Origin of the sequence: Micromonospora sp. NPDC050980, assembly GCF_040653835.1 — a bacterium.
GTDB lineage: Bacteria > Actinomycetota > Actinomycetes > Mycobacteriales > Micromonosporaceae > Micromonospora.
This window is the reverse complement of record NZ_JBFAGS010000007.1, coordinates 1-57671: the sequence shown is the minus strand read 5'-3', so window position 1 is coordinate 57671 and position 57671 is coordinate 1. Positions and strand designations below refer to the sequence as shown.

At 71.7% G+C, this 57671-nt stretch carries 47 protein-coding genes and 1 tRNA gene (1 of these 48 running past the window's edge); 31 read left to right on the top strand and 17 right to left on the bottom strand.

What is annotated here, in order from left to right; genetic code table 11:
* Window positions 1-2446, bottom strand: partial view of an immune inhibitor A domain-containing protein gene (locus AB0H28_RS13445; RefSeq protein ID WP_358038379.1) — the 5' portion only. The gene continues 338 nt to the left of window position 1, outside the view; 2446 of the gene's 2784 nt are visible here — the first part of the coding sequence; it begins with the start codon at window positions 2444-2446; the stop codon falls past the left edge of the window.
* Window positions 2447-2660: 214 nt separating this feature from the next.
* On the bottom strand, window positions 2661-4649 hold the full coding sequence (acs, locus tag AB0H28_RS13440) for an acetate--CoA ligase (protein ID WP_358038376.1): 1989 nt from the start codon (window positions 4647-4649) through the stop codon (window positions 2661-2663).
* A gap of 196 nt (window positions 4650-4845) precedes the next feature.
* Between acs and AB0H28_RS13435 the strand changes: the two genes are divergently transcribed.
* A complete protein-coding gene (locus tag AB0H28_RS13435; protein WP_358038373.1) occupies window positions 4846-5592 on the top strand; it encodes an oxidoreductase in 747 nt (248 codons plus the stop codon).
* 100 nt (window positions 5593-5692) lie between these two features.
* Here the strand turns inward: AB0H28_RS13435 and AB0H28_RS13430 are convergent, their stop codons facing one another.
* Together AB0H28_RS13430 and AB0H28_RS13425 are read right to left on the bottom strand one after the other, a co-directional pair.
* The gene (locus AB0H28_RS13430) at window positions 5693-6499 is read right to left on the bottom strand and encodes an HAD-IB family hydrolase (protein WP_358038370.1); all 807 of its coding nucleotides are present in this window, start codon (window positions 6497-6499) and stop codon (window positions 5693-5695) included.
* A gap of 330 nt (window positions 6500-6829) precedes the next feature.
* A complete protein-coding gene (locus tag AB0H28_RS13425; protein ID WP_358038367.1) occupies window positions 6830-7522 on the bottom strand; it encodes a hypothetical protein in 693 nt (230 codons plus the stop codon).
* 330 nt (window positions 7523-7852) lie between these two features.
* Between AB0H28_RS13425 and ssd the strand changes: the two genes are divergently transcribed.
* From ssd to AB0H28_RS13390, 7 genes are all read left to right on the top strand, one after another.
* Window positions 7853-8956, top strand: a complete 1104-nt coding sequence (gene ssd / locus AB0H28_RS13420) for a septum site-determining protein Ssd (protein WP_358038364.1) — start codon at window positions 7853-7855, stop codon at window positions 8954-8956.
* Window positions 8953-10164, top strand: coding sequence for a TadA family conjugal transfer-associated ATPase (locus AB0H28_RS13415; protein ID WP_358038361.1), 1212 nt, complete (start codon window positions 8953-8955; stop codon window positions 10162-10164). The genes ssd and AB0H28_RS13415 overlap by 4 nt, the downstream gene beginning before the upstream one ends.
* A complete protein-coding gene (locus tag AB0H28_RS13410; RefSeq protein ID WP_358038358.1) occupies window positions 10161-11177 on the top strand; it encodes a hypothetical protein in 1017 nt (338 codons plus the stop codon). The genes AB0H28_RS13415 and AB0H28_RS13410 overlap by 4 nt, the downstream gene beginning before the upstream one ends.
* A complete protein-coding gene (locus AB0H28_RS13405) occupies window positions 11177-11905 on the top strand; it encodes a type II secretion system F family protein (protein ID WP_358038355.1) in 729 nt (242 codons plus the stop codon). The genes AB0H28_RS13410 and AB0H28_RS13405 overlap by 1 nt, the downstream gene beginning before the upstream one ends.
* A gap of 23 nt (window positions 11906-11928) precedes the next feature.
* Complete coding sequence (locus tag AB0H28_RS13400; RefSeq protein ID WP_088997060.1) at window positions 11929-12096, top strand: DUF4244 domain-containing protein; 168 nt, start codon at window positions 11929-11931, stop codon at window positions 12094-12096.
* Window positions 12097-12158: 62 nt separating this feature from the next.
* Entirely contained in the window at window positions 12159-12554 is a 396-nt protein-coding gene (locus AB0H28_RS13395; RefSeq protein ID WP_358039020.1) for a TadE family type IV pilus minor pilin, read from the top strand.
* Between the two features lie 41 nt (window positions 12555-12595).
* A complete protein-coding gene (locus AB0H28_RS13390; protein ID WP_358039017.1) occupies window positions 12596-13000 on the top strand; it encodes an Rv3654c family TadE-like protein in 405 nt (134 codons plus the stop codon).
* A gap of 150 nt (window positions 13001-13150) precedes the next feature.
* On the opposite strand, the gene AB0H28_RS13385 is transcribed toward AB0H28_RS13390, so the two are convergent.
* From AB0H28_RS13385 to AB0H28_RS13375, 3 genes are all read right to left on the bottom strand, one after another.
* On the bottom strand, window positions 13151-13729 hold the full coding sequence (locus tag AB0H28_RS13385; RefSeq protein ID WP_358038351.1) for a hypothetical protein: 579 nt from the start codon (window positions 13727-13729) through the stop codon (window positions 13151-13153).
* Window positions 13730-13954: 225 nt separating this feature from the next.
* Window positions 13955-14161, bottom strand: coding sequence for a hypothetical protein (locus AB0H28_RS13380; protein ID WP_358038348.1), 207 nt, complete (start codon window positions 14159-14161; stop codon window positions 13955-13957).
* A gap of 270 nt (window positions 14162-14431) precedes the next feature.
* A complete protein-coding gene (locus tag AB0H28_RS13375) occupies window positions 14432-16924 on the bottom strand; it encodes a DEAD/DEAH box helicase (RefSeq protein ID WP_358038345.1) in 2493 nt (830 codons plus the stop codon).
* Between the two features lie 132 nt (window positions 16925-17056).
* On the opposite strand from AB0H28_RS13375, the gene AB0H28_RS13370 reads away from it, so the two are divergent.
* From AB0H28_RS13370 to topA, 6 genes are all read left to right on the top strand, one after another.
* Window positions 17057-17407, top strand: a complete 351-nt coding sequence (locus AB0H28_RS13370) for an STAS domain-containing protein (protein ID WP_358038342.1) — start codon at window positions 17057-17059, stop codon at window positions 17405-17407.
* Window positions 17407-17844: an ATP-binding protein gene (locus AB0H28_RS13365; RefSeq protein ID WP_181571355.1), complete on the top strand. Its 438-nt coding sequence runs from the start codon at window positions 17407-17409 to the stop codon at window positions 17842-17844. Before AB0H28_RS13370 ends, AB0H28_RS13365 begins: the two co-directional genes overlap by 1 nt.
* Before the next feature lie 291 nt (window positions 17845-18135).
* Entirely contained in the window at window positions 18136-20484 is a 2349-nt protein-coding gene (locus AB0H28_RS13360; RefSeq protein ID WP_358038339.1) for a sodium-translocating pyrophosphatase, read from the top strand.
* A 96-nt stretch (window positions 20485-20580) separates the two neighbouring features.
* On the top strand, window positions 20581-21120 hold the full coding sequence (locus AB0H28_RS13355) for a hypothetical protein (RefSeq protein ID WP_358038336.1): 540 nt from the start codon (window positions 20581-20583) through the stop codon (window positions 21118-21120).
* Window positions 21111-21710, top strand: coding sequence for a hypothetical protein (locus AB0H28_RS13350; protein ID WP_358038333.1), 600 nt, complete (start codon window positions 21111-21113; stop codon window positions 21708-21710). The genes AB0H28_RS13355 and AB0H28_RS13350 overlap by 10 nt, the downstream gene beginning before the upstream one ends.
* A 340-nt stretch (window positions 21711-22050) precedes the next feature.
* A complete protein-coding gene (gene topA, locus AB0H28_RS13345; protein ID WP_358038330.1) occupies window positions 22051-24867 on the top strand; it encodes a type I DNA topoisomerase in 2817 nt (938 codons plus the stop codon).
* 55 nt (window positions 24868-24922) lie between these two features.
* Here the strand turns inward: topA and AB0H28_RS13340 are convergent, their stop codons facing one another.
* Complete coding sequence (locus AB0H28_RS13340) at window positions 24923-26230, bottom strand: D-arabinono-1,4-lactone oxidase (RefSeq protein WP_358038327.1); 1308 nt, start codon at window positions 26228-26230, stop codon at window positions 24923-24925.
* A gap of 228 nt (window positions 26231-26458) precedes the next feature.
* On the opposite strand from AB0H28_RS13340, the gene AB0H28_RS13335 reads away from it, so the two are divergent.
* Window positions 26459-27034: a TetR/AcrR family transcriptional regulator gene (locus AB0H28_RS13335; protein ID WP_358039014.1), complete on the top strand. Its 576-nt coding sequence runs from the start codon at window positions 26459-26461 to the stop codon at window positions 27032-27034.
* 54 nt (window positions 27035-27088) lie between these two features.
* Here the strand turns inward: AB0H28_RS13335 and AB0H28_RS13330 are convergent, their stop codons facing one another.
* The gene (locus AB0H28_RS13330; protein ID WP_358038324.1) at window positions 27089-28297 is read right to left on the bottom strand and encodes an amino acid deaminase/aldolase; all 1209 of its coding nucleotides are present in this window, start codon (window positions 28295-28297) and stop codon (window positions 27089-27091) included.
* A 271-nt stretch (window positions 28298-28568) separates the two neighbouring features.
* Here AB0H28_RS13330 and tmk point away from each other — a divergent pair, with 271 nt between their 5' ends.
* The 6 genes from tmk (at window position 28569) to ricT (ending at window position 34545) form a co-directional block, all read left to right on the top strand.
* Window positions 28569-30671: a dTMP kinase gene (gene tmk / locus AB0H28_RS13325; RefSeq protein WP_358039011.1), complete on the top strand. Its 2103-nt coding sequence runs from the start codon at window positions 28569-28571 to the stop codon at window positions 30669-30671.
* Window positions 30668-31981, top strand: coding sequence for a DNA polymerase III subunit delta' (locus tag AB0H28_RS13320; RefSeq protein WP_358038321.1), 1314 nt, complete (start codon window positions 30668-30670; stop codon window positions 31979-31981). Before tmk ends, AB0H28_RS13320 begins: the two co-directional genes overlap by 4 nt.
* 155 nt (window positions 31982-32136) lie before the next feature.
* On the top strand, window positions 32137-32466 hold the full coding sequence (locus tag AB0H28_RS13315) for a YbaB/EbfC family nucleoid-associated protein (RefSeq protein WP_358038318.1): 330 nt from the start codon (window positions 32137-32139) through the stop codon (window positions 32464-32466).
* Between the two features lies 1 nt (window position 32467).
* Window positions 32468-32773 (top strand): hypothetical protein, encoded by a 306-nt coding sequence (locus tag AB0H28_RS13310; RefSeq protein ID WP_358038315.1) that lies wholly within the window; start codon window positions 32468-32470, stop codon window positions 32771-32773.
* Window positions 32773-33441: a hypothetical protein gene (locus AB0H28_RS13305; protein WP_358038312.1), complete on the top strand. Its 669-nt coding sequence runs from the start codon at window positions 32773-32775 to the stop codon at window positions 33439-33441. The genes AB0H28_RS13310 and AB0H28_RS13305 overlap by 1 nt, the downstream gene beginning before the upstream one ends.
* A 261-nt stretch (window positions 33442-33702) precedes the next feature.
* Complete coding sequence (gene ricT, locus AB0H28_RS13300; protein WP_358038309.1) at window positions 33703-34545, top strand: regulatory iron-sulfur-containing complex subunit RicT; 843 nt, start codon at window positions 33703-33705, stop codon at window positions 34543-34545.
* A gap of 102 nt (window positions 34546-34647) precedes the next feature.
* Here the strand turns inward: ricT and AB0H28_RS13295 are convergent, their stop codons facing one another.
* Window positions 34648-36513: a metallophosphoesterase gene (locus AB0H28_RS13295; RefSeq protein WP_358038306.1), complete on the bottom strand. Its 1866-nt coding sequence runs from the start codon at window positions 36511-36513 to the stop codon at window positions 34648-34650.
* A gap of 4 nt (window positions 36514-36517) precedes the next feature.
* Here AB0H28_RS13295 and AB0H28_RS13290 point away from each other — a divergent pair.
* Together AB0H28_RS13290 and AB0H28_RS13285 are read left to right on the top strand one after the other, a co-directional pair.
* Window positions 36518-36591: transfer RNA gene (locus AB0H28_RS13290), tRNA-Thr, on the top strand.
* Between the two features lie 343 nt (window positions 36592-36934).
* A complete protein-coding gene (locus AB0H28_RS13285; protein WP_358038303.1) occupies window positions 36935-40204 on the top strand; it encodes a DEAD/DEAH box helicase in 3270 nt (1089 codons plus the stop codon).
* Window positions 40205-40384: 180 nt separating this feature from the next.
* Here the strand turns inward: AB0H28_RS13285 and AB0H28_RS13280 are convergent, their stop codons facing one another.
* A complete protein-coding gene (locus AB0H28_RS13280) occupies window positions 40385-40630 on the bottom strand; it encodes a DUF6289 family protein (protein ID WP_358038300.1) in 246 nt (81 codons plus the stop codon).
* Between the two features lie 256 nt (window positions 40631-40886).
* Here AB0H28_RS13280 and AB0H28_RS13275 point away from each other — a divergent pair, with 256 nt between their 5' ends.
* Window positions 40887-41588, top strand: coding sequence for a YsnF/AvaK domain-containing protein (locus AB0H28_RS13275; RefSeq protein WP_358038297.1), 702 nt, complete (start codon window positions 40887-40889; stop codon window positions 41586-41588).
* Window positions 41589-42078: 490 nt separating this feature from the next.
* Here the strand turns inward: AB0H28_RS13275 and AB0H28_RS13270 are convergent, their stop codons facing one another.
* Entirely contained in the window at window positions 42079-44022 is a 1944-nt protein-coding gene (locus tag AB0H28_RS13270; RefSeq protein ID WP_358038294.1) for a hypothetical protein, read from the bottom strand.
* A 63-nt stretch (window positions 44023-44085) separates the two neighbouring features.
* Between AB0H28_RS13270 and AB0H28_RS13265 the strand changes: the two genes are divergently transcribed.
* From AB0H28_RS13265 to AB0H28_RS13250, 4 genes are all read left to right on the top strand, one after another.
* A complete protein-coding gene (locus AB0H28_RS13265; protein ID WP_358038291.1) occupies window positions 44086-44709 on the top strand; it encodes a TetR/AcrR family transcriptional regulator in 624 nt (207 codons plus the stop codon).
* A 94-nt stretch (window positions 44710-44803) separates the two neighbouring features.
* Window positions 44804-45883, top strand: coding sequence for a hypothetical protein (locus AB0H28_RS13260; RefSeq protein WP_358038288.1), 1080 nt, complete (start codon window positions 44804-44806; stop codon window positions 45881-45883).
* On the top strand, window positions 45865-46641 hold the full coding sequence (locus AB0H28_RS13255) for an SDR family oxidoreductase (RefSeq protein WP_358038285.1): 777 nt from the start codon (window positions 45865-45867) through the stop codon (window positions 46639-46641). Before AB0H28_RS13260 ends, AB0H28_RS13255 begins: the two co-directional genes overlap by 19 nt.
* Window positions 46642-46766: 125 nt before the next feature.
* Entirely contained in the window at window positions 46767-47816 is a 1050-nt protein-coding gene (locus tag AB0H28_RS13250; protein WP_358038282.1) for a glycoside hydrolase family 43 protein, read from the top strand.
* Window positions 47817-48036: 220 nt separating this feature from the next.
* Here AB0H28_RS13250 and AB0H28_RS13245 read toward each other — a convergent pair whose 3' ends face one another.
* The 5 genes from AB0H28_RS13245 to AB0H28_RS13225 all read right to left on the bottom strand — a co-directional run bounded on the left by AB0H28_RS13245 (window position 48037) and on the right by AB0H28_RS13225 (window position 51732).
* Window positions 48037-48240 (bottom strand): hypothetical protein, encoded by a 204-nt coding sequence (locus tag AB0H28_RS13245; protein WP_358038279.1) that lies wholly within the window; start codon window positions 48238-48240, stop codon window positions 48037-48039.
* 304 nt (window positions 48241-48544) lie between these two features.
* Complete coding sequence (locus AB0H28_RS13240) at window positions 48545-49279, bottom strand: hypothetical protein (RefSeq protein WP_358038276.1); 735 nt, start codon at window positions 49277-49279, stop codon at window positions 48545-48547.
* Between the two features lie 136 nt (window positions 49280-49415).
* Entirely contained in the window at window positions 49416-49970 is a 555-nt protein-coding gene (locus AB0H28_RS13235) for a peptidoglycan DD-metalloendopeptidase family protein (RefSeq protein ID WP_358038273.1), read from the bottom strand.
* A gap of 208 nt (window positions 49971-50178) precedes the next feature.
* Window positions 50179-50748 (bottom strand): NlpC/P60 family protein, encoded by a 570-nt coding sequence (locus AB0H28_RS13230; protein WP_358038270.1) that lies wholly within the window; start codon window positions 50746-50748, stop codon window positions 50179-50181.
* Window positions 50749-50982: 234 nt separating this feature from the next.
* Complete coding sequence (locus AB0H28_RS13225; protein ID WP_358038267.1) at window positions 50983-51732, bottom strand: lysozyme; 750 nt, start codon at window positions 51730-51732, stop codon at window positions 50983-50985.
* 542 nt (window positions 51733-52274) lie between these two features.
* On the opposite strand from AB0H28_RS13225, the gene AB0H28_RS13220 reads away from it, so the two are divergent.
* The 3 genes from AB0H28_RS13220 to AB0H28_RS13210 all read left to right on the top strand — a co-directional run bounded on the left by AB0H28_RS13220 (window position 52275) and on the right by AB0H28_RS13210 (window position 56896).
* Complete coding sequence (locus tag AB0H28_RS13220; RefSeq protein WP_358038264.1) at window positions 52275-54122, top strand: cellulase family glycosylhydrolase; 1848 nt, start codon at window positions 52275-52277, stop codon at window positions 54120-54122.
* Window positions 54123-54525: 403 nt separating this feature from the next.
* Complete coding sequence (locus AB0H28_RS13215; RefSeq protein WP_358038261.1) at window positions 54526-55653, top strand: cellulose binding domain-containing protein; 1128 nt, start codon at window positions 54526-54528, stop codon at window positions 55651-55653.
* A gap of 430 nt (window positions 55654-56083) precedes the next feature.
* Window positions 56084-56896 (top strand): matrixin family metalloprotease, encoded by an 813-nt coding sequence (locus AB0H28_RS13210; RefSeq protein WP_358038257.1) that lies wholly within the window; start codon window positions 56084-56086, stop codon window positions 56894-56896.
* Window positions 56897-57671 lie beyond the last annotated feature (775 nt).

Here is a 57671-nt window from a genome sequence, read left to right as displayed (position 1 = left end):
TGCAGTACTCGCTGTACGGCTCGTCCGCCGCCTCCAGGCACTCCTTGAACGGGTACGTCGGCTTCAACCCGAAGGCCGCGTTCGACGACTGCGGGCGGCTGGGCAGGTTGTCCAGCACCGACGGGTCCTTCTCGGCCGCCTCGCCCGTGCGCCGCAGCGGGTCGTTGTGCGAGTCGACGATCAGCAGCCCGCCCTTGGCGCCGTAGCTGGGCAGCGCGGTCATCTGCCCGGTGACGTGGTTGACGTCGCCGAGCTGGGTGTCCCGATACCAGACCAGCATGCCCGGCGCGTTGTAGGAGATCCGGTCCACCTTCCACGCCTCGTGCGAGTAGACGGTGTCGTAGGCGTACTTCAGGCCCTTGTCGAAGCCGTCGAAGTTGCGCCACTCGGCCAGGTAGTAGTGCGACTTGACCTGGGTGCCCGAGTCGACGTGCCAGCCCGCGCCGCTGGTGTCGGTGAACGTGCCACCGGTCTGCGTCCAGCCGTCCGTGCCGCCCTCGACGTCGTCGCTCCAGGTGGTGGCGCCGCCGCCGGTCACCGAGAAGTCGTCGGCGAACCAGCCGCGCTCCACGAACGCCTCGTCGGTGGCGTACCGCAGCCGCACCTGCACGGTCTGCCCGGCGTACGGCGACAGGTCGACGTAGTCGTGCCGCCACCCGTCGGTGCTGCCGGTCAGGCCGTACTTCTTGTTGCCGAAGTCGACCATCCGCCCGTTCGGGTCGGCGTAGCCGTCGTCGGTGGAGACCAGCGCGCCGGAGGCGTCGTAGACCTTGCGCTCGGTCCAGGTGGCGCCGCCGTCGGTGGAGACCTCGACGAAGCCGTAGTCCCAGTCCTCCTCGATGACGTAGTCGTTCCACATCCAGAACTTCGCGTCGGCGGCGTCCGGGACGGTGACGGTGCGGCTCAGCTTGACGTCCGCCCAGTCCTGGTCGGCGCCGGAGTACCACATGTTCCCGCCGCTGTGCGGCTCGGCCAGCGTGATCACCTTGTCCGGCAGGTCGATCTTGATGCCGTCCTCGGTGCCGACCGGCGTCCGTGAGGACTGTCCGAGCTTGACCAGCTTGGCCCGGTCGCCCGGACCGAACGTCTTCGGCTCGGCCCAGCCGAGCACCCACTTGTCCCAGAGGCCCATGTGGGTGGGGAGCGCCTGGAAGATCTCGCCGGAGTGCGAGCCGGACGCCATCAGGTCCCAGAAGTCCACGTCGGAGTCGGCGTTGCCCGAGGTGTCGTAGAGGTCGGGCAGGCCGAGGTCGTGGCCGAACTCGTGGGCGAAGACGCCGACACCGGCGTCCTCCGGCTGCACGATGTAGTTCGACACCTTCAGGTCGGTGCCGGGGATGGTGTAGCCACCGGCCACGGTGGACGAGTGCGCCCACACCGAGTAGACGCCGATGTCGCCGCCGCCGCGGGACTTGCCCTGGTTGGCGTGCACCAGCACCAGGTGGTCGATCACGCCGTCCGGCTCGTGGAAGTTGCCGTCGCCGTCGCGGTCGCTCTGGTCCTCGATGTCGTAGTCCGCCCACGGGAAGTCCGGGTCGGCGGCGGCCAGCGCGTCGATCGCGTCGGTGGCGAGCCGGCCCGCGCCCTGCGGATTGTCCGGGTGCCCGTTCATCGACTGCTCACGCCCGGCGACCCAGTCGCCGTTCTCGTCCTGGAAGCAGCGCGACGCCGCGTACCAGCCCTCCGAGTGCGGGACCGTGATCCACGGGCTGGCCTGCCCGTCCACGGTGTACGCGTTCTTGGACATCTCCAGGTACATGTTGTGCATGGTCCGCCCGGCCAGGCTGATGCCCGGCTTGCCGTCCGGCCCCTTGAGGTCCTTGCGGACCCGCTCGGTGATGCCCTTCTTCGTGTAGAGCATCTTGTCGTAGTGGGCCGGGGAGAAGTCCGGCACCCACATCGAGTTGTTGTCCTTGTGCGGCAGCGTGGCCGGGTTCGGGATGGTGTTGTGCCGCGGCCCGTTCTGCACCGTCCCGGGCACGCAGGTGCGGTCCTCGAAGACCGTCTTCGGGACCATCACGTTCGTGAAGTCGTCGTTTGCCTGCTCGTTGAACTCCACCAGCAGCGTCAGCAACTTGGCGGTCTGGGTGTTCTTCGCCTTCTTGATCTTGCGCGGGCTCTGGCCGGTCCGGATCGACTTGGCCTCCAGCTTCGCCAGCTCCCGGGCCGCGATCGGGTTGCCGCCGGCGTACTTGCGGTCGTAGGCGCGGGCCTCGTCCGCCGGCGACGAGAAGACCCCGTCCCTGCCCTTGGTCTCCTTGCCGCCGGTGTCCGGCTGCACCTCGGGCTCGGCATAGTTGATGTAGTACTCGTCCGCCGCGATGGTGGCCGGTGCGGAACGGGACGGTTGGGCCGCCGCACTGCCCGTCGCGGTCAGCGACGTGGCCGCGAGGGCGATGGCGGGCAGGGCGACGAGTAGGCGCCTACCTGCCCTGGACTGGGACATGGGGAGCATGCCACTCCGATCGTCGGGAATGGTGAGGGACCGGTCGACTCAGTGACACCTGTCGAGATCCGCCGGTGCGGCTGAACGTAGCCGACAGGAAGCTCCATCGACAGGGGTTAACAGGCCAGTGCCGCCTCCGCCGATCGACCGGCATGGCTCCCGGGTACGCGAAAGGGGCGGGCCGCCACGCGACCCGCCCCCTCGTCCGCCCTGCTCAGTCCTCGTCGGACCGGCCGCCGCCCATCCCCGAGGAGATCAGGTCCATCACCGAGGAGTCCTGGAGCGTGGTCACGTCGCCGAGCGACCGGTTCTCCGCCACGTCCCGCAGCAGCCGGCGCATGATCTTGCCGGAGCGGGTCTTCGGCAGCTCCGGCACCAGCATGATCTGCCGCGGCTTGGCGATCGGGCCGAGCGTCTTCGCCACGTGGTTGCGCAGCTCGGCGATGAGCTGCTCGCCCGCGTCCCCCGAGGTCTCCGCGCTGCCGCGCGGGATGGCGAACGCCACGATCGCCTGCCCGGTCGTCGGATCGGTCGCGCCCACCACCGCCGCCTCCGCCACCGACGGGTGGCTGACCAGCGCCGACTCGACCTCGGTGGTGGAGATGTTGTGGCCGGACACCAGCATCACGTCGTCGACCCGGCCGAGCAGCCAGATGTGCCCGTCGTCGTCCTTCTTGGCGCCGTCGCCGGCGAAGTAGACCCACTTGTCGCCGGTGTTGGCGCCCGCGCCGAACCGCGACCAGTACGTCTCCAGGAACCGGTTGTCGTCGCCCCAGATGGTGCGCAGCATCGACGGCCACGGCTCGGTGAGCACCAGGTAGCCGCCCCCGCCGTTGGGCACCGACTGGCCCTGGTCGTCGACCACGTCGGCGACGATGCCGGGCAGCGGGCTCATCGCCGAGCCGGGCTTCGCCTCGGTCACGCCGGGCAGCGGCGAGATCATCATCGCGCCGGTCTCGGTCTGCCACCAGGTGTCGACGACCGGCAGCTCACCCCGGCCCACGTACTGCCGGTACCAGATCCACGCCTCCGGGTTGATCGGCTCACCGACGCTGCCGAGCAGACGCAGCGACGACAGGTCGTACCCGGCCGGGACGTCCTCGCCCCACTTCATCATCGTGCGGATCAGCGTCGGCGCGGTGTAGAGGATGCTGACCCGGTACTTGTCGACGATCTCCCAGAACCGGCCCTTGTGCGGGGTGTCCGGGGTGCCCTCGTACATGACCTGGGTGGCGCCGTTGGAGAGCGGGCCGTAGACGATGTAGGAGTGCCCGGTCACCCAGCCGATGTCGGCGGTGCACCAGTAGACGTCGGTCTCCGGCTTCAGGTCGAACACCGCGTGCGTGGTGTACGACGCCTGGGTCAGATAGCCGCCGGTGGTGTGCAGGATCCCCTTCGGCCGGGCGGTGGTGCCGCTGGTGTAGAGGATGAACAGCGGGTGCTCGGCGTCGAACGGCTGCGCCTCGTGCTCCGGTGAGGCGTTCTCCACCGCCTCGTGCCACCAGTGGTCCTTCGCCGACCAGTCGACCTCCTCGCCGGTGCGGCGCACCACCAGCACGTGCTCCACCGACGGGCAGTTCGCCACCGCCTCGTCGACGGTCGGCTTGAGCGCCGACGGCTTGCCCCGGCGGAACCCACCGTCCGCGGTGATCACCACCTTGGCGCTGGCGTCCTGGATCCGGTTGGTCAACGCGTCCGCGGAGAAGCCGCCGAAGACCACGCTGTGCGTCGCGCCGATCCGGGCGCAGGCGAGCATCGCCACCGCGGCCTCCGGGATCATCGGCAGGTAGATCGCCACCCGGTCGCCGGCCGCAACGCCCAGCTCGGTCAGCGCGTTGGCCGTCTGACAGGTGAGCCGGTGCAGGTCGGCGTAGGTGACGGTGCGGGTGTCGCCCGGCTCGCCCTCCCAGTGGATCGCCACCTTGTCGCCGTGCCCCGCCTCCACGTGCCGGTCCAGGCAGTTGTACGCCACGTTCAACCGGCCGCCGGTGAACCACTTCGCGAACGGGGCGTTCGACCAGTCGAGCACCTGCTCCCACGGCTGCGCCCAGGTCAGCCGGCCGGCCTGGCGCTCCCAGAAGGCGAGCCGGTCACCGGCCGCCTCGTCGTACGCAGCCGCGGTCACGTTGGCGTTCGCGGCGAGCTCGGCCGGCGGCGGGAACTGGCGCGTCTCGTTCAGCAGATTGGCCAATGCCTCGCTCATACGGTGACTCCTTCGTCGCGTGACCTGCGTCTCCCTACTCCGGGGAAGGTTAGCCCCGCCGTACCGCACCCGCGACCGCCCGCCCCGCTCCGCGCGCCCAGCGGCGCCCCCTCCGCGCTGAGGTGTAAGGCCGGGCCCCCTGTTAACGCCTCCAGTAGAGGAAGGGCCCCTTCTTAACACCCCGTACCGTGTCAGGGTGACCACTGATCCGCTCGCCCCGTTGCTCGCGCTCGCCGACGTCGCGCCCGCCGTCGAGCGGGCCCGCGACCGGGTTGACCAGGCGCACCGCCACCGGGCGCTGCGCCGCCAGGGCGGTCCGCTCGCCGCCGAGGTCAGCCTCCGCTCGGCAGTCGCCAGCGCGGCCCTGGAAGGCCGGGACCACGACCGCGAGGAGGTACGTGCCGGCACCGTCACCGACCCGGTGCTCCAGGGCGCGCTGCGGGTGGCCGGGGCGCTGCCCGGGCTCAGCGACCTCTGGCCGAAGGCGCCCCGGCAGGTGCTCGCCCGGCTGCACGTGCTCGCCGCCCGCGACGTGGTGACCGAGGCGGAACTGGGCCGGCCGGTGACCGACCCGGTGGTGGCGGCCCGGCTCGACGGCCTGGCCGACCTGGCGGCCGGCGGCACCAAGGTGCCCCCGCTGGTGCTGGCCGCCGTGGTGCACGGCGAACTGCTGAACCTGCGCCCGTTCCCCGGCCCGTCCGGCGTGGTGGCCCGGGCCGCCGCGCGGCTGGTGCTGATCTCCACCGGCTTCGACCCCCGTGGGCTGGTCGCCGTGGACGTCGGGCACCGCGAGCGGGAACCGGAGTACGTCGGCGCGGCCGGAGCCTTCGCCACCGGCACCCCGGACGGCCTGCGATCCTGGTTACGGCACTACATGAGCGCGGTGGAGATCGGCGCGGACCAGATCACGCTCATCGGCGACGAACTCCTCGCCGCGTCCTGACCGCCGGCCATGCGCCGTCAACCGACGTGCGCGCCGCTAGGCGACGGTCGGGGTCACCCGGTGGGCGTTGTCACCCGGTGGGCTGTCACCCGGTGGGCTGTCACCCGGTGGGCGCGGCGGTCCGGGTGCGCCGGTGCCGGCCGTACCAGGCGATGCCGATGGCCACGCCGACACCCACGCCGAGCGCCGCCGCCGCGACCGGCACCGCCGGCCGCTCCCGCAGCCGACGGCCGAGTGGGATCGGGTGCCGGAACTCCAGCACCGGCCAGGAGTTCTCCACCGCCAGCTTGCGCAGCGCCCGGTCCGGGTTGACCACGCTCGGGTGCCCCACGCACTCCAGCAACGGCCGATCGCTGTACGAATCGGAGTACGCGTACGAGTCGGCCAGGTCGTAGTCGCGCTCACCGGCCAGCTCGCCCACGGCGTCGACCTTGCTCGGACCGGCCGCGTAGAACTCGACCTCGCCGCTGTAGCGGCCGTCGACGACAGCCATCCGGGTGGCGATCACGTCGGTCACCCCCAGCAACTCGCCGATCGGCCGGACCATCTCCTCACCCGAGGCGGACACCAGCACCACGTCCCGGCCGGCGGCCTGGTGCTCCTCGATGAGGGCGGCCGCCTCGGCGTACACGTAGGGGTTGATCAGCTCGTGCAGCGTCTCCGCGACGATCTGACGAACCTGTTCCACCGGCCAGCCCTTGCAGAGCGTGGCCAGATAGTCCCGGGTGCGGGCCATGGTCTGCTCGTCGGTGCCGCCCAGCCGGAACATCAGCTGCGCGTACGCCGACTTGACCACGTCACGCCGAGTGATCAGCCCGTCCCGGTAGAACGGCCGACCGAACGCCAGTGCGCTCGACTTGGCGATGACGGTCTTGTCGAGATCGAAGAAAGCGGCGCTACGGCCCACGGCGCGAAAGTCTAGCCGGACGGAACGCTCACGGCCGCCCGCCCCGGGGGCCCGGAGACCGAGGTGCACCCGGCGGAGTGACGGCAGTCACATCACCGTGCGGGAAATTAGCTTTGCGTGGAGTGAACACCACTCGACGTATAAGGGTCGGCTGCGGCATGCTTGTCCTCGCGACCGGAGTTCACGTCCGGTCGCCCGCAGACCCTCGGCGGTTGCACCCCCCGTGACCGCTGAGTCGGTTCGGCTCGACCCCCCCGGAGCCGAACCACCCGACGACCCCCGTCTCCCCCCGACGGGGGTCGTCCCTTTGCGGTCGGTCGGCGAATTCGGTCAGCGGACCACGGCGCGCAGTGTCTGCGCCGCCGGCTCGAAGCAGACCAGTGCCCGGCCCCGGTAGTCGGTCACCACCCACGGATGCCCCACGTACGTCTGCTGCCGGTAGGTCTGCCCCGGCCGCAGCACCGCGTACCGCTGGCGGGCCCCGCCGTAGTTCAACCAGTGGACCACGACGGTCGCCGACCGGGCGTTGACGAAGTCGACGAAGGTCTCCGGACCGCCGCTTCGGGAACGCAGCGTCGATTCCCGGGACGCCGGGAGCGGGGTGAGTTCGCCCGGCCGTGGTGCCGAGGGTTTCGCGCTGCTGGCCGACGGCTTCGGCGCGGGCGGCCGGGCGGCCGGGGTGGTGCGGCGGGGCGGCGCGGGCCGGCGGGTCGGCAGCATGGCGCGGGTGGAGAGTGACACGGGTGCCGGCGAGTATGACTCGGTCGGCAGGTCCGCCGCTGGCGTGGAGTTCCGCGGTGAGGCCAGGATCGCCTCGCCGCCGACGGGCGGCGGCAGATCGGGCCGGCGGGGCATGGCGAAGAAGCTGAGCGTGCCGACCAGCACGACGACCACGATCCCGATCGCCACCGAGGCGAGCGTGGCGGGGGACGGGTCGCGCAGCCAGCCGTCGCCGGCCGGGGAGGCGGGGTGGGCGTGGTGACGGGCAGGCGGGGTTCCGGTGCCGTGCGCTGGATCGGTCATGGCCTCGATTCCGCGAGCCGGTGCCGTCCGTTCTGCGGCAAGGGATCCGATTATGCGGGTCAGGTGATCCCCCTAGTCAATGGCTGCCGGTGTCACCGACGCCAGCCGGTGGGCCGGGGTGGGGCCGCCTCTTCGGATGCTCGGCGAGGCCGTGCCGCCGGGTGCTCACCGCCGGTCCGGTAGCCCGGCGCATAACAGATCCACTCGTCCACCGAGGTCTGTCCACATCGGCCCACTGTCCACAGGCGGGCACCCGGCGTCCTCCGTCCGGCCCTGCGCATTGGGCAGGCTGCATCGCGGCACGTCCGAGTCAGACCGTTGGAGGCCGTCATGCCACCCCGTACCCCGCTTCCGCCGTACCGTCGGCTGCCCCTGCTCGTCACGGCCGACGGCGACCTGCTCGACGAACTGCTGCGCCTCGCCGCGGCCGGCGGCACCGAGGTGGAGCTGGCGTCCGATCCGGCCGGCGCCCGCGCCCGCTGGGCACCGGCGCCGCTGGTGCTGGTCGGAGCCGACCAGGCGGCGGCCTGCCTGCGGGCCCGCCTGCCGCGACGTTCGCGCACGGTCCTGGTCGGTCGCTCCGGCCAGCTCGATCCGGGTACGGAGTTGGCCGAGCTGATCGGCGCCGAGCACGTGGCGGCCCTACCCGCGGCGGAGCCCTGGCTGATCGACCGGTTCGCCGAGTGCGTGGCCGGGCCGGCGGGCGGGAGTCCGGCGCGGGTCGTGGCGGTGCTCGGCGGGCGTGGTGGCGCCGGGGCCAGCGTGCTCGCCGGCGGGCTCGCCGTCAGCGCGGCCCGGGCGCGGCTGCGCACGCTCCTGGTCGACGCCGATCCGTTGGGCGGCGGGCTCGACCTGGTGCTCGGCTGGGAGCAACTCGACGGCTTGCGTTGGCCCGAGCTGGCCGGCGCCGACGGGCGCGTCGATCCGCCGGCTCTGGTCCGTGCCCTGCCCAGCCGCGGTGACCTGGTCGTGCTCTCGTGGGACCGGGGCGACCTGCGGCACCTGCCGGCCGAGGCGATGGCCGCCACGGTCGACGCCGGCCGGCGCGGGCGGGACCTGGTCGTGCTCGACCTGCCCCGGCATCTCGACGACGCGGCCGTGATCGCCCTCCAGGCTGCCGACCGGGCGCTCCTCGTGGTGCCCGCGGAGCTGCGGGCCACCGCCGCCGCGGCCCGGGTGGCCGCCGTCGTGGGCCCGCACTGTGCCGACCTGTCGGTGATCGTGCGGGGCCCGGCGCCGGGTCGGCTGCGGGCGGCCGAGGTGTCCCGCGCGCTGGGGCTTCCGCTCGCCGGCACGCTCCGGCCCGAGCCCGGCCTGTGCCGAGGGTTGGAACGCGGTGAGGCGCCGGGCGCGACCGGCAAGGGCCCGCTCGCCGTGCTGTGCCAGCGGCTCGTCGACGAGCTGACCGGGCGATCCGCGGCGGGTGCGGCGTGACCGGGCCGGGCGACCCGGAGCAACTGGCCGTCCGCGTCCGGCACCGGCTCGCCGCCGAGGCCACGCCGGTCACGTCCGCCGCGGTCGTCTCGGCGGTACGCGCCGAACCGGCCACCGGTGTGCTCGGCGACACCACCCTGCTGCGGATCGCCGACCGGGTGCACGACGACCTCGTCGGCGCCGGCCCGCTCGCGCCGCTCCTGGCCGACCCGCAGGTCACCGATGTGCTGGTGAACGGGGTCCGGGTCTGGGTCGACCGGGGACGAGGGCTGCGCCAGGTCGCCGTGCCGCTCGGCACGGTCGATGACGTACGCCGGCTGGCGCAGCGGCTGACCGCGGCGGCCGGTCGCCGGCTCGACGACGCCTCGCCCTACGCCGACGCGCGGCTGCCCGACGGCACCCGACTGCACGCGGTGCTGCCGCCGGTGGCGACCGACGGCCCGTATCTGTCGTTGCGCACCTTCCGGCAGCGGCCGTTCACCCTGGACGAACTGGTCGAGCACGGCACCGTCCCCGGGCCGGTCGCCCCGCTGCTCGACGCGGTGGTGGCCGCCCGGCTTGCCTACCTGGTGACCGGTGGCACCGGCTCCGGCAAGACCACCCTGTTGAACACGCTGCTCGGGCTGGTGCCCGGCAACGAGCGGATCGTGCTGGTGGAGGATGCCGCCGAGCTGCGTCCGGTGCATCCGCACGTGATCGGGTTGCAGGCGCGTACCGCGAACGTCGAGGGCGTCGGCGTGGTCGGGCTCGGCGACCTGGTCCGGCAGGCGCTGCGGATGCGGCCGGACCGGCTGGTGGTGGGCGAGTGCCGGGGCGCCGAGGTGGTCGACCTGCTGGCCGCGCTGAACACCGGCCATGACGGCGGGGCAGGGACGCTGCACGCCAACGCCCCGACGGATGTCCCCGCCCGGTTGGAGGCGCTCGGGATGCTCGGCGGGTTGCCCCGGGTCGCGCTGCACGCCCAGGTAGCCGCCGCGTTGCAGGTGGTCCTCCAGCTCCGCCGGACCGGCAGCGGCCGGGTGCTCGACTCGATCGGCCTGCTCCTGCCGGAGGGGCCGGACCGGGTGGTGACCGTGGTCCCGGCCTGGATCCGTGGCCGTGGACTCGGTCCGGCCGCCGGGTCGCTCGGCAGCCTGCTGCACGACCGGGGTGTGCCCGCACCGCCGATCCTGCGGGCGGGCCGGCCCGGCTCGGCAGGTTCGTCGTGACCGGGCAGCTCGGGCTGGCGTTCGTGCTTCTGACCGGGGCCGCCGTCGCGGTCGCCTGGCCGGTGCGCGCCGGCCGGGTCCGGCGGCGGGCGGTTCTCGATCCGGGGGAGGTCCCGGGAGACGCCCGACCGGTCAGCGGGTCGAGAGCCGGCGGCGCCGGTCGGGTCCGAGGGTCTGCGCGCCCGTCGACGGTCCGGTCCGGCCGACCACCCGGTCGGCTGGACCGGTTGCGCCGACCGGTGGCCGGGCTGGGTCGCGAACACCGTCGGTGGGCCGGCCCCGGCGGCCACCCGCGAGGCCGACGACCCGAGCTGGCCTTCCGACCGCCCACCACGCGACCGGAGGCGTTCCGGGAGAGTGTGCTCCGCGCGGTCGACTCGACGAACCTGGCCGACGAGAGCCGGGCGACGCAGGTTCGCGCGAGGCTGACCGCCCGGCGTGCGCTGCCGGTGGCGGCGGTGTTCGGCGGCGGGGTCGGCGCGCTCCTCGGTGGGCCGGTGGCCGCGTTGGTGCTGGGCGCCTACGGCACCCTCGCGGCCCGTGCGACGCTGCGGCGACGCGCGCAGCGGGCGGCCGAGCTGGCCCACCGCCGCGATCTCGACCGGCTCGCCGGTGCCGCCGCCGACCTGCGCGCCGGCCTGCCCGCAGGTGCGGTGCTCGACGGGGGCACCGGGCGGCTCGCCGGGCTGTGCCGGGCTGCGGTCCGGCTGGCCGACCGTACCGGGGCGCCGCTGGCCGACCTGCTGGAGCGGATCGAGGCCGACGCCCGCGCCGCCGACCGTGGCCTGGCGGCTGCCGCTGCCCAGGCCGCCGGCGCCCGGGCGACCGCCTGGCTGCTCGCCGGTCTGCCGCTCGGCGGGATCGGTCTCGGTTACGCCATCGGGGTCGACCCGGTGGCCGTGCTCCTGCACACTCCGGTCGGCGGCGCGAGCGCCCTGGCGGCCGTCGTCCTTCAGAGCGGTGGGCTGCTCTGGGCGGAGCGGCTCGGTGCCGGACCCGGCCGGGCCTCCTGATGTCGCGCCAGGCGGTGGCCGCAGCATGTCTCGGCGGCGCCGCGACGCTCCTCGCGGTCGTCGGGCCGGTGGTCCGCCCGGCCCGGCGACTACGCCGGCTCGCAGCCGCCCCTCGGCAGGTCCGTCCGGCGTGGTGGCCGGACCGGATCCGGCTGGGCGCGGGCCTGGCCGCGGTCGCCGTGGCGTTCGTCATCGGCGGCTGGTCCGGCCTGTTCGTCGGGCCGCTGGCCGGCGTCGCCTCCGACCGCCTGCTCCGCCGGATCGAACCCCGCGCCGTGCGGGAGCGGCGCCTGCGCGAGAGCGCCGACCTGCCACTCGCCGCCGACCTGCTGGCCGCGGCGCTCCGCGCCGGTGGGCCGGTGGACCGCTCGGTGCTCGCGGTGGCGGAGGCGCTCGGCGGGCCACTCGCGGACCGGCTCGGCCGGGTGGGCCGCACGCTCAACCTCGGGGGCACGCCGACGGAGGCGTGGGCGCACCTGCGACCGGTGGCCGGAGCGGCCGGCCTGGTCGGCGCCGCGATCCGCTCGTCGAACAGCGGCGCCGCGCTGGCCGGCGCGCTCACGCGACTCGCCGACGACCTGAGGGCCGAACGCTCGACCACGGCCGAGGCGTCCGCCCGACGCGCGGGGGTGCTCATCGTGCTGCCGCTCGGGCTGTGCTTCCTGCCCGCCTTCATTCTCGCCGGTCTGGTGCCGGTGATCGTCGCCGTCCTCGGCGACGTGCTGTGAACCATCGAGAAGGGACGTACGACATGCGTAAGCTTTTCGCCCGCCTACGGGGTGACGCCGGCATGAACACGGCCGAGTACGCCGTGGGCACCCTCGCCGCGGTCGCCTTCGCCGGGATCCTGCTGAAGGTGCTCACCTCCGGGAACGTGCAGTCCGCCCTCACCGCCGTGATCGACCGGGCCCTGAAGTGACCGGGCGCCGGTGGGTCGGCCGGCGGCCCGGCGTGTCGTCCGTCCCGTTGCTCCGGGTGGTGATGCCGCTCGACGATCCGCGCGGTGCGGCACGGCAGCGCCAGTGGGGCGCCCGGGAGCGGGGGTCGTTCACCGCCGAGCTGGCGGCCGGCCTGCCGGCGCTGATGCTCCTCCTCTTCGCCGGGCTGACGGCGGTCGACGCGGTGACCACCCGCGCGGGTTGTGTCGACGCGGCCCGGGAGGCGGCGCTCGCCGCCGCCCGGGGCGAGCCCGGTGTCGCCGCCGGCGACCGGTACGCGCCGGCCGGGGCGGAGGTGACGGTGACCGTGACCGGCGACCGGGTGACCGCGACCGTGCGGGCGCCGGTGCGGACGGTCGGCGCCCGGCTGCCCCGGTTGACCGTCTCCGGCGTGGCGGTGGCCGCCGTGGAGCCCGGCGCTCCCGGCCCAGCGCGGTGACGGCAGGGAGGACGTCGCCTTCCGCCGCCGGGCCCTGCGACATCGGGCTGTCCGTCGGCGAGGCAGCTCGCGGGCGGCCCGCCGACGGGGTGGCGGCCGAGCGGGGTGGGGCGACGGTGTGCCTGCTCGCGCTCGGCCTGGTGTTCGTGTTCGTCGGGCTGTTCGGTGCCGGCCTCGGGGCCGCCCGGTGCGCGCGCCATCAGGCCCGGGCCGCGGCCGACTTCGGCGCGCTCGCGGGCGCCGGTCGCGCACTCGACGGGCCTGACGCCGCGTGTGGTCGGGCCGCCGAGCTGGTGGCGGCCAACGGTGGGCGGTTGACCGGCTGCCGGATCGACGGGCTCGACCTGATCGTCACGGCGCAGGTACGGGTCGTGCCTCTGCCCGGGCTGGCGCGCGTCGCGACCGCCGCGTCACGAGCCGGCCCGATGCGGAGCGTCGACCCTTGACGTCGGCCGACGCGAGTCAGCCGCCAGGGCGTGCGGGGCCGGTGACTCGTGACGGCCGGACGGGTGGTGCGGAAGGCGGGGCGCACGTGACGAGGGGTCGCGGACCGGCCGGCGACGCCCGCCGCGACGGGAGTCGCCGGCCGCACCAGCTCAGCGGGACTGGAGGGCGTCCAAGCCCACCGCCATGGCGATGACCAGCCGACGGTCGACGTGTGGGTGCTGGATGTCCACGACGTACCGGTCGCGAAGGCCCCACTTCTTGTCGACCGAGAACACCGGCTGACCACCGGCCACGAAGTCGAAGTGGTAGGGCAGCCAGGAGAGCGAGTCGACGAATCGGCGCAGCAGCGCCACCGGCAGGCTGCGCTCCTGCCCGGTCGCCGGCGGCAGGCCGGGCTGCTCCACGTGCCAGGTCGACCGCAGCAGCGATTGGGCGAAGTCCTTGCGGAACAGGCCGATCGGGTTGCCGGCGTGGTCGGTCACGTCGTAGGTGGCGCCCAGGTCGAGACGCTGACGGGCCTTGAAGCCGAGGAGCGGGTACTGCTTGGTGTCATCGGTGTAGATGGTGACCTGCTCCTTGAAGGCGAGCCGCTTCTGCTGCGCGAACGCGAGCAGCCCACCCTCGGAGCCGTCCGGTGCCACGGCGTGCACCTCGTACTGGTTGACCATCATCCGGATCCGCTGGCGGACGATGAAGCGGTGCTGCGCCTGTAGGTTGTCGGGCGACATCTTGATCTCCTTCGAGGGGTCGCCGGAGTGTCGCACAGCGTCGCCACCGGCGCGCGCTCGCCAAGCGGCGACGCGGCTCCCGCCGCGGGCGCCCCGCCTGCTTGGTCGACTCCAGTTCGCCGAGGCGGGGGTGTCGAGGAACAGTTGACACCCCCACCTCGGCGAACTGGCTGGCCCGGGTCGACGGCGCTGATCGCGTCCGGTGCGAGCGGCAGCACCGGCGGTTCAGCGTCCGCCGTCGACGGTGGCCTTCATCGCCCACGTGTTCAGCACCTGGTGGATCCCGCGCAGACGTTCGTTGATCTGTTCCAGCCGCTCCGCCTGGGCCAGGTTCGCCAGTGCCGTGCCCAGCGCGATCTGCTGGTCGGGGGTGAGGTTTTCCTGGTCGATGGTGTAGAGCAGCTCGACGGTCTCGGCGATCGTGTCGGCCACGGCGGCACCTCCGGCGGACGGGTCGGGGTCACGTCTGCGCTACCCGAAATAATGCATGGAAGCGCTCCCATACATCAATGCCCCGTGGCACCCGACCTCATGCCCCCGTCCCACCCACCAGACGCCGATCCCGCGGTCCACCGCCTCGGCCGGCAGTTCCGACCCCGCCACGTCGGCGAGGTGGCGGGGTCCGCCGGCCACCGATGCCACCACTTCCCCGAACTGACGGCGGACCGGCCGGTGGTGCCGGCGGCGCGGTCGGCCGGCGGGTCAGTTCGGCGGACCGCCGCCGGCCGCCGACGGTCGGAGCGTCCGGTCGTCCTGCCGCGGCAACCGCCCACCACGATCGACGCGCGCCCCTCCACCGTCGGGCGTTTCGCCGCTGGTCACGCCAGCGCCGGGGCGGGCGTGCGACGCGGCACCGGAGAGCGGGGCGGGAACTGCGGCGGCGAGGTTGGTGAGCACCACGTCGAGGACCTTTGCCGCCTCCGGCTTGGCCAGCGGGTTGTTGCCGTTTCCGCACTTCGGGGACTGGACGCAGGACGGGCACCCGGTCTCGCACCCGCACTCGACGATCGCGTCGCGGGTGGCGCGCAGCCAGGCGGCGGCCGTCCGGTACGCCCGCTCGGCGAAGCCCGCCCCGCCCGGGTGACCGTCGTAGACGAAGACGGTCGGCGCCTCGGTGTCCGGGTGCAGGGCGGTCGAGAGGCCGCCGATGTCCCACCTGTCGCACGTCGCCATCAGCGGCAGCAGGCCGATCGCGGCGTGCTCGGCGGCGTGCAGGGCTCCCGGCACGTCGGCCGCCTCCACGCCGGCGCGGGCCAGCGAGCCGGGGGAGAGCGTGAACCACACGGCGACGGTGCGCAGTTCCCGCGCCGGCAGGTCCAGCGGGCGGGTGTCGATCACCTCGCCGGTGGCGATGCGGCGTCGCTGGTACGACACCACCTGGCTGGTCACGTCCACCTCGCCGAGGAAGAGCCCGACCGGGCCGGCGTCGGTGTACGAGCGGACGGAAACCACGGAGAGCGAGGTGACGTCGCGGGCGTGGGTGGACCAGTCCGGCTCCTCGGCGTGCACCAGCGCGCACCCGTCGGCCAGGTCGAGCGAGTCGACCACGTACGAGACGCCCTGGTGCAGGTGGACCGCGCCGGTGTGGAGCAGGAAGTGGGCGGAGCCGCCGTCGACGGTGCCGAGCAGCCGGCCGGTGGACTCCTCCACCACGCAGACCGGCGCGCCGCCGGAGCCGCGCAGGTCGACGTCGGGGCGTTCCCGGTGCCGCCAGTACCAGCCGGTGGGCCGCTGCCGCAGCGCGCCGGCCTCGACCAGTGAGTCCACCGCCTCCTTCGCGCCCTCGCCGAAGAGGTCCAGGTCGGCGGGGGTGAGCGGGGCCTCGTGGGCGGCGCAGGCGAGCTGCGGCGCGAGCACGTAGGGGTTGGCCGGGTCGAGCACGGTGGCCTCCACGGGACGCCCGAACAGCGCCTCCGGGTGGTGCACGAGGTAGGTGTCGAGCGGGTCGTCCCGGGCCACCAGCACCGCGAGGGCCTCGTCGCCGCTGCGCCCGGCCCGCCCGGCCTGCTGCCAGAGCGAGGCGCGGGTGCCCGGCCAGCCGCAGATCAGCACCGCGTCCAGGCCGACCAGGTCGACGCCGAGTTCGAGCGCGTTGGTGGAGGCGAGGCCGAGCAGGTCGCCGTGCAGCAGCGCCCGTTCCAGCTCCCGGCGTTCCTCGCGCAGGTAGCCGGCGCGGTAGGCGGCCACCCGGTCGCCGAGGCCGGGCACCGCCTCGTCGAGCGTCCGCCGGGCGTTCGCGGCGACCACCTCGGCACCCCGGCGGGACCGGACGAACGCGAGTGTGCGTACCCCCTCGATGACGCTGTCGGCGAGCAGGTCGGCGGTCTCGCGCAGCGCCGACCGGCGCACCGACACCAGGTCTGCCTCCGGCGTGGCATCACCCGAAGGCAGCAGCGGCGGCTCCCAGAGCGCGAACGTCACCCCGCCGCGCGGCGACGTGTCCTCGGTGACGGCGGCGACGGGCAGGCCGGTGAGCCGCCCGGCCGCCGTCGCCGGGTCGCCCGACGTGGCGGAGGCCAGGAGAAATACCGGCCCACGACCGAAGCGGGCGCACTGCCGGCGCAGCCGGCGCAGCACGTGCGCGACGTGTGAGCCGAACACGCCCCGGTAGGTGTGACATTCGTCGACCACCACGTAGGCGAGCCGGCGCAGGAAGCCGGACCAGTGCGCGTGCCCGGGCAGGATGCCGTGGTGCAGCATGTCCGGGTTGGTCAGCACGAACCGGGCGTGCCGGCGGATCCACTCCCGCTCGGCGCGTGGCGTGTCGCCGTCGTAGGTGGCGGGGCGGATCCCGTCGAGTTCGAGGCCGGCGACGGCGCGGAGCTGGTCGGCGGCGAGCGCCTTGGTGGGCGCCAGGTAGAGCACTGTGGCGCGCGGGTCGGTGCGCAGGGTGCTCAGCGCCGGCAACTGGTAGGCCAGGGACTTGCCGGACGCCGTCCCGGTGGCCACGACGACGTGCTGTCCCGCGTACGCCAGCTCGGCGGCCTCGCTCTGGTGCCGCCACGGGGCGACCACGCCGCGTCGCGCGAACGCCGCCCGCAGTTCCGCCGGCGCCCAGCCGGGCCAGGGAGCCGGCTCGCCGACGCGGGCCGGCACGTGCTCGACGTGGGTGACCGGGTCGGTGGCGTGGCGCAGCCGCAGCCGCCGCAGCAGCTCGGCCGGCGCACGCCTCGGGCCGGGCCTGTCGTCGGTCACGTCCTGCACTCTCGCACTGGTGTTCGGAATTGGGAACCGCAGGGTGGGGGTATGGGGAGGGCAGACCGGTGACCCGAAGCGGTCGCCCGGGGGATGGTTAGATGCCCAGGAGAGTTTACCGAGGAGGGGCCGATGGAGCTGTCGCTGGCGACCCACGCCGTGGGGGAGCACACGGTGCTCTCCGTCGGTGGTGAGGTGGACGTCTACACCGCCCCTCGCCTGCGGGAACGGCTCATCGAGCTGATCGACGGCGGGGCCCACCACGTGGTGGTGGACCTGGGTCGGGTGGACTTCCTCGACTCGACCGGGCTCGGCGTGCTGGTCGGCGCGCTCAAGCGGCTGCGGTCGGCCGGTGGCTCCTTCGCCCTGGTCTGCGACAAGGAGCCGCTGCTCAAGATCTTCCGGATCACCGCCCTGGACCAGGTCTTCCCGCTGCATCCGACGGTCGACGCGGCGATCGCCGCCGACTCCGCCGGCGCGTGATGGCCACCGTCAAGCTCTCCTTCTCGCCGGCTCCGGTCCACGTCCGCACCGCCCGTCTGGTCGGGGTGGCGGTGGCCCGGCGGGCCGGCGTGCGCGAGGACCTGCTGGACGAGGTGCGTCTGGCCATCGGTGAGGCGTGCACCCGGGCGGTCGCGCTGCACCGGCAGTACGGGCTGGCGGAACCGGTGTACGTGGAGATGTCCGACGGCGGGTCGTACACGGTGCGGGTGGTGGACCGGGCCCCGATCGAGGCGGGCCTGGGGCTGGCCGCGCTCGGCCCGGACGAGTTGGCGAAGGAGTCGCTCAGCGAGGACGCGCTGACCACCGGCGTGGGGTTCGCCCTGCTCGCCGGTTTCGTGGAGGATCTTCAGGTCCGCCCGGTCGACGAGGGCGTCGGCACCGAGGTCCGGATGGCCTGGCCGGCCGGCCGCGCCTGACCGTCCTTCCCCGTAGGCCGCGTTCCCCGGTGGGGAGCGCGGCCTCGTCGTGTCGGCCGCCCTATATATCAGATATCTTCGTATAACACAGTTACGAAGATCATCGAGACACGGTGCCCCCTCGGTGTGACCCTCACCACGCCGGACGGCTACAGTACCCGGGTTGTCAGCAAGTGATCCGCCTCCGCAGCCAGCGGGAACGAGCGTTGGCGCGCTTGCGAGTTCGCATCCCAGGCGTCGGCCCGTGCGTCTCCACGAGCCGACGCGAGTGTTCGGTACAGGAGGACACAGATGTCCGGGACCTTGGCCGCCGACGGCGGCGCACTGTCCCTTACCGGAGCCAACGTGACGTACGTCGTCATCGCCGCGGTCATCGCGCTGGTGGCGCTCGTCTTCGCCGCCGCCTTGACCAAGGCGGTACTGGCAGCCGGTACGGGAACCACAAACATGCAGGAGATCTCCGGGGCGGTGCAGGAGGGCGCGTCGGCGTACCTGCTGCGGCAGTTCCGCACCCTGGCGATCTTCGTGGTGATCGCCGTCGTGCTGCTGTTCCTGCTGCCGGTGCACGACACCGACGGCAACCAGACCCTGGTGAAGATCGGCCGGTCGGCGTTCTTCGTGGTGGGCGCGCTGTTCAGCGCGTTCATCGGCGGCGCCGGCATGTGGCTGGCCACCCGCGCCAACCTGCGGGTCGCCGCCGCCGCCCGCGAGCGCGAAGGCGGGCGCGAGGGCGCCATGAAGATCGCCTTCCGCACCGGTGGCGTGGTCGGCTTCCTCACCGTCGGCCTGGGCCTGTTCGGCGCGGCGTTGGTCGTCATCCTGTTCCGGGGTGACGCCCCGACCGTGCTGGAGGGCTTCGGCTTCGGCGCCGCGCTGCTCGCCATGTTCATGCGGGTCGGTGGCGGCATCTTCACCAAGGCCGCCGACGTCGGCGCCGACCTCGTCGGCAAGGTCGAGCAGGGCATCCCGGAGGACGACCCGCGCAACGCCGCGACCATCGCCGACAACGTGGGCGACAACGTTGGTGACTGCGCCGGCATGGCCGCCGACCTCTTCGAGTCGTACGCGGTCACGCTGGTCGCCGCGCTGATCCTGGGCCGGGCCGCGTTCGGCGAGGACGGCCTGGTCTTCCCGCTGATCATCTCCACCATCGGCGTGCTGGTCGCCATCGTCGGCGTGTTCATCACCCGGCTGCGCACCAGCGACCGCAACGGCCTCACCGCGATCAACCGGGCCTTCTACCTCTCCGCGGTGATCTCCGCGGTGCTGGTGGCGGTCGCCGCGTTCGCCTACCTGCCGGCCACCTTCGGGGAACTGGAGGGCGGGCTGACCGACGTGGACCGCAACCCGCGGCTGGTGGCCATCGGCGCGGTCGTGATCGGCATCGTGCTGGCCGCCGCCATCCAGGCGCTCACCGGCTACTTCACCGAGACCAACAAGCGCCCGGTGCAGGACATCGGCAAGAGCTCGCAGACCGGCGCCGCCACCGTCATCCTGGCCGGCATCAGCGTCGGCCTGGAGTCGGCGGTCTACTCGGCGCTGCTGATCGGCGCCGGCGTGTTCGGCGCGTTCCTGCTCGGCGGCAGCTCGATCACGCTGTCGCTGTTCGCGGTCGCGCTGGCCGGCACCGGCCTGCTCACCACCGTCGGCGTCATCGTCGCGATGGACACGTTCGGGCCGATCTCCGACAACGCCCAGGGCGTGGCCGAGATGTCCGGCGACATCGACGAGCACGGCGCGCGGACGCTGACCGAGCTGGACGCGGTCGGCAACACCACCAAGGCGATCACCAAGGGCATCGCGATCGCCACCGCGGTGCTGGCCGCGACCGCGCTGTTCGGCTCGTACACCGACACGCTGCGCTCGTCGTACTCCGACGCCGGGGTGGGCGACGTCGGCACCGAGATCCTCAACGCGCTGAACGTGGCCAACCCGCGCAACCTGGTCGGCCTGATCATCGGCGCGGCGGTGGTCTTCCTCTTCTCCGGCCTGGCCATCAACGCGGTCTCCCGCTCCGCCGGCGCCGTGGTGATGGAGGTACGCCGGCAGTTCCGCGAACTGCCCGGCATCATGGACCGCACCCAGCGGCCCGAGTACGGCAAGGTCGTCGACATCTGCACCCGGGACGCGCAGCGCGAGCTGATGACCCCCGGCCTGCTGGCCATCCTGGCCCCGATCGCGGTCGGCTTCGGCCTCGGCCCGGGCGCGCTGGCCTCCTACCTGGCCGGCGCGATCGGCGCGGGCACGCTGATGGCGGTCTTCCTGGCCAACTCCGGCGGCGCCTGGGACAACGGCAAGAAGCTGGTCGAGGACGGCGCGTACGGCGGCAAGGGTTCCGAGTCGCACGCCGCGACAGTCATCGGCGACACGGTCGGCGACCCGTTCAAGGACACCGCCGGCCCGGCCATCAACCCGCTGATCAAGGTGATGAACCTGGTCTCGCTGCTGATCGCCCCGGCCGTGGTGGCCTGGAGCGTGGGCGACGACCGGAACACCCCGCTGCGGATCACGATCGCCGTGGTGGCCGCGTTGATCATCGTGGCGGCCGTGGTGTTCAGCAAGCGCAAGGGCGTGGCGATGGACGACTCGGACAGCGGCGCCGGCACCCCGGACCAGCACCCGGAGACGGTCAACGCCTGACCGGCCGTGACGGTTCCCGGCCGGCCGCCGGCCGGCCGGGAACCGCCCGAAACCTGACCGGTGTCGGTTCCACCCGGAGGTCGTACGCTGCATCGCATGCGTACGTGCCGGGCGGCAACCGCCGGAAAGCTCACGGTGGTCCTGGCCACGCTGGCCCTCGTCGTCGCCGGCTGCGGCGGCCCCAGCCCGCGGGCCTGGGCCGCCTCGGTCTGCCAGGCGCTCAGCCCGTGGCGCGCGGAGATCTCCAAGCTGACCAGCAGCACCCAGCAGCAGATGACCGCGCAGACCACGCCGGCGCAGGCCAAGGAGAACCTGGTGCGGCTCTTCGCCGGGGCCGAACAGGCCAGCGAGACGGCCCGGCGCAAGGTCGAGGAGGCGGGCGTGCCGGAGGTCGAGCGCGGCACCGAGGTGTCGGCCGGGTTCCGGGGCTCGCTGGGCAAGATGCGCGACGCCTACGGGCGGGCCCGGGCCACCATCGACGGGCTGGACACCGCCCGGGCCGGCCCGTTCTACGACGGCGTGCGCGCCGCCGTGGACACGCTGAACAAGGAGTACGACGCGAGCGCGCTGGACACCAGCAAGCTCAACTCACCGGAACTCAAACAGGCCTTCGACGAGGTCCCGGAGTGTCGCTGACGCCACCCTCGGAGAACCCGGCCCGCCAGCCCTCGCTGTTCTCCACCGAGGCGGCCGATCCGTCGCTGGCGGATCTCGCCGGCCTGCTCGCCGGGCCGGGGGAGGTGGTGCGGATGGGCGGCACGGCGCGGATCTCGGTGGTGGTGGACGCGGCCTGGCGGGTGCACGCGCTGGTGGCCGAGCTGGGCGCCCGGGGGGTGCCGGCGAGCTGGGAGCCGACCGAGGACGGCCGGCACCGGGTGCGCACCGCGTACGCGACCACGCTGGCCCCGCTCGCGCGGGCCTGGCTGCGGGGCACGGCGAAGCGGCCACCCGCCCGGTTCCACCTCGACGGGCGGCGGCTGCGGCTCTGGGTGGCCGCCGCCGGTACGGCCGAGCCGGCCGGGTTCCGGCTCCGGCTCGGCCCCGGTGACGAGCCGAACTGGCCGGCGGTGCGCGCCGCGCTGGCCGTGGTGGGGCTGCCGGCCGCGTTCGTCGAGCCGGACGAGGGCGGGCCCGCGTACCGGATCGGTGGGCGGCGGGTGACCCGGCTCGCCGAGTTGGTGGGGGAACGGCCGCCGGCCGCGCCGGTCGCCGACTGGCCGGGCTGACCGGCCGGGCTGACCGGCCGGGCTGACCGGCCGGGCGATCGGACCGCCTGTCCGATCACGGACACCCGCTCCGGCGGGTTTCCCGCAGGAAACGACGGCTGACACCTCCGGCGGCGGGCGCGCGATCGTCACAGTGACCCGCTCGGCGCCCTACCCACGGTGTACGGTGGCGCCGTCCGGCAGGGTCGGCTGGCGGTCGCCGGTGGAGGCGGCCGGTTTGCCGCCCACGAAACCCGGAGCGTGGACGGCGCGTTACGTTGGACGTCCGGGCCACCGGTGGCCCGGACGGTGCGGAACGGCCCGAAACGGGCATGGCGTGGGAGTGAGGTCGGGGAGAGACGTGCCGAGCAACGCTGGAACCACCCGTCTGGTCATCGTCGAGTCACCGGCGAAGGCCAAGACGATCTCGGGCTACCTCGGCCCGGGGTACGTCGTGGAGGCCAGCTTCGGCCACGTCCGGGACCTGCCCCGCAACGCCGCCGACGTGCCGGCCAAGTACAAGGGTGAGCCGTGGGCACGGCTCGGCGTCGACGTCGACAACGGCTTCCACGCGCTCTACGTCGTCTCCGCCGACCGCCGGCAGCAGATCAGCAAGCTGGTGAAGCTGGCCAAGGAGGTCGACGAGATCTTCCTGGCCACGGATGAGGACCGCGAGGGCGAGGCGATCGCCTGGCACCTGGTGGAGACGCTCAAGCCCAAGGTGCCGGTCAAGCGGATGGTCTTCCACGAGATCACCAAGCCGGCCATCCAGGCCGCGGTGGCCAACCCCCGGGAGATCGACCGCGACCTCGTCGACGCCCAGGAGGCCCGGCGCATCCTCGACCGGCTCTACGGCTACGAGGTCTCCCCCGTGCTGTGGAAGAAGGTCATGCCGAAGCTCTCGGCGGGCCGGGTGCAGTCCGTGGCGACCCGGATCGTGGTCGAGCGGGAACGCCAGCGGATGGCGTTCCGCACCGCCGAATACTGGGACATCCTGGCCACCCTGGCGGTGGCGAAGCCGGGCGAGGGGCCGCGCACCTTCAACGCCACCCTCGTCGCGCTGAACGGCGACCGGATCGCCACCGGCAAGGACTTCGAGCCGACCACGGGCCGCGTTCGCGCCGGCGCCGGTGTCGTCCACCTCGACGAGGGCGGGGCCCGCGGGCTGGCGGCCCGCCTGGCGGACCGGCCGTTCACGGTCACCCGGGTCGAGGAGAAGCCCTACCGCCGCCGCCCGTACGCGCCGTTCATCACCTCCACGCTCCAGCAGGAGGCGGCCCGCAAGCTGCGGTTCTCGTCCCAGCAGACGATGCGCACCGCGCAGCGGCTCTACGAGAACGGCTACATCACCTACATGCGTACCGACTCGGTGAACCTGTCGGAGACCGCCATCGCGGCGGCCCGCCGGCAGATCGTCGAGCTGTACGGCGAGCGCAGCGTGCCGCCGGAGCCGCGCCGCTACACCGGCAAGGTGAAGAACGCGCAGGAGGCGCACGAGGCGATCCGCCCGGCGGGGGACAACTTCCGCACCCCTGGCGACGTGGCCAAGGAGCTGTCCGGCGAGGAGTTCAAGCTCTACGAGCTGATCTGGCGGCGCACCATCGCCTCGCAGATGACCGACGCGGTCGGCTCCAGCGTGTCGGTGCGGATCCGGGCCATCTCCTCCGCCCAGGAGGAGGTCGACTTCGGCGCCACCGGCAAGACCATCACCGACCCGGGCTTCCTGCGGGCGTACGTCGAGTCGAGCGACGACGAGAACGCCGAGGCGGAGGACGCCGAGCGGCGGCTGCCCACGCTGGTCAAGGACCAGCCGCTGACCGCCGACGAGCTGGCCGCGCAGGGCCACCACACCCAGCCGCCGTCGCGTTACACCGAGGCGTCGCTCGTCAAGGCGCTGGAGGAGCTGGGCATCGGCCGCCCGTCCACGTACGCCTCGATCATGCAGACCATCCAGGACCGGGGGTACGTCAACAAGCGCGGCCAGGCGATGATCCCGACGTTCCTGGCGTTCGCGGTGATCGGGCTGATGGAGCGGCACTACCCGCGCCTGATCGACTACGACTTCACCGCCAGCATGGAGAACGAGCTGGACGAGATCGCCGGCGGTGACCACGCCGCGGTCGACTTCCTCACCTCCTTCTACTTCGGCAGCGCCAACGGCGCCGGCGACCAGGCCATCGCGCACGCCGGCGGGCTGAAGAAGCTGGTCACCGAGAACCTCAGCGAGATCGATGCGCGCAGCGTCAACTCGATCCCGCTGCACACCGACGACGAGGGGCGCGAGGTCGTCGTCCGGGTCGGCCGGTACGGGCCCTACCTGCAACGGGCGGTGCCGGGCGCCGTTGCGGGCTCGGGTGAGGGCGAGGAGGGCGGCTCGCCGGGCGACCGGGCGCCGATCCCGGAGGGCCTGGCCCCCGACGAGCTGACCCCGGAGAAGGTGCACGAGCTGTTCCTCGGTGGCGGCGGCGAGCGCAAGCTCGGCGACGACCCGTCGACCGGCGAGCCGATCCTGCTCAAGTCCGGCCGCTTCGGCCCGTACGTGGCCAGCGGCGAGCGGAAGTCGTCGCTGCTGCGCTCGCAGTCGCCGGACAGCCTCACCCTGGACCAGGCGTTGCGGCTGCTCAGCCTGCCCCGGCTGGTGGGCGTGGCCCCGGACGGCGTCGAGGTCTTCGCCAACAACGGCCGCTACGGCCCGTACGTCAAGCGCGGTGACGAGTTCCGCTCGCTGGACTCGGAAGACAAGATGTTCACCGTCACGCTGGACGAGGCGCTGGCCCTGCTGGCCGCCCCGAAGACGCGCCAGCGCCGGGCCGCCGCGCCGCCGCTGCGGGAGATGGGCGTCGACCCGCTCACCGAGAAGCCGCTGGTGATCAAGGATGGGCGCTTCGGCCCGTACGTGACCGACGGCGAGTTCAACGCGTCGTTGCGGCGCGCGCAGACGCCGGAGGCGCTGACGCTGGAGGAGGCGTCCGAGATGCTCGCCGAGAAGCGGGCGAAGGGCCCGGCGCCGAAGAAGAAGGCCACCAAGAAGGCCGCCCCCGCCAAGAAGGCCGGCGCAACGAAGAAGACGACCGCCGCGGCGAAGAAGACCACCGCCGCCGCCAAGGCCACGGCGGCCAAGAAGACCCCGGCGAAGAAGGCGGCTCCGAAGAAGGCGACCGCAACCCCGAAGGAGTGACCGAGATCTTGGAAGCGGACGGCCCCCAGGAGGGCCGTCATCTTCCAAGATCTCGTCAGGAGCCGAGGACCTGGGTCAGATAGCGGTTTCCGAAGACGTTGTTCGGGTCGAGGCGGGTGCGCAGGGACCGGAAGTCGGCGAATCTCGGGTAGGCGGTGGCGAGCGACTCGGCGTCGCGCCAGTGCAGCTTGCCCCAGTGCGGCCGGCCGCTCAGCTCGGTCGCCACCTGCTCGAACGCGCGGAAGTACGGCTCGTACGGCATGCCCACGTACTGGTGGATCGCGACATAGGCGGAGTCGCGCCCGTAGGAGTGGGAGAGCCAGATGTCGTCGGCGGCGGTGAACCGCACCTCGACCGGGAAGAGCACCTTGAACGGCAGCCGGTCCACGATCCGGCGCAGTTCGGCAAGCGCGTCGGGCAGCGCGTCGCGCGGCAGTCCGTACTCCATCTCCACGAAGCGGACCCGGCGCGGGGTGCAGAAGACCAGGTCGGAGCGGCCGGTGTAGGTGCGTTCGGTGAGCGCCCGGGCGGAGACGGCGCTGATGCCGGGCGCGAGGGCGGGCACGGCCCGGCCGAGCCGGCAGGCCCCGGCGAAGACGGTGTTGGCGAGGAACTCGTCGTCGAGCCAGCCGCGCCAGCGGGGCAGCGGCCGGTCGTCGGCGGGTACCCGGTCGTTGGCCTTGACCTGCACCCGGTCGGTGTAGGGGAACCAGTAGAACTCGGCGTGGTCGTGCCGTTCGTAGAGGCCGGGCAGGTCGTCGAGCACCTCGGCGAGCGCGGCGGGCCGTTCGTGGGCACGGAGCACGAAGGCGTCCACGCAGCGCAGGGTGACCTCGACGAGCACGCCGACCGCGCCGAGCCCGACCCGGGCGGCGTCGAAGACGTCGCGGTGCTCGTCGGCGGAGCAGCGCAGCACCTCGCCGGTGCCGGTGACGAGCGTCAGCCCGGTCACGAACGCGGAGAGGCAGCCGAGTTTCGCGCCGGTGCCGTGGGTGCCGGTGGAGAGCGCGCCGGCGATGGTCTGCGCGTCGATGTCGCCGAGGTTGGGCATCGCCAGCCCGTGCCCGGCGAGCAGGTCGTTGAGCGTGTGCAGGGTCATCCCGGCCGGTACGGTGACCAGGCGACGCGCCACGTCGACGGTGACGTCGGTGGCCAGGTCGGCGAGGTCGAGCCGGTGCCCGTCGGCGACGGCGGTGGCGGTGAAGGAGTGGCCGCTGCCGATCGCCCGGACGGTCCGGCCGGCCGCGCTCGCCCGGCGGACCGCCTCGGCCACCTCTTCGACAGTGCGGGGGCGCTCGGTGACCAGCGCGGTGCTGTGTTGGTTGCCGGCCCAGTTGGACCAGGCGGTGGGGGGACCGGCCATGGCGAACGCTCCTCGACATGAATATGAACTGAATTCATATCAGGAACGTTGTGCCTGGTAAATACCGCAATCGAGCCCCGCTCGTTGTACCGGTAGTCACAGACTCGTGACGTGCAGATATGTTCATCCGTCGAAGGGGGGTGGCGCCGAGTGTCCACACCAGCCGCCACGACCGGGCCGCTGCGTCGGGTACCGGTGCAGGGTCGAAGTGTCGCGCGGGTCCAGCGGATGCTGGACGCCTGCGCCGAGCTCGTCGACGAGGTGGGGTACGAGGGCTTGACCACGACCCTGCTCGCCGAGCGTGCCGAGGTGGCGATCGGGTCGGTCTACCAGTTCTTTCCGGACAAGCGGGCGATCGTGCAGGCGCTGACCCTGCGGACCATGGAGTCCTACCTCCAGCGGCTCGACGAGCGTTTCGCCTCGGACGACCTGACCCACTGGTGGGACGGGGTCGACGCGGCGATCGACGAGTACATCTCGATGCACCGCACGGTGCCCGGTTTCCGTACCCTGCACTTCGGCGACGTGGTCGACCTGCACCTGTTGGACGACCAGCGGGACAACAACGGGGTGATCGCGGAGCAACTCGCCCGCGTGCTCACCGAGCGGTTCGGTCTGGCCGGGGTGCCCGACCTGCGGTTCCACCTGGAGGTCGCGGTCGAGGCCGCAGACGCCCTGATCAAGCTCGCGTTCCGGCGCCGGGCCGAGGGCGACGAGCGGGTGCTCATCGAGGCGAAGGCGCTGATCCGGGAATACCTGCACCGGCAGGTCAACGCCCCGGTGGAGGCCGCGCAGCAGGGCTGAGCGGCACGCCGGGCGGCGGGTTCTGCGCATGCGCCGGAACCCGCCGTCGTCAGTTCAGAGGAAGGCCCGGCCCTCGCCCCGGTAGGTGGCCGCGGTCGCGACCACCGTGTCGCCGTCGACCAGGTGCACCTCGTTGACGTGCTCGCACACCTCGCCCGCCTTGGCGTGGCGGAACCACACCCGGTCGCCGACCCGCAGCGCGTCGGCCGCGTCGCCGGCGAGCGGGGTCTGCACCTCGCCCGCGCCCTCCGCCCCGAGCAGCGTCAGCCCGGCCGGCAGCCAGGGCCGGGGCAGCCGGCTGGCCGCCGCCGGGCCGGAGGCGATCCAGCCGCCGCCGAGCACGGTGGCCAGCCCGGGCGCCGGCCGGCGGACCACCGCGCAGGCGAAGAACGCCGCCGGGGTCGGCCGCCAGGCGCGGTACGCGTCGAACAACGTCGGCCCGTACAGCCCGGACCCGGCGGTGATCTCGGTGACCGCCGGGTCGGCGCTGGTGGCGGCCACGCTGCCGGTGCCGCCGCCGTTGACGAACTCCAGGTCGGCGTGCTCGCGGACCGCGGCGACCGCGGCCGAGCGGCGGGCCAGCAGTTCCCGGTACGACCCGCGCTGGGCGACCCGGATCGCGGAACCGACGACCGCCTGCCCGGGTGGGGCGTCGCCGAGACCGGCGATCTGTGCCTCGTACGACATCAGACCGACCAGCCGGAAGCCCGGGCGGCCGGTGACGGCGGCGGCGAGCGTGCCGGCCGCCCGGGCGCTGTGCACCGGCGAGCGACGCACCCCCACGTGCACCCGGCCCCGCAACGGTCGCCAGGAGGCGTCCAGGTCGAGGCAGACCCGTAGCGCGGGCCGGTGCCCGGGCGGGCAGACCCGGTCGATCAGGTCGAGCTGCCCGGCGTCGTCGACCATCAGGGTTATCGTCTCGGCGCGGGCCGGGTCGGCGGCCAGTTCGGCGAGCGCCTCCCGGTGCGCGGTCGGGTAGGCGACCAGCACGTCGTCGGCGATGCCGCCGCGGGCCAGCCAGAGCGCCTCGGGCAGGGTGAAGGCCATCACACCGTGCCAGCCGGGGCGTCCGAGCGCCCGGGTGAGCAGCTCGCGGACCCGCACGGACTTGCTCGCCACCCGCAGCGGCTTGCCGCCGGCGCGGGCGGTCAGCGCGGCGGCGTTCGCGTCGAACGCGGAGACGTCGACCACCGCGTACGGCGGGTCGAGGTGGGCGGTCGCCCGGTCGAGACGATCGCGAAGTTCGGCACGGTCGATGGCCACGTCTGCACGCTAACTGTCGGGACGGCAATGCGAAATACCCTCGCGTCTGTCCGGGCTGCGGGCGGTGGCTCCGGCGGCCTAGGCTCGGCGAGCAGGCGAATGTCGCGGGAGGCGGTGCGCTTCGCGCGACTAGAGTGTTCCACCGGGGAGGCCCAGACCTGGGCCGGCACGTGGAGGTACGGCCATCGAAAGCCAGAAGAACGGCGAGTCGCCCGGCGTGTCGTCGCCCGGCACACCGGCCGACCGGTCCGGTGCCGCCGCGATCCGCGCGGTGCTGCGCATCCGGCCGTTCCGCCGGCTGTGGATCGTGCTCAGCGCGGCCTCCTTCGGCGACTGGCTCGGCCTGCTCGCCACCGCGCTCTTCGCCGCCTCGCAGGTGTCCGGCAGCACCGCCAAGGGCGCGGCCTTCGGCGGCGTGACCGCGATCCGGCTGTTGCCGGCGCTCGTGCTCGGGCCGGTGGCGGGCGTCTTCGCCGACCGGTTCGACCGCCGGTGGACGATGGTCATCTGTGACCTGCTGCGCTTCGTTCTCTTCGCGTCGATCCCGCTCTACGCGCTCACCGGCGCGGCCGGTGGCCTGGTGGTCGGCTGGGCGCTGATCGCCACCTTCCTGATCGAGTCGATCACGTTGATGTGGATCCCGGCCAAGGAGGCCGCGGTCCCCAACCTGATCCCGCGCACCCGGCTGGAGGCGGCCAACCAGCTCACGCTGATCACCACGTACGGGCTCACGCCGGTGGCGGCGGCCATCGCGCTGGCCGTGCTGACCCGCGGGGTGCCCGCCACCGTCGGCGGCAATCTGCCCGACTGGGCCGAGCCGGCCCAGCTCGCGCTCTGGTTCAACGCCTTCTCCCGGCTGGCCACCGCGCTCGTGGTGGCGTTCGGGATCAAGGAGATCAGCGAGGCGCAGCGCGGCGAGGCGGAGCGCACCGAGCAGAGCATGTTCCGCCAGTTCGCCGACGGCTGGAAGTTCATCGGCCAGACGCCGCTGGTCCGTGGCCTGGTGCTCGGCATCTTCGGCGCGTTCGCCGGCGGCGGCATCGTGGTCGGCACGGGCAAGTTCTTCGCCAACTCGCTCGGTGCCGGTGACGCCGCGTTCTCGCTGCTCTTCGGCGCGATCTTCGTCGGCCTGGCGCTCGGCATCGGGCTCGGACCGATGGTCGTACGGGACATGTCCCGGCGCCGCTGGTTCGGCATGAGCATCGTGCTGGCCAGCGCCTCCGTGCTGGTGCTCGCGTTCGCCATCCACCTGTCCATGGCCATCGTCGGCGCGATCCTGGTCGGGGCCGGCGCGGGCATGGCGTTCCTGGCCGGCACCACGCTGCTCGGCGGCGAGGTCGCCGACGAGGTGCGCGGCCGGGTGTTCGCGGTGGTGCAGATCGGCACCCGGCTCGTGCTGATCCTGGCCATCGCGTTGAGCAGCCTCCTGGTCGGCGTCGGCGGCTCCCGCCAGCTCACCATCGCCGACCTGGGCATCTCCATCTCCTCGACCCGGCTGCTGCTGCTCGCCGCCGGCGCGGCCGGCATCTTCGCCGGAATCAGCGCGTTCGGCCAGATGGACGACAAGAAGGGCGTGCCGGTCCTCGCCGACCTGTGGGGCTCGATCCGGGGTCGCCCGCTGATGCCGGCCGAGCCGTTCGTCTCGTCCGGCCTGTTCGTGGTCTTCGAGGGCGGCGAGGGCGCCGGCAAGTCGACCCAGCTCGCCGCGCTCGCCGAGCGGCTGCGCGCCGGCGGCCGGGACGTGGTCGTCACCCGGGAGCCGGGCGCCACTGGGGTCGGTGAGCGGATCCGCTCGCTGGTGCTGGGCACCGCCGCCGCCGACGCGCCGTCGCCGCGCGCCGAGGCGTTGCTCTACGCCGCCGACCGGGCCCACCACGTGGCCACCGTGGTCCGTCCGGCGCTGGTCCGGGGCGCCGTGGTGATCAGCGACCGCTACGTCGACTCGTCCCTGGCCTACCAGGGGGCCGGCCGGACGCTGCCGGTGGACGAGGTCTCCTGGCTGTCCTCCTGGGCCACCGGCGGCCTCAAGCCCGACCTGGTGGTCCTGCTCGACGTCGATCCGCGCACCGGGCTGAGCCGGGTGGCGGCCCGCCGCGAGGGCACCGACCGGCTGGAGGCCGAGTCGGTGGCGTTCCACGAACGGGTCCGCTACGCCTTCCTCGACCTGGCCGCCGGTGACCCGAAGCGTTACCTGGTGCTCGACGCCTCGCGCCCGGTCGAGGAGATCGCCGACGCGGTCGCGCGCCGGGTGGACGAGTTCCTCGTCGACCCGGCCGGGATCGTGCACCCGCGCCCGGCGCAGGGCCCGGACACCTCGGTCCAGCCTGAGTTATCCGAATCGGAGCTGGTGACGATGGAGCGACGCCGAAGATGACCGACGTCTTCGGCGACCTGGTCGGGCAGGACGAGGCGGTGGCCACGCTGCGACGGGCCGCCGCCTCGGCCGCCGCGCTGCTGCGGCCCGGCACGCCCGTGGCGGCCCGCGCGGGTGCACCGGCCGGCGGGTACGACGACCTCGACGCGCTCGCCGAGGAGTTCGATGGGCCCGGCGGCTCGAACGGCGGCCCGGGCGGGGCGGCAGCGGTCGAGGCCGACCCGGGCGCCGGGATGACGCACGCCTGGATCTTCACCGGGCCGCCCGGCTCCGGCCGCTCGGTGGCCGCCCGCGCGTTCGCCGCCGCCCTCCAGTGCGCGCACGGCACCGGCTGCGGGCACTGCCCCGGCTGCCACACCGCCCTGGCCGGCACCCACGCCGACGTGCGGCTGGTGGTGCCCGAGGGGCTCTCCATCGGCGTCGGCGAGATGCGCGCGCTGGTGCTGCGGGCGGCGAGCACGCCCTCCGGCGGCCGCTGGCAGATCGTGATCATCGAGGACGCCGACCGGCTCACCGAGGCCGCCGGCAACGCGCTGCTCAAGGCGATCGAGGAGCCGCCCCCGCGTACCGTCTTCCTGCTCTGCGCCCCGTCCACCCACCCGGACGACGTCTCGGTGACCATCCGGTCGCGGTGCCGGGTGGTGCCGCTGCGGCAGCCGCCGGCCGGCGCGGTGGCCGAGGTGCTCGTCCGGCGGGACGGCATCGCCCCCGACGTGGCGCGGTGGGCGGCGTCGGCCGCCCAGGGGCACGTCGGTCGGGCCCGGCGGCTGGCCCGGGACCCGGAGGCCCGGCAGCGGCGGGAGGCCGTGCTCGCCGTGCCGCGCCGGCTCACCGGCGTGGGCGCGGCGTTCGACGCCGCCTCGGCGCTGATCGAGGCCGCCGAGGCGGAGGCCGCCGCCTCGGTCGCGGAGTCCGACGAGGCGGAGCGGGCGGCGCTGCAGACCGCGCTCGGCGCCGGCGGCACCGGCCGGGGCGCGGCCGGCGCCATGCGGGGCGCCGCCGGCCAGCTCAAGGAGCTGGAGAAGCGGCAGAAGTCGCGGGCCACCCGGGCCCAGCGGGACGCGCTCGACCGTGCCCTGGTCGACCTGGCCGGCTTCTACCGGGACGCGCTCACCATGGCGCTGCGGGCGCCGGTCGCCCCGGTGCACACCGACACCGCGACGACGGCCGCGGCCGGCGCGCAGCGGTGGGACGCCGAGGGCTCGCTGCGCCGCCTGGAGGCGGTGCTGGAGTGCCGGGCGGCGATCGAGGCGAACGTCAAGCCGCGGATCGCGGTCGAGGCGATGATGCTCTCGCTCTGGCGGGGCTGAAACCCGCCGCCCGCACGCTGTCCACAGGGCATCGACACGCGCGATTGACGTGCGGTACGGTCCCCGGTGATGCCGTGGTGACCAGGGCGGCACGCTCAGTGAGGGTGGCGTCGGGGTGGGGCCGGCGGCGCCGACCGGCCGGGAGGAGTGCGCCGATGGCGCGGGGGGAGATCGACGAGGCCTGGATCGAGGAGGCGGTGCGGCGCTACCGCCGCATCGAGGCGCTCCAGGCCGAGTTCGACCAGGCGGTCGCCACCGTGGAGGTCACCGTCCGCTCACCCGACGGCCTGGTCGAGGTGGTGGTCACGGCCGGCGGGCGGATCACCGACGTCCGCTTCCTCGGCCCGCTGCACCAGCGCAACCCGCGCGACGTGGCCGGCTCGGTGCAGGCCGCGGTGACCGCCGCCGCCGACGCGGCGCAGTGGGCGCGGGAGAAGCTGCACAACGAGACCTTCGCGGCCTACCGGCCGCTGGCGGGAGCCTGACATGGAATCGCTGCGCGCGCTGGCCGCCCGCCTCGACGACGCCTCCGCCACGCTCGCGACGCTGGCCCGCACGGTGACCGCCACCGACCCGCCGCACCCGGCGTTCGGCGCGCACGCCGCCGGCCGGCCCGGCGAGGTGGGGCGTGCCCTGCACCGGCAGTGGACCGTCGCCACCGCCGACCGGGCGCGGGAGGCGCAGGCCGCCGCCAACCGGCTGTCCGCCGCCGCGGCGGCGCTGCGCAGCGCCGCCGAGCGCTACGCGGCGGCCGACGACGCGGTGGCGCGCCGGCTGGCCCGGGAGGCCTGATGGACGCGCTGGACCGTCTCGCCGAGCCGGGCCTCGACCTGCTCACCCGCGTCGACGCGCTGCTCGCCGCCGGCGCGCCCGAGGGGCACCGGCTGTGGCCGCTGCTGCGCCGGATGCAGGTGCTCCCCGGCGCGGCCGTGCGCGAGTTCCTCGAACTGCATCCCGCGCCGCTGACCGGCGCCGGCCACGCCGTGCGCCGGCTCGTCCGGGGTTACGACGACGCCGCCGCCGTCCTCGCCGACCAGGTCGCCTGGTCGGGGCCGGCCGCCTCGGCCTACGACGATGCCCGCACCGCCCTGCTCCGGCATCTCGACGAGGGGCCGGAGAGCCTGGTCGGCCGGCTGGAGTCGACCGCGGGCTACGCGGACGCGCTGGCCGGTTGGGTGGAGAGCAGCCGGGCGGCGCTGGCGCGGGCGCTCGCCGAGGTGCTCGGCTCGGCCGAGGCGGTCACCGTGCACGCCGCGGCGCGGCCCGGGGTCGAGGCGGGGCCGGTGGGCGCCGCGGCGGCGGCCGAGATCGCCACCCGGCTGCTCGGTGTGCTCGGGGTGGCCTACGACGGCGCCGAGACGCTGCTGCGGCAGTGGGGGCCGAGTCTGGCCGAGACGACCTGGCGGGACCGGATCGTCGCCGCCCCGCGCTACGGCGGCACCACCCGGATCGGCTATTGACGGTCCACGGCGTCGCACGTCGGTCCGGCCGTGGCCGGGCACCGGCGGGCGACGCCGTGGCCTTCCCCTGCACCCCCCGCAGGTATGCCTTCACTCAACGCGGTCCGTCGGCGTTTGTCCCGGGGGCGGCCCAGGTTTCAGCCGTCCGGGCGAGGGGCGGGGGTCGCTTCGGCCGGGCGGATCGAGATGGATCGCTGCGCGGGGTGACCGGTCGGCGACCGGTACGGCGTCCGCGCGCGCGGATCCGCGTAGGGTAGGCGCATGGGCATGCTCTGCGCGGTCAGCTTCAACCGGTACGGGCGCCTCTACTACCTCGACCCGGGCGAGTTGCGTCCGCAGGTGGGCGACCGGGTGCTGGTGCCCACCGACGAGGGCCCCGAGGTGGCCGAGTGCGTCTGGGCCGCGCAGTGGGTCGCCGAGGACACCGACGGTTTCCCGAAGCTGGCCGGCCCGGCCGGCGACGACGACCTGCGCCGCGACGAGGTGCTGCGCCGGCGTAAGGCCGACGCCAAGGTGGCCGCCAAGCGGCTGATCCGCGAGCACGGCCTGCCGATGAAGGTGGTCGCCGTCGACCACGTCCTCGGCACGCCGGACAGCGGCAGCGACCGCACCACGATCTACTTCACCGCGCCGCACCGGGTGGACTTCCGTTCCCTCGTCCGCGACCTGGGCGCGACCCTGCACTGCCGGGTCGAGCTGCGGCAGCTCTCCGCCCGCGACTCGGCGCGGGTGCAGGGCGGCATCGGCTCGTGCGGGCGCGACCTGTGCTGCGCGACCTTCCTCACCGACTTCGAGCCGGTGACCATCCGGATGGCGAAGGACCAGGATCTGCCGCTCAACCCGCTGCGCATCTCCGGCGCGTGCGGGCGGCTGATGTGCTGCCTCAAATACGAGCATCCGCTCTACCAGCGGTTCCAGGAGTCCGCCCCGGCGGTCGGCACCCGCGTGGACACGCCTCGTGGCGAGGGCAAGGTGGTGGGCCACAGCGTCCCGCGCGACGCCGTCACGGTCCGCCTCGACGCCGACGGCTCCCGCTGCCAGTGCAGCCGCGCCTCCGTCTGCGCCCCCCGCCAGTCCCACGACCAGCACTACAACCCCTCCTGACCGCGAAGGGCTGCGCTGTTTCCCGGAAAGAGGGCCTATGGGCGGCCGGATAAGCACTCTTTCCGGGAAACAGCGCCATCCCGTCGTGAGGGTGGGGTGGGGTCAGCGGAGGGTGATGGGGGGTTCGGCCAGGCGGGGGGTCAGCGGAGCCTCGGGGGTCAGCCAGGAGGCGGTGGGGGAGTCGTCGGGGTTCAGGCGCCAGGCGTGGGAGACCCGGTCCAGGGCGATCGGATAGATCGTCAGGGTGCCGTCGGGGTCGAACCGGAACCGGAGGAACGCCTTCGAGTCCTCGATGCCCTGAGCGGCGAACAGCTCGTTCAAGTTCACCCCGAACCCGCCCGCCACCAGCAGATAGAGCGCCACCAACTGGCTGGCGACCAGGCCGCTGACCGGGCCGTACAGCACCACCGCCGCGACCGCCGGCAACGGCCACGGCCACTCGTAGAACGGCAGGTGCAGCCAGAGCCACGTCCCCCCGGCGGCCAGCGCCACGTGGGCCAGCCCGTGCGCCACCCCGAGGATCCAGTGCCGGGCGTGCCGTTTCCCACCCGCGCTGGGCGGCTTGGCGAAGAACGCCGCGCCCAGCAGCGTCACCACGAGCATCCCCACCAGCGGAACGCTGAACAGCCGCTGCGCGGTGGAGTCGGCCCGCTGCGCCGCCACCCCGGCCATGGCCAGCATGAGCAGCGTGTGCAGAGTGCCCAACAGCGTCGTGAAACCCGGGTTGCGGAACGGCAGCCGGCCGAAGATCCCCCAGCCGTACCGGCGGGAGCGTGTCTTCTCCGGATAACGCGCGGCCAGGTCGTACGCGCGGGTGCGGCTGGCCCGCCGGGTCAGCGTGTCCCGCGGCGGCACCTCCAGCCGCTCCGGCAGACGGTGCGTGGGGTAGAGGTAGGCGCCACCGCCGCCGCAGGTGATGAGCTGCCGCTCCGGGCCCGCGTACCGGGCGTAGTGGTGCAGGTCGCCGGAGACCAGCACCCGGACCTGCGCCCCGGTGGGCGCCACGATGGTGCGGATGAAGTAGTCGACCGAGTCGTACGCGTTGGGGTGCTCGGCGGCCTTCACCCACGTCGGCGCCGGCACCGCCAGGATCACCCGGGATTGCGGGGTGAGCTTGCGGGCCACCGCGTCGAAGTAGGTGAGCTGCGGATCGTCCAGGTACGAACCGGACTGGTCGTCCAGGCCCAGCAGCCACCAGCCGGCCGGCAGTTCGATGGCGAAGTACGAGCGGGACTGGCCGGTGCCCCAGCCGGCGAAGTGGCGGTCCCGGGAACGCACGAACAGGCGTAGGAACGCGGTCAAGCCGTCGTACCAGTCGTGGTTGCCCGGCACCGCGAAGAGCGTCGGGCGCTCCGGCGGGGCGACCGGCAGCGCGGCCTGGTACGGGCCCTTGCACCGGTCCTCGTACGCCTCGTAGCCGGCCGCCGGATAGACCTGGTCACCGCCCATCACCAGCGTCTGCGCCCGGGGCAGCCGGTGCCCGTCCACGGTCAGCTCCGGCTGCGCCAGGAGGTAGGCGATCGAGTAGGTGGCGTCGAAACCGTCGCCCAGGTCGGCCACGTAGTCCAACCAGAGCCCGCCGTCCGGACCCACCTGCCGGAACGTGTCGTCGTCGAAGGCGTTCTGAAGTTCCCGCTTGTCCAGGTAAGCCCCGAACAGCATGGCCAGCAGCGTCCGCAGGCCGGTGCTGATCAGCAGCATCGGCGCGAGCCAGGGGACCGGCCGACGGGGGGTGAAACCCAGCTCCAGCGGGTCCAGGCTGTGCGGCCGGCAGCTGGCCCGCTCACCCGGGCGCGTCTCGGGATCCGGCTGGCGGGGCGGTACGTGGTCGTCGCTCACCCGCCGCAGGGTAGTCCGCGACGGGCGGGAAGTCTCTCCCGTGGCGGGGCCTCTCCTGCCCCGCTGTCCGGTTCCGGACGACGGGGATCCCGTTCGGCTCCGGGCGGCACGTGCCGTACACTTGGCCATCGTTGCCGCCTTAGCTCAGTCGGCTAGAGCGACGCACTCGTAATGCGTAGGTCGACGGTTCGATTCCGTCAGGCGGCTCGGTGTGATGCCCTGACCAGCGGAGAAGCTGGTCAGGGCATCGTTTGCATCGATGAGGATTTGAGTCACCCCCCGAAAACGGCCTCTGGTGTCGGCTGGACGGAGTCAGATCGGGACGTCGTGCGAGCGCGGCCGACCGGCGGCGACGGTGCATCGCGGACGAGGCGTGAGGTCCGGACACAGTTCGGGCAGGGTTGTTGGTCACGTCGTTCAGCCGGGCCAGAGGTTCCCCGGCCGGGCGCGGACTGTGGTCCCGGTTTCTCGGGTGGATGGCGCCTGCGTCGGTGGCGTCTGGTCACTCGGTAGCGTGGGTGTCCGATCACCGACCTGGCGGAGGTTCCTTGTGGGGCGGCTGGTGCTGACGGCTGATGAGGCGGCGGTGTGTGAGGCCGTCGGGGTCAGATCGTTTGTGCAGGCTCGTTCGCTGGTGGCGAGCGGCGCGCTGGCCGAGGTGAGCTGGGACCCGCGTTCCGGCTGCGGGCGGGCTGCCGTACAGGGTGAGAGATCTGGTTGGGTGACGGTGTCGGTCGTCGTCGGCGCCGGCGGTGCGCTCAAGAGCATCAGCGGCACGTGCACGTGCTCGGCGGCTCCGGTGTGTGCGCATCCGGCTGCCTTGGCGTTGATCGTCTGCACCTCCGAGGCGTCCAGACCGGAGCCGGCGTCGTCGTGGGAGCTGGCGTTGGCTGGTCTGGTCAACGTGGACAGCCCGGCCGTCGTGCCAGGTTCTGCGGAACTGGCGTTGCAGTTCGAGCTCGAGGACGGTGACGGCCGGGGAAGGTGGCGGATCGCGCTCCGGCCGGTCGTGCCCGGTAAGAGAGGCTGGATCCGGAGCGGTGTCTCATGGGGGACCCTCGGCTTCGGGTACGTTCCCGATTCACCGCACACGCAGCATCACGTCAATCTCTTGACGGAGTTGCTCGCGCTGGCGGACGACGAGGGAAGCGACCCGTACGCATACCGCTACTACGGCTCGGGCCAGCGCGTCGTGTATCTGGATGAGTTTCGTAGCCGGCGGGTGTGGGACGTTCTGGCCGAGGCACGGGAGGCGGGCCTGCCCCTGGTGCAGAGCGGCCGGGCCGCGTCACCGGTTCAGGTCTCGGCAGGGCCGGTGCGGTTCTCGGTGCGGGCCGATCGAGCCGCTGCGGGCCTGCGGCTACGTCCGGCACTGAGCGACGATGCGGGGACGATCGATCCCGAGAAGATGATCGTGGTCGGGCGGCCGGCGCACGGCGTTGCCTGGTGGGGTACGACGGGGCCGGGTTCCTCGACCGATCCGGGTACCCTGCGGCTCGCGCCCCTGGCGAGACCCCTGCATCCGCGGGCCATGGAGGCGCTTGCTGCGCCAGAGATCGTCGTTCCCGCCGCCGAAGAGCCTCGGTTCCTGCGGCAGTACTATCCGGGGCTCGTCCGCCAGGCCGATGTGGTGCCGGCCGACGAGACGGTGGGTCTACCTGAGCTCGGGAAGGCGACGCTGACGCTGTCGGTGCGGCCGCTACCGGATCACCGTATGTCGTTGTCCTGGGAGTGGGCGGCCGCCGTCGGTTCGGAACGCCAGGTGGAGCCGCTGCACGCCGGTGTGCACGACGACCCCGACCGGACCGCGACGTTGCAACGCGTCACGGCGCTGGTGGCGGACCCGGCGTCCGGGCTGACCGAGCCGTACCCAGCCGGCCGGCGGCTGCTGGAGCACGCCGTCGTCGCCGATGACGCGATGCTGCGGCTCGTACGCGACGTGCTTCCCCGACTCGCCGAGATGGACGGCGTCGACGTGGCCGTCCAGCCGTATGACGACGTTCCGGAGTATGTCGAGACGCAGGAAGCGCCGGTGGTGTCGTTTGCGGGTGCGACCGAAGCCAGCGCCGGCACGCAGGACTGGTTCGACCTGTCCGTCCGGGTCACCGTCGATGGAGAGCAGGTCGGCTTCGAAGGGCTGTTCCTCGCGCTCGCCGCCGAACAGGAGTTCATGATCCTGCCCAGCGGTCGCTATTTCCGGCTGGAGCAGCCAGAGTTCCGGCAGCTGCGCGACCTGATAGCGGAGTCCCGTGAGTTGGAGGACGCCCCGCCGGGTGTGCTGCGGGTCGGACGCTTTCAGGCGGGGCTGTGGCAGGAGCTGTCCGAGTTGGGCGAGGTCACCGGTCAGGCGGCGGTCTGGCAGGAGTCCGTGCGCACGCTCAGCGACGCGAAGGCTGGTCCCGCCGATCCGCCACAGGTGGGGCTGGACGCCAGCCTACGGCCATATCAGCTGGAAGGCTTCCGATGGCTTGCCACCCTGCACCGGCATGGTCTCGGCGGGGTGCTGGCCGACGACATGGGGCTGGGCAAGACGGTGCAGGCGCTGGCCCTGATCTGCCGCGCCGTCGCGCAGGCGCCCGCCGATGCCCCGTTCCTGGTGGTTGCCCCCGCCAGTGTCGTCAGCAACTGGGCTCACGAGGCGGCGCGCTTCGCCCCGCATCTCACCGTCACCCCCATCGTTCAGACCGGCGCGCGCCGGGCCGGCACGCTGGAACAGACGGTCACCGGATCGCACGTCGTGGTCACGTCGTACACGCTGCTCCGGCTCGAGTACGACGACTACGCGGCGTTGCCGTGGACCGGGCTGATCCTCGACGAGGCGCAGTTCGTCAAGAACCCTGCGTCGCAGACCTACCGGTGCGCGAAGCAGTTGCCAGCCGCCTTCAAGCTCGCGATCACCGGCACACCGATGGAGAACAACCTGGCCGAGCTCTGGGCACTGCTCTCCATCACCGCGCCCGGCCTGCTGCCCCGGCTCGACCGTTTCACCGACTACTACCGCCGGCCGATCGAGAAGGAGCACGACGACGAGCGGCTCGCGCAACTGCGTCGCCGGATTCGCCCGCTCATGCTGCGCCGTCGCAAGGCTGAGGTGGTCACCGAGCTGCCGGCAAAGCAGGAACAGGTCATCGAACTGGATCTGAACCCCAAGCATCGCCGGATGTACCAGACCTATCTGCAGCGGGAACGACAGAAAGTCCTCGGCCTGCTCGGCGACATGCAGAAGAACCGCTTCGAGATCTTTCGCTCGCTGACCCTGCTGCGCCAGGCCAGCCTGGACCTGACCCTGGTCGACCCGAAACACCACGCCATCGCGTCGACGAAACTCGACGCGCTCTGCGACCAGGTCACCAATCTCGCCGCGGAGGGGCACCGGGTTCTCATCTTCAGCCAGTTCACCCGTTTCCTGACCACCGCCCGGCGACGCCTCGAGGAGGCCGGCGTCGCCTGCTGCTATCTCGACGGCAAGACACGGCGGCGGGCGGAGGTCATCGCCGACTTCAAGAACGGAACGGCGCCGGCCTTCCTGGTCAGCCTCAAGTCGGGCGGCTTCGGGCTGAACTTGACCGAGGCCGACTACTGCATCCTGCTGGACCCGTGGTGGAACCCGGCGACCGAAGCCCAGGCGGTCGACCGTGTTCACCGCATCGGCCAGACGCGGAAGGTCATGGTCTACCGCCTGGTTGCCAAGGACACCATCGAGGAGAAGGTGATGGCGCTACAAGCCAGGAAGGCCGAGTTGTTCAGTAGCGTCCTCGACGGCGGCGAGTTCGCCTCCGCCGAACTGACCGCCGCCGACATCCGCAGCCTGCTCGACTGATCGGCTCCGAGGTCGATCCTCCGGCCGCCAGGCGATGGTCGCCGGAACTGGCCTTGGCGCTCAGATACGCCCCGCGCGGCACCTGCACGCCCGGATCCTCGCCAGTTATCCGCTGCTCGACGGGCGAGCGCCCGGCTCTCTACGGGCGGTACCGGCGGAACCCGCACGCCGTCGGCGACGTCACCTGGGACTGCCGCAGGGAATTTCTGAGAAGGTGAAGTAGCCCGTGCGACGACCGGAGCTGTACCGGGATCCATCACATTCCTCGTAGAGGCTGCCTACCTGGGTGCTATGCGACGAATCCGAATAGTAGTAGGTCGTGCACTGGTGATCGGGCATGCAAAACCGCGCCTGAGCCGGTGCAGCCGGCATGACAGCGGACGCACCCAGGGCAACGACGGTGACTGCGATCGCACGGCGAATCATGACATCCCTCTCACGGATCGGGGTCGAGGCGAACCTTCGGCATCGAACATATTCAATCGTCGTTGTGGCCGCAAGCACGTCCTGGGATCGGAGGTGGCGACATGCCAAGCCTCAGCGCGCCCCGCCGGCCGGCCTGGGCTCCCACACATCGCGGCTGACGTGGTCCGCTCGATCGCGTCGGGTGGGGCCCCGGGGCGGCGAATGTCCGAGGGCTCGTCGGGTACACGGGCGGTGACACGCGAGAGGGGGACGACCCGTGCAACTCACTGAACAGCAGGTGCGTTCGCTGTACGGCCAGGACGTCCAGGACAAGTCGGGTGCCAAGATCGGCAAGGTCCGGCAGGTGTGGGCCACCGCGGGCCACCCGGCCTGGGTGAGCGTGCAAACCGGCGGTGGCTCTGAGCCCATGGCCCCGCTCGTCAACGGGCAGGTGCAGAAGGGGACGCTGACGGTCGCCTACGACAGGGCGACCGTGCAGAGCGCCCCGAGCGTCAAACCTGGCAGCGACAGACCGTTGACCGCCGAACAGACCGCACAGCTGTACGCGCACTACCGCATGCAGCCCCAGCAGACGCCACAGGCCCGCGACGAGCTGATCCGCTCCGAGGAACGGCTGCGGGTCGGCACGGAAAGCGAGCCTGCGGGCAAGGCGGTACTGCACAAGAACGTGGTGACCGAGAACGTGCACACGATCGTGCCGGTCGAGCACGACGAGGTATACGTCGAGCGCGAGCCAATCACCGCCGCGGACGCGGGCAGCGTACCCGGCGAGATCGGGGAGGCGCAGCAGGAGATGCCGCTGCGGGCCGAGCATCCGGTGGTCGCGAAGGATCAGGTGCCGGTCGAGCGGGTCCGCCTGGCAAAGAACGAGGTCGTCGAGGACCAGCCGATCGACGAACAGGTCCGCCACGAGGAAATCGAGGCGAGCATTCCGGAAACCAGCCGCCGCCGGCGGTAAGGGCCGAGACGTTCCGCGCGTAGATGCCAGATGGCGGATGGGCCACCACGGCCTGTCCGCCCATCAGGCTCAGCTTGAATCGCTACGCGCCCATTCAGTCCGGTGCGCCAACTATTTGGGTGGTGGTGCAGCTCCGTTTGTCGAAGATGCCGATGAACTTGCCGATGGCGCGACGGCCACAAATTTAGCTTCAGGGCCTGTTCATGGCTTCAGTGGATATCCGCCCCGAATGAGTCTGTTGCACCAATAGCAATGGGACGCACGCCCCGTTGAGTCGAGCGCCCTGGCCCTCATGCCGTGCGGCCGAGATCGCCCGCGCATGCGGCGGCGGACCTGGAAGCCCGGCGCCCCGGGCAATGGCGCCCTAGGTTCGGAGAGCGGCCTGGAAAGGCGGAACGACAGTGTTCCGGCACCGCCCTCCAGGCCGGCTCAACGGGGCAACTGGCTCTCGGCCTGCCGTTTCAGGCGGGTCCGATCCCGCAGAGGCCGCTCAGCATTCGGCGGGGCCGGTGGGCACTCCGGCTCCGGGGAAGAGCCCCCACAGGTCCTGCCACTTCGGTACGGCGCTGGGGTTGATCCTGCGGTTGCCCAGCGCTTCGAAGGCTCCCCGGCTCAGGTAGTGCATGACGGGTTGGTAGTCACCGAGGAAGTCGGTGCGCCGGTTGCGTCCGACGAGTTTGGCGTCGTAGTTGGCCGATGAGCCGTCGGCTCGCCAGCCGAGGTGATTCTGGTCGGGCGCTCTGCAGAAGGTCCACTCCGGGCCGACCGACATCCAGCGGACGGTCATTCCCACGGTGCCGACAGGGCCCCAGTCGGCCCAGGTGACGCCGTTGGCGCGGGTGGCGTTGGACGGGCGGTCGGTGGTCCGGGAGAGCAGGATGACGTACCTGCCCTCGCTGTCGACGGTGATCTCGTCGTCCATCAGGGAGGTGATCGGCATGCCGGGTAGCAGTTGCCCCGACTTCGTCAGCGACAGGTCCTGCGAGTACGAGGTCAGTGACCAGTATCGGGCCTGGGCGGCGGTCATGGTCGCCTCGCCGTTGCGGGTGCGGGGGGTGGTGGGGAGCCGTCCGGTGAGGACGACGACCATGCCGGCCTGGCAGCCCATCCGCCGGGTCAGGTAGTCGATGTCGACGACTTCCGTGGCGGCGTGGTCGTAGTCGTAGTGGGGACCGAGATGTTCGCCGTGGCCGTTGACGCCGGCGTCGTACTGGCGTACCCAGGCTCTGCGCTGGGCCTCGGTCTCGAACGGCTTGAGTGAGGGAGCGAGTGCCTGCATGACCGTGCGCAGCACTCCGTACTCCTTGTACCAGCCGAAGTCCGGGCCGTATCGTTCCTCGGGCTGCGCGGGCGCGGTCCAGGTGATCGGCCCGCGCTCGCTGACCTCGCGGTCGAAGGCGGAGAAGTCGGCCTGGATGAAGAACTCCCGACCGTCTGGCAACCGGTAGAGGATCTTCGGTAGCGGCACCCCGGCGAGTGGCGCGGTGCCGTGGTCGGGAGCGTAGTACCGGATCCAGATGTTGCCGGTGGTGAGGTGGCCGGCGCCGCCGCCGGCCGGGATGGGGTATCCAGGGGTGCCGCCCCAGGGGCCGGTGTACTCGATCGCTCCGCCGACCCGGTCGTTGGTGCCGCGGAAGTACGGCGGCTTGTTGGCGTTGCCGTTGAGGGCGACCGGGTCACCCTTGCCGAGCTTGATCCGGACGGTGTAGTCGCGGTTGGTCGCCCGCCGGTCCGCGTTGACCTGGTAGGGATTGACGCTGCCGGGATCGGGTTGGATGTCCGCGTCGACGATGCCCACCTCGCCGACGCCGAGGCCGCGTTGCGCGCCGTAGTAGATGGTCTTCGGGTCGAACGGGGGTGATACCTGCACGTTGAAGTACCGCGCGTGCGGGAATTTGCCGCGGATGACGGCGGTGGTGCCGAACGGGGCGTACAGCGAGGGCAGGATCAGGTAGGTCACGTGCGGGTCCGGAAAGTACGACGGCGAGTCGAAGATGGAGAAGGGTGCGCTCGGCCGGATCACCCACTGCTTCGCCGGATCGACCTGGTCGGGCCGCTGGAGGACGAAGGTGCCGATGCCGGCTGGCCGGCCGCTGGGCACCAGGTCGGCGGGCAGGGTGGCGGGCACCCGGCCGGCGAACCAGTCGTCGATGTACGTGGCCAGGCGGTCGGAGAGCTGCTGCGCCTGAGCGGCGATCGCCGTCGGGTCGCCGTGCGGGTATGGCGGCGGCTGCAGACCGCAGCCGCCGGGGGTGCCTTCGAGCCAGGCGGGGCAGGTGGGGTATTCGATGGCCGACGCGCCGGCCGCCGTCGAGGTCAGGCCGGGAGCCAGCACCGCGGCCAGCGGAATCGCGCCGGCGGCGCCGAGCAAAGTGCGTCGGGCGAGCCGTCCGGTGGGCGGTGGGGGCGGTCCGGTGTGGTGGGACGCTGACATGGCAATTTCCTCCGGATGCGGGGACGGGACGGTTCGGAAGGTGCCGGGAGATAGGGTCGGCAGGTGAGTGGCAAGCGGACGTACGGCGGCCTGTCGGTGGAAGAGCGGCTGGCGCATCGTCGCCGACGCCTGCTGGACGCCGGGCTGGAACTCTTCGCCAGTCGTGGCTTCCACGGCACGTCGATCGAGCAGTTGAGCAGTGCGGCGGGCATCACCGCGCGGGACTTCTACCGGGTGTTCAAGGGCCGCGAGGAGTTGTTCATCGCGCTCCTCGACGAGCTGAACGACGAATCGGTCCGGGTGGCAGCCGAGGCACTGAGCGCCGCCGCCGAGGACGCCGTCGCCCGCGCCCGGGCGGCACTGTCCGCCTACATCCAGTGGACGGTGGCCGATCCACGACGTGCCCGGGTGAAGTACACGCGACCGTTCGGTATCAGCCCGGCCGTCGAGCGACGCCGTCAGGCCGGGGTGGACGCCTTCATCGACCTGGCCAGGCATGAGTTCGAGCAGATGGCCGCTGCCGGTCTGATTCCCCGGCGAACCAATTTCGCCCTCGCGGCGGTGGCGGTGATGGGAGCGGCGAACGAGTTGATCCTCGACTGGGTCGCCGGACGGTACGCCGCCGACATCGACGAGGTGGTGGAGGAGGCGGTGCGTGTGCTCGGTGCGGCCCTGTCCGGACCCTGAGGAGGCTGGGGGGCATAGTCCGAGCCTGAACCACATACATCGATTTGACAAGCCTCTCTTGTCAAATGAAGCCTTCGGTCCTACCGTCGATCCCATGGCCATCCGCGAGGCAGCAGCCGTCCGCCCCATTCCCGAGTTCGCCGACCTGCCGGAGTGGCCCCGCGGCGCACGCCTCCGCGCCATCCGGCAGGCCGCATCGACCTTCAAGGCCCGTTTCGTGGCGCAGGGCACCGTGCTGGGCGTGCGCACCGTACCTATCGGCTACGTGCCCTACCCCACCAGGTACGCCTTCGCCGGCGCGGTACGCGGCCTCGGCCCCTACGTGTTCATGGAGAACCGGCTCGTGGTGGTCCGGTTCCACGACTTCGCCGGCGCCGAGCGGCTCCTGGTGTGGTCGCCGGCCGTCGGCGCGGGCACCCGGCAGGCGCCCTTCTACCGGCAACTCAGCGCGGGCTACCCGAGATGGTTGACCGAACGGGTGTTCTCCCGGGAGTACCACACCCCGGTCAGCGCTCTTGCCACCCTCAACCTCGCGCCCTTCGCCGTCGACTTCGCCGCCTTCGACCACCTGCACGTCCAGGACCCCCGCTACCACCTCGGCACGACGGTCGCCCTCGCCGGGGAGGCGGCGCCGCGCGAGCCGATCCTGCCCAGGGCAACCTTCGTCTGCCAACGCCGCGAGGTGGACACCCTGCGCGACCCCCACCCGATGCAGTGGCCGTGGTACGTCGAGGACGGCTTCGCCCACGCCCGTGAGGACCGGCTGCTGGAAGTGGAGGCGGATGTCGAGCTGGGCGTGGGTGTGGCGCTGGTGCGCACCCCCGGTCACACCGACGGCAACCAGAGCCTGGTGCTGCACACCTCCGACGGGGTCTGGGTGTCCTCGGAGAACGGGGTCTGCGCCGACAACTGGCAACCGGACCGATCCTCGATCCGCTCGCTGCGCGGGTACGCGACAGCAATGGGGTGGGAGGTGGTGCCCAACGCCAACACCCTTGAGGACTCCGTCGACCAGTACGACTCGATGGTCAAGGAAAAGTTGCTCGCGGACGTGGGCAGCACGCAGGAGGGTTGGTTGAACATCCTGCCGTCGACGGAGGTGCTGCCGTGGCGTCGGCAGGGGGTGCGCCCGACGGTGTACCGCGGCGGACTGTCGTGCGGACGAATCCAGTGAACCCGGTCGTCGCCGTCACCGGTGGCGCCCGCGGAATCGGGGCGGCGACCGTGGCCCGGCTCCGCGCGACCGGCTGGCGGGTGGCCGCGGGTGACCTGACCGGTGGTGACTACGAGTTGGACGTCACCGACCCCGACTCGTTCCGCGCCTTCCTCGACAACGTCGAACGCGACCTGGGCCCCGTCGACGTCCTCGTCAACAACGCTGGAGTCATGTGGGTCGGCCCCTTCGCCGACGAGCCGGCAGCCGCCACCGACGCGCAGCTCGCGGTCAACGTGCGGGGTGTCATCAACGGCTTCCGGCTGAGCGCGCCGCGAATGCGGGCCCGGGGGCACGGGCACCTCGTCACCATCGCCTCCTCCGCCAGCCGGGTGCCCGCTCCCGGTGCGGCCACCTACGCCGCCACCAAGCACGCCGTCCTGGGCTACGCGATGGTCGCCCGGGAGGAACTACGCGGCACCGGCGTCGAGGTGAGCCTCGTCCTGCCGGCGGTGGTGGACACCGAACTCGCCCGAGGAACGGATCATGGCGCCGTCGCCCGCCTGCGCCCCGACGAGGTCGCCGAAGCGGTGCTCCGGGTGCTCCGCCGGCCACGCTTCGAGACGTACGTCCCCGCTCGGCTCGGCCTGTTCGCCCGTCTGGTCGCCGGCCTGCCCGCCCCGGCCGGGCAGTGGCTGTGGCGACACAGCGTGCCCAACCAGCTCACCGCCGGCAATCCCGCCGAACGAGTCGAGTACGAACGTCGCCTCACCGGCTGAGGAACCACGGGCCGACCCTCCTCTGTTGGCGCACCGAGCCACCTCGTCCCACGATCCCGGTGCCCCCGCACCGAGTACCACCGGCCGTCCGACCGGACGGTCGCCCACCACCGGAAGGAACCCCCGTGCCCTCCACGACGCGACGCCCGGCGGTTGCCGCGGTCCTCGCCCTGCTCGTTAGCCTGACCATGACAGTGGCCTGGCCGTCGGCGCCGGCCCGCGCAGCCTCCACCTTCACCAACCCGATCGCCACCAACGCCCCCGATCCGCAGATCACCTACGTCAACGGCTACTACTACCTGCTCTCCACCGGCCTCGACAAGATTCAGATCAAGCGCTCCCCGACGCTGGTCGGGCTCGGCGCGGCGCAGGTCAAGACCGTCTTCAACGCCCAACCCTTCACCGGCTATACGGTGGACATCTGGGCACCGGAGATGCACAGAATCGACAACAAGTGGTACATCTACTTCACCGGTGCGCCGTCGTCGTTCTTCGGCTTCTCCACCGAGCACCGGCTGTTCGTGCTGGAGAACACCTCGGCCGACCCGTTCAGCGGCACCTGGGTCAACAAGGGGCGCATCGTCACCCCCGGCGGCGACCACTGGGCCATCGACGGAACGGTCTTCACCAACAACGGCAAGCGCTACCTGGCCTGGTCCGGCCGAGCGAGCACCTTCGACTTCGTCTCGCGCATCTACCTGGCCGAGATGAGCAGCCCCACCACCCTGACCGGCCCGCGCGTCCTGCTCTCCTCACCCACCGCCACCTGGGAGACGCAGGGCACCGCGGTGGACGAGGCACCGTACGTCGTCAAGCGCAACGGCCGGCTGTTCATGACCTTCTCCGGCTCGAACTGCACCACCGACGACTACGCGCTCGGCCTGCTCACCGCCGGGGAATACAGCAACCTGCTCGACCCCGCGTCCTGGGTCAAGACGCAGGGGCCGGTGTTCACCAAGAACCCTGCGCAGAACGTGTACGGCCCGGGACACAACAGTATCTTCCGCGCGGCCGACGGCACCGACTGGCTCGCCTACCACGCCAACAACGGCCCCGAACAGAGTTGCGGCACCAACCGCAACCTGCACGTGCAGCGCATCACCTACGACACCCTCGGAGCGCCCGTCTTCGGCGCACCGACCACCAGCGCCCAACAGGCACCCGCCGGCGAATGACCAGCGACGCCGATGGCCGGAGCACTCGTGCTACCGGCCACCGGCGACTGGCCGGTAGCGACTGCGCGATTGCCCATGGCCGAAGACGACGCACTTGGCCGCTTCCCTTCGCGCACGGATCAGCACGAGGTCGTTAAAGCGTGTCGATTCCCATTTTTGGGGCGGCCTCAACGCCCTGATCCTCTCCTACGGCGACCGGATCGCCATCTAACAGCATCGGTCACACCACAGGCCCGAACACAAAAATCGACACTCCCGGTTCGATCGTCGCGTCGGGTGTGAGGGTTGCCACGAGGTGCTTTTCATGCAGGTCTCGGATGTCGGCGGCGGTGAGCTGCGCGGAGGCGAAGTCGCCGCCGTCGAGGAGGCTCCCGAACAGTTCGGCCTTGCGGGCCTTGAGCCGGGTCTTGAACTTGGCGAGCACCGTCGCCCGGTCGCTGGTGGACCCGTCGAGGTGGTAGCAGCAGCGGATGCCAGCTGTTTCCTACCGCTGCCGGACGGTGCCCAGCAAGCGGGTGAACTGGCTGAACGCCTGGGTCTGGTGGCTTTCGGCGACGAGATCGCTGGCCTGCTCGGACAGCACGTCCAGTTTCGTTGACGGCACAGCGCGGCGTTTCGGGTCGGTCAGGGTGCCAATCCCGGGAATTCTGGAAGGTGAATCATCTCGGACTTTCCTGGGTACCAGCTCGGTACGTCAAGCAATCAGGATCTTGCGGAGTGGCGTGTTCTCATTGTGCGGTCGGTGGTAGGCCCGTCAGCCGTCGGATGGAGGCGACGCCGAGGTCGCCGGCCTCGTCGTCGGCCTTCATCGTCTCACCGAAGCTGGCGCGGATGGTGCTCCATACGCCGTCGTGCTCGGCGATGATGCGGTAGACGGCGAATGGGCTGCCCTTCGGGTCGTTGTAGCGCTGAATGATGACGTCCTGCGTGCCGGTGGGCGCGCTCCAGCCTTTGCCTGCACAGCGCCAAGGGGTGGGCGACCACTCGAGGACCTGGGTCAGTAAGGCCCCGCCGGAACCGGCTTGAGACGATGTGACTGACAGCACGGTCGATACCTCGGCAGGCGGGCCGCTGGTCTGCTGGCAGCCGGTCCAGCGGTACTGCTTGCCCTCCGTGACGACCGTCCACCGCCTGCCGTCTGACGGCACGTCCTTCAGGTAGTCCGGGGACAGCAACAGGTGCCGACTCGGGAACGCGGGAGCGTGGGTCGGGGCGCTCGTCGAGCTCGTGGTCGTCGTGAACGGTGTGTTGCCGTCGATCGTGGTTGAAGCGGTCGTGGGTGTCGCGCCGGTCTTGGTGGTGGCTCTCGGGCTGGGGGCGGTCGAGCCGTTGTCAGCGACTCCGGTCTGCTCCGAATTGCATGAGCTGGTCAGCGTAAGCAGGGTCGCGGCCACCGCGACGGTTGCGCCTCGGCGGGCAGGGGAACAGCGCGCGGGCGGCGAGTTCGAGGTCGTGCGGAGCATGACGTCTCCTTCTTCCAGTCGCGAATTCACCTTAATCAGCTGCGTGCGACGCCGCTCGCTGGTCACACCGCCTTGGTCGGCTGGTTCCCTTCCGGCCGGCCGCAGCGTGTGCGCTGCGGCCGGCCGGCGGCGGGTGTCAGGAGGGGAGGCCCAGCGCGTTCCAGATGATGAAGGGGTTCATGTCTTCGCAGGGGCCGATGGGTGCGGCGCCGTGGTTGCCGCGTGCGGCCCGGAAGTGCACGTGGCGGTGGTTGAGGCCGTCGGCCTTGGTGCCGATCTTGGCCCATCTGGTGCCCTTGGTGAAGGTTTGGCCGACGCGCAGTTCGGAGCCGTCGAGCAGGTGGCCGAGGGTCAGGCTCATGTTGACCGAGGGGAAGTAGACCTGGATCCACCGGTTGTAACCGCCGGGGTCGTAGCCGCGGCCGACGACGCGACCGGGTCCCCAGGCGTAGATGCGGCTACCGGTGGGGGCGCCGACGTCGACGCCTTTGTGGCGCTGATCGCCCTGGCAGCCGAAGCGGTAACCCGGGAAGTACTGGTTGTAGCTGGAGGTGGTGCGGCCGTTCTCCACTCCCCACCACGTGCCGGCCGGGAGCGGAGCGGCGGTGGCCGGCGGGGCCATGAGCAGGATCAGGGCTGCGGCGAGGGTTGCCGCCAGTGCGAAGCGCCAGCGGCGCCAAAACGATGGCATGGTGCATCCTCCATACGGTGTGGTGCGGGCGGGAGCGCCGGGAGACAGGGTGTGTCACACGGCCCGGCTAGGTGAACGCGAGTTCGGACGCGAGGTTCCTGTGGGCGAGGTGCCGCCGCGCGTGATCGTGGCGGCCCACATCGGAAGGTGGGGCAGGCGATGCGGCCTGTCGGTCTGATCGGTCTCGTCGCCACCGGTGCGAGGTGGTTCAGTAGCCGTTGGGGGTGAGGACGTCGATGAACAGCGGGTCGCGTTGGGTGCCGCCGAGGGTGACGCTCTGGGTGACGACCTTGCCGTAGTAGGCGTTGGCGTTGATCACTTTGTTGTTGCCGATGTAGATGCCGGTGTGGTCGAGGTCGCCGCCGTAGCGGATGCCGTCACGTTTGTTGGTGTCCCAGAAGACGAGATCGCCGGGGCGTGGGTTGGTGACGCGGCGGCCTTGGTTGATCTGGCCCTGCAGCCAGTAGTTGAGCTGTAGTCCGCGTCCGGTGGCGTTGAGGGTGCCGTGCCAGATGGCGTTGCGGTTGAAGCACTCGCAGTCCATGGCGCTTTCCCGGCAGGTCCAGCCGTACTCGAGCTTGTAGGGGCGGCCCAGCCGGTTCTTGGCCGCCGCGACCACCGCGTCGCGCACTCGCGACGCCATGGTCGTCGGCGCTGACTCGATAACCTGCGCATCCTGCTGCGCCTGTCCGCCGGCGTGTGCGGGAGCGCCGGGACCGGTCAATGCCAGGGCCGTCACGGTGATCGCTGCGAGTGCGGCTCGCATGATGTGTGTCATGCTTCCTCGATTTCTAGGCGGTGATGGAATCGAGAGACAGACCGATACCGTCTGTCTCATGCGCGGGCGAAGGCATGCCGACGCGCGCAGATGGAAGTCGGCGGCCAGTGACCCCGTTGGGGACCCGATGTCCCGCGCAGGTGGCGGTCGAGTCTGCCGGAGTGGCTGGAGGGGTCGTGGTTGGCCAGAGCCGCCAAGCACCGACTACCTACGGCGTAGGTAGGTCGTGCGGGTTTATCGGTTGTTGGCCAGGGCGATGAGGCGGCTGCGGTTGCCGTTGAAGTAGTTGCGGTCGACGTCGCCGCTGACGCCGGGGACGCGGCCGCTGGCGGTGTACTGCCAGAAGCTCCAGAAAGGGGCGCCGGCGGGTAGCGTGCCGGGGCTGCTGGCCCATCGGGCGATCCAGAGGGGGTGGTTGGCCCAGGGGCCGCGCCAGTTGCCGGTGCAGGTGCTCCACCAGTTGGTGGTGGTGTAGATGACGGCGTAGCGGCCGGTCCGCGCACGGTAGGTGTTGAGGAAGTCGGCGATCCAGGTGCGCATCGCCGACTGGCTCAGGCCGTAGCACGAGGGCCCGTAGGGGTTGTACTCGATGTCGAGGGCGGCGGGCAGGGTGCGGCTGTCGGCGGACCAGGCGCCACCGTTGCTGGCCAGGTAGCGGGCCTGGACGGCGCCGCTGGAGCGGTTGGGCAGGGCGAAGTGGTAGGCGCCGCGGATGACACCGGCGTTGTAGGCGGCGACGTAGTTGCGGTTGAAGTTCGGGTCTTTGTAGCTGGTGCCTTCGGTGGCCTTGATGAAGGCGAACTGGATGCCGGAGTTGCGCACGCTGGTCCAGTTGATCGTGCCCTGGTAGCGGGAGACGTCGATGCCGGGTGTGGTGGCGGCCTGTGCGGGGGTGGCGGTGACGGCGACCAGCGTGGCGGCGGTCGCGGTCAGGGTCAGGGCGGCGGCGAGGATGCGACGCATCCGGGGACGGATCGGTGCCATGACACTCCTCAACTCCATCGGCAAGTTTCTATCGGCGTCATGGTTGTAGGAAAGCTTCTAGATCACAATCATCGGCGGCAACATATTCCACTACCGTCTCGTGGTGGCGGACCGGGTATCCGAGCGCACCGGCAGATGCGTGAGGGCGCGCATCCCAAGGTGGGCGCCTCGGCGACGGCTCAAGGACTCGCGACACGGGCACTCGTCGCGTCGATCAGGCTGGGTGCGCCCACCCTGCGCCCATCCTCTGCGATCGACTCCGCTGAATCGGTTAAGTGGGACTGTTGCGCTCGCACCCCTTCCATTGAGGAGCGTAGAACTCTACCGTTGTCGGTGGAAGCGCTCCCAGATGCTGGACCGTCCCATGTCTGCCGCAGGACGCCCAGCCTTCCCGCCCCACCACCAGCAAAGGACAGGACATGCAGGTACGCGCACGTAGATGGGTCGCCGCAGCGGTGGCCCTCGCCGTCGCCGGACTCGTGGTCCCACCGGCCGCCACGGCAGCGTCCCCGCCCGCCGCCCCGGCCCCGGCTGTGGCGCCGATGGCAGACTGGCTGCACGCCAACGGCAACAAGATCGTCGATGAGTCCGGTAATCAGGTCTGGCTCACCGGGACCAACTGGTTCGGCTTCAACGCCACCGAGCGGGTCTTTCACGGCCTGTGGAGCGGCAACATCGAGACCATCACCCGGCAGATGGCCGTACGCGGCATCAACATCGTGCGGGTGCCGGTCTCCACTCAGCTGCTGCTGGAGTGGAGGGCCGGGCAGACGGTGATGCCGAATGTCAATCTCGCGGCCAACCCGGAGCTGGCCGGGATGAACAACCTGCAGATCTTCGACCACTGGCTGCGGCTGTGTGAGAAGTACGGTTTGAAGGTCATGCTCGACGTGCACAGCGCCGAGGCCGACAACTCCGGGCACATCTACCCGGTGTGGTGGAAGGGCACCATCACCCCGGAGAAGTTCTACCAGGGCTGGGAATGGGTCACCGCCCGGTACAAGAGCAACGACACCATCGTGGCGATGGACATCAAGAATGAGCCGCACGGACAGGCGGGCACGTCTCCGCGCGCGAAGTGGGATTCCAGCACCGACCAGGACAACTTCAAGCACGCGTGTCAGACGGCCGGCCGGCGGATCCTGGCGATCAATCCCAAGGTCCTGATTATGTGCGAGGGCATCGAGACGTACCCGCGGCCGGGCAAGAGCTGGGACTCGCCGCCGAACAACCCCGACCGCAGCCCGAACTACTACAACAACTGGTGGGGCGGCAACCTGCGCGGCGCGAAGGACCACCCGGTCAATTTGGGCGCCAACCAGGACCAGCTGGTCTACTCGCCGCACGACTACGGGCCGCTGGTCTTCGAACAGCCCTGGTTCGCCGGTGAGTTCGACAAGACCTCGCTGACCAACGACGTGTGGCGGCCGAACTGGCTCTACCTCCACGAAGACAGGACCGCGCCGCTGCTGATCGGCGAGTGGGGCGGCCGGCTCGGCCAGGACGCCCGGCAGGACAAGTGGCTCAAGGCGCTGCGCGACCTGATCGCCGAGCGCAAGCTGCACCACACCTTCTGGTGCCTGAACCCCAACTCCGGTGACACCGGCGGCCTGCTGCTCGACGACTGGAAGACCTGGGACGAGACGAAGTACAACCAGATCCTCAAGCCGACCCTGTGGCAGCACAACGGCAAGTTCGTCAGCCTCGACCACCAGGTACGCCTCGGCGGCACCGCGTCGACGACGAGCATCAACCTCACCGAGCGCTACGCCGGCGGCGGTGCGGACGACACCGTCGCGCCGACCGTCCCTGGCCGTCCGACGGTGACCGACGTGACCGCCGGCACCGCCAAGCTCAGTTGGGCCGCCTCGACCGACAACGTCGGCGTCGTCTCCTACGACGTGCTGCGCGCGACCGGGACCGGCCCGGCGACCGTTGTCGGCACCGTATCCGGCACCACCTACCAGGCCGGCAACCTCAGCGCGGCCACCACGTACACGTTCACGGTCAGGGCGCGAGACGCGGCCGGGAACGTCTCGGCCGCATCCGCGGGCCGAACGATCACCACACCGGCCGGTGGCGGCGGCAGCGGCGGGTGCACGGCGACATATGCGCTGACCAACACCTGGCAGGGCGGATTCCAGGGCGAGGTGGCCGTCAAGAACACCGGCACCGCCACGACGAACAGCTGGACGGTGACCTGGACCAGCCCGAGCGGCACCACCATCTCCTCGGTGTGGAACGGCACGCTCACCGTCGCCGGCGCAAAGCTGACCGTCCGCAACGAGCCGCACAACGGCCAACTCGCCGCCGGAGCGGTCACCAGCTTCGGCTTCACCGGCACCGGTCCGGGCACCGTGCCGACGACGCTGAGCTGCACGGCGTCGTGACCGGCGCCCCAGTCGCTCAGCGGGCTGCTGCCCGCCCGGCGTCTCCGACGCGATCACCCCTCGTGGTGCTCGCGCACCGCGGGACCGCCAGCTACGACACCAGCAGCACGTTCGACACCAACGTCGCCAAGGCGTACAACCGGGTCTGCGCGAAAGGGCCCGCCATCTTCGACGACCATCGCGCAGCCGCTCAGTGCAACTCGCGGGCGGGCCGGCCGGGCCAGGTCCGGTTTGCTCGCCCGCGACAGACCCGACCCTGACCTGCCCCGAGACTCCGGTTGAGTCCGATCGCCTCTGACCTGCGACTTCCAGCTTGATTCGCAGGCATGGCAATGCGCGCTCGAGCTGGCAGCGCTCCGCCATGCCTGTCGCCACTCGGGACCCCGCATAATCAAGGAGCATCATGAAACGTTCCCTCCGGGGCATCGCCGCGGCCGGCCTGCTGGCCGCCGGGTCGATCGTCGCCGTCGCACTCGGCGGCACCGCCTCCGCCGACACCCAGATCTGCGAGCAGTACGGCTCCACCACGATCCAAAACCGGTACGTGGTGCAGAACAACCGCTGGGGCACCACCGCCCGACAGTGCATCAACGTGACCAGCACCGGCTTCGAGATCACCACCCAGCAGGGCTCCTCACCAACCAACGGCGCGCCGGTGTCGTACCCGTCGGTCTACCTCGGCTGCCACTACACCAACTGCTCTCCCGGCACGAACCTGCCGATCCAGGTCAGCCGAATCAGCAGCGCCACCAGCAGCATCAAGTACAAGTACGTCAGCGGGGCCACCTACAACGCCTCGTACGACATCTGGCTCGACCCCTCGCCCAAGCGGGACGGGGTCAACCAGATGGAGATCATGATCTGGCTCAACCGCCAGGGCCCGATCCAGCCCATCGGTTCACCCGTCGGCAACGCCACCATCGACGGCCGCAGCTGGCAGGTCTGGCGCGGCAGCAACGGCGCCAACAACGTCATCTCCTACCTGGCCCCATCCGCCATCAGCACCGCGAACCTCAACCTGCTGGCATTCATCACCGACACCCGCAACCGGGGCGCGATCACCAACAGCTGGTACCTCACCAGCATCCAGGCCGGCTTCGAACCGTGGAAAGGCGGCACCGGCCTCGGCGTGACGTCCTTCTCCGCCAGCGTCATGGGCGGCTCGACCACCCCGCCCACCACGAAGCCGCCGACCACCCCGCCCTCGACGACCGCCTGCGCGGTGAAGTACACCCGGGCCAGCGTCTGGAACAACGGCTTCACCGCCGACGTGACGATCACCAACCGGGGAGCCAGGACCATCAACGGCTGGAATTTGACCTACAAACTGCCGACCGGCCAGCAGGTCACCAACGCGTGGAACGCCACCGTCACACAGAACGGGTCCACGGTCAGCGCGCGGAACGTGAGCTTCAACGGGTCGATCGCCCCCGGGAGTACCGCGAACTTCGGATACGAGGCAAAGCTGAGCGGCAAGTATGCGTCGCCGACCAGCTTCTCACTCAACGGAGTCACCTGCAGCCGAGCCTGACACTGCCATCCACATCCTTGATGAGGGGCGTGACCGGTTCGTCACGCCCCTCATTCAGGCATCGAGGTAGGAGCCGGCTGGCAGAGGGTCCCATCTGGCGCGGGTGCGTGGGTCGAGGGCAGACGGCGGCCTTGGTCGGGGTGTCCTGACGGCGCCATCAGGTGATGATTCACCTGCCGTCGCCGTCTGAAATGGACCGGGCGGCTGTGGCGGAGTTGCACTCTTGACAAATATCCACGTTCATTAATTTACTGGCCGGGACGACAAACATGGTCGCCCCCTCAGCTGGCCGACCCCGACCGAGAGGACCCCGGTGAGACGGATCCTGAGCTGCGCGCTGACTGCGGCAGCGCTCATCACGACACAGATCACCGCGGCGTCACCGGCCTCGGCGAAGACCAGCCCTTCATGGTGCAAGCCAGGCGTCACCGTGTCAGTCACCGACGTCACCGATGCCAGTGCCCCAACGACGTGCGACGTCAACGACGTCGTCGTCACCGACGGGGTCGCCGCGACCCGCCTGCCGGCGCCCGGCGAACACGTCAGCGTCGACGTGCTCACCACCACCGGCGCCCGCCACCTCACCGTCGCCCGAGACCAGTCCGGCGCGATCCGCATCAGCCCGACCGATGCCGGACCCGGAGCGATCAGCACGTCATCAGCCTGCGGCAGCAGCGCCTACAACCGGGCCGGCTACCGCTGGACCACCACCTACCAGTGGTGGTACAACTCCAGCAACGTCGCCGCCGGGGTGTACGGCCGCGCCGAGGACGACCTGCGCGCCGCCACCACCAACATCACCCAGGGCCACAACGACTGCGGCATGACCGGACGTCCACGCGCCTACCACAGCTACCGCGGCCGCACCACCACACGACCGCAACTGTCCACCTCAGGCGCCTGCACCGGCAACGACGGCCGCAATGTCACCGGCTGGGGCACCATCAACTCCACCACCATCCTCGCCGTCACCTGCACCTACCACAACGGCGGACGCGCGCTCGCCTCCGATGCCCTGATCAACACCCGCTTCCGCTGGACCGACCACGCATCCGGCTGCACCAACGCCTGGGACCTCACCAGCGTCATGACCCACGAACGAGGACACACCTTCGGACTCGGCCACAGCAGCGCCGACACCGCCTCGACCATGTACCCCTCTATCGCCGCCTGCACCTTCGGCAAGCGCACCCTCGGACGCGGAGACCTACGCGGCCTGCTTGACCTCTACGGACGACGCTAAACAGGCAGCCCGAGCCGAGCACATGAAGCGCCAGGCACGCGGGTCGAGCGACCGCGCACATCGGCTGCCCGATCCGTCTGTCCTGGGGCCTTCGTCGAAGCCTGGAGGGCCAAGCCCAAGGGTCGTAAACCGCAGGGGGTGAGGCGACCGCTGATGGCCGGCCGGACCGGCAGTGGGCTCTGGGGCTCGCCAAGGTCATTTGCGTAGTCGGGTAGCTGCTGGTCACGGTGGTGATGAGGTCGTGGGAGCGTCGGGTGGCTCGGGCGATGTTGGTCTCTCCGTTGCCGCGGTGGAGTCCGATGGCGGTGTTGCGCTGGGCCGCTGCGACGGCGGGTCCTGTGCCGGTACGGGCCCGGTGGGCATCCTCGCCGAAGGGCACGTCGCGGACCCAGTGCAGCCGGTTCTCGATGTGCCATTCCAGCCGTGCCCATTCCCACAGGTCAGCGGGCTGGGCGTGAGCGGCGGGCAGGGACGCCACCAGGTGGGCCATCTCCTAAGTTCGCTTGCCGGCCACGGTGCGCATGCGGGTGATCCGGACGGCCTGCTGGGCGTATGGAAAGCTGAAGCCGCCGCAGGTCTGGACGGTCAATGCCTTGACGGTGCGGTCTCACGGCAGCCGTGCCCGGTGTCGCGGTGCTGGTCCCCGACCGGCACATTGGCCCAGCGGGGGTGCGAATTTGTGTCAAGCCCCGGGTTTGGTGGAGAGTTGGTTAGCTGGTTTTCAGGGGTGCGGTGACCGGGTGGGTCATCGCGTGTAGGGCCTCGTGTTCGGCGG

Bases quoted from the DNA above. Each gene is read 5' to 3' on its own strand.
- acs (WP_358038376.1), bottom strand. From the start codon at position 4,649: ATGAGCGAGGCATTGGCCAATCTGCTGAACGAGACGCGCCAGTTCCCG.
- AB0H28_RS13425 (WP_358038367.1), bottom strand. From the start codon at position 7,522: ATGACCGATCCAGCGCACGGCACCGGAACCCCGCCTGCCCGTCACCAC.
- ssd (WP_358038364.1), top strand. From the start codon at position 7,853: ATGCCACCCCGTACCCCGCTTCCGCCGTACCGTCGGCTGCCCCTGCTC.
- AB0H28_RS13405 (WP_358038355.1), top strand. From the start codon at position 11,177: ATGTCGCGCCAGGCGGTGGCCGCAGCATGTCTCGGCGGCGCCGCGACG.
- AB0H28_RS13400 (WP_088997060.1), top strand. From the start codon at position 11,929: ATGCGTAAGCTTTTCGCCCGCCTACGGGGTGACGCCGGCATGAACACG.
- AB0H28_RS13395 (WP_358039020.1), top strand. From the start codon at position 12,159: ATGCCGCTCGACGATCCGCGCGGTGCGGCACGGCAGCGCCAGTGGGGC.
- AB0H28_RS13385 (WP_358038351.1), bottom strand. From the start codon at position 13,729: ATGTCGCCCGACAACCTACAGGCGCAGCACCGCTTCATCGTCCGCCAG.
- AB0H28_RS13370 (WP_358038342.1), top strand. From the start codon at position 17,057: ATGGAGCTGTCGCTGGCGACCCACGCCGTGGGGGAGCACACGGTGCTC.
- AB0H28_RS13365 (WP_181571355.1), top strand. From the start codon at position 17,407: ATGGCCACCGTCAAGCTCTCCTTCTCGCCGGCTCCGGTCCACGTCCGC.
- AB0H28_RS13360 (WP_358038339.1), top strand. From the start codon at position 18,136: ATGTCCGGGACCTTGGCCGCCGACGGCGGCGCACTGTCCCTTACCGGA.
- AB0H28_RS13355 (WP_358038336.1), top strand. From the start codon at position 20,581: ATGCGTACGTGCCGGGCGGCAACCGCCGGAAAGCTCACGGTGGTCCTG.
- AB0H28_RS13340 (WP_358038327.1), bottom strand. From the start codon at position 26,230: ATGGCCGGTCCCCCCACCGCCTGGTCCAACTGGGCCGGCAACCAACAC.
- AB0H28_RS13335 (WP_358039014.1), top strand. From the start codon at position 26,459: ATGCTGGACGCCTGCGCCGAGCTCGTCGACGAGGTGGGGTACGAGGGC.
- AB0H28_RS13320 (WP_358038321.1), top strand. From the start codon at position 30,668: ATGACCGACGTCTTCGGCGACCTGGTCGGGCAGGACGAGGCGGTGGCC.
- AB0H28_RS13315 (WP_358038318.1), top strand. From the start codon at position 32,137: ATGGCGCGGGGGGAGATCGACGAGGCCTGGATCGAGGAGGCGGTGCGG.
- AB0H28_RS13310 (WP_358038315.1), top strand. From the start codon at position 32,468: ATGGAATCGCTGCGCGCGCTGGCCGCCCGCCTCGACGACGCCTCCGCC.
- AB0H28_RS13305 (WP_358038312.1), top strand. From the start codon at position 32,773: ATGGACGCGCTGGACCGTCTCGCCGAGCCGGGCCTCGACCTGCTCACC.
- ricT (WP_358038309.1), top strand. From the start codon at position 33,703: ATGGGCATGCTCTGCGCGGTCAGCTTCAACCGGTACGGGCGCCTCTAC.
- AB0H28_RS13295 (WP_358038306.1), bottom strand. From the start codon at position 36,513: ATGGCCAAGTGTACGGCACGTGCCGCCCGGAGCCGAACGGGATCCCCG.
- AB0H28_RS13280 (WP_358038300.1), bottom strand. From the start codon at position 40,630: ATGATTCGCCGTGCGATCGCAGTCACCGTCGTTGCCCTGGGTGCGTCC.
- AB0H28_RS13270 (WP_358038294.1), bottom strand. From the start codon at position 44,022: ATGTCAGCGTCCCACCACACCGGACCGCCCCCACCGCCCACCGGACGG.
- AB0H28_RS13260 (WP_358038288.1), top strand. From the start codon at position 44,804: ATGGCCATCCGCGAGGCAGCAGCCGTCCGCCCCATTCCCGAGTTCGCC.
- AB0H28_RS13240 (WP_358038276.1), bottom strand. From the start codon at position 49,279: ATGCTCCGCACGACCTCGAACTCGCCGCCCGCGCGCTGTTCCCCTGCC.
- AB0H28_RS13235 (WP_358038273.1), bottom strand. From the start codon at position 49,970: ATGCCATCGTTTTGGCGCCGCTGGCGCTTCGCACTGGCGGCAACCCTC.
- AB0H28_RS13230 (WP_358038270.1), bottom strand. From the start codon at position 50,748: ATGACACACATCATGCGAGCCGCACTCGCAGCGATCACCGTGACGGCC.
- AB0H28_RS13225 (WP_358038267.1), bottom strand. From the start codon at position 51,732: ATGGCACCGATCCGTCCCCGGATGCGTCGCATCCTCGCCGCCGCCCTG.
- AB0H28_RS13220 (WP_358038264.1), top strand. From the start codon at position 52,275: ATGGCAGACTGGCTGCACGCCAACGGCAACAAGATCGTCGATGAGTCC.
- AB0H28_RS13215 (WP_358038261.1), top strand. From the start codon at position 54,526: ATGAAACGTTCCCTCCGGGGCATCGCCGCGGCCGGCCTGCTGGCCGCC.